This window comes from Kordia jejudonensis (assembly GCF_001005315.1).
Classification (GTDB): domain Bacteria; phylum Bacteroidota; class Bacteroidia; order Flavobacteriales; family Flavobacteriaceae; genus Kordia; species Kordia jejudonensis.
In genome coordinates this window covers 173,015-219,587 of the sequence record NZ_LBMG01000001.1, presented here as the reverse complement: position 1 = coordinate 219,587, position 46,573 = coordinate 173,015, and the positions used below count along the sequence as shown (strand labels likewise).

Annotated in this window: 43 protein-coding genes; 21 read left to right on the top strand and 22 right to left on the bottom strand. The window is 34.6% G+C overall.

Going from position 1 to position 46,573, the window contains the following annotated elements; genetic code table 11:
* Positions 1-54 precede the first annotated feature (54 nt).
* Together AA089_RS00855 and AA089_RS00850 are read right to left on the bottom strand one after the other, a co-directional pair.
* Entirely contained in the window at positions 55-468 is a 414-nt protein-coding gene (locus tag AA089_RS00855; protein ID WP_046755003.1) for a response regulator, read from the bottom strand.
* A gap of 219 nt (positions 469-687) precedes the next feature.
* The gene (locus AA089_RS00850) at positions 688-1,278 is read right to left on the bottom strand and encodes a carboxymuconolactone decarboxylase family protein (protein ID WP_046755002.1); all 591 of its coding nucleotides are present in this window, start codon (positions 1,276-1,278) and stop codon (positions 688-690) included.
* A 147-nt stretch (positions 1,279-1,425) separates the two neighbouring features.
* Here AA089_RS00850 and AA089_RS00845 point away from each other — a divergent pair, with 147 nt between their 5' ends.
* The 6 genes from AA089_RS00845 to AA089_RS00820 all read left to right on the top strand — a co-directional run bounded on the left by AA089_RS00845 (position 1,426) and on the right by AA089_RS00820 (position 8,681).
* Positions 1,426-1,848, top strand: a complete 423-nt coding sequence (locus AA089_RS00845; RefSeq protein WP_046755001.1) for an OsmC family protein — start codon at positions 1,426-1,428, stop codon at positions 1,846-1,848.
* Positions 1,849-2,140: 292 nt separating this feature from the next.
* The gene (locus tag AA089_RS00840) at positions 2,141-2,440 is read left to right on the top strand and encodes a GIY-YIG nuclease family protein (RefSeq protein WP_046755000.1); all 300 of its coding nucleotides are present in this window, start codon (positions 2,141-2,143) and stop codon (positions 2,438-2,440) included.
* Positions 2,441-2,756: 316 nt separating this feature from the next.
* Positions 2,757-4,445, top strand: coding sequence for a single-stranded-DNA-specific exonuclease RecJ (recJ, locus tag AA089_RS00835; RefSeq protein WP_046754999.1), 1,689 nt, complete (start codon positions 2,757-2,759; stop codon positions 4,443-4,445).
* A gap of 388 nt (positions 4,446-4,833) precedes the next feature.
* Positions 4,834-6,909: a glycoside hydrolase family 97 protein gene (locus AA089_RS00830; protein ID WP_046755023.1), complete on the top strand. Its 2,076-nt coding sequence runs from the start codon at positions 4,834-4,836 to the stop codon at positions 6,907-6,909.
* A gap of 81 nt (positions 6,910-6,990) precedes the next feature.
* Positions 6,991-8,265, top strand: a complete 1,275-nt coding sequence (locus AA089_RS00825; protein ID WP_046754998.1) for an MFS transporter — start codon at positions 6,991-6,993, stop codon at positions 8,263-8,265.
* A 62-nt stretch (positions 8,266-8,327) separates the two neighbouring features.
* Positions 8,328-8,681, top strand: coding sequence for a hypothetical protein (locus AA089_RS00820; RefSeq protein ID WP_046754997.1), 354 nt, complete (start codon positions 8,328-8,330; stop codon positions 8,679-8,681).
* A 56-nt stretch (positions 8,682-8,737) separates the two neighbouring features.
* Here AA089_RS00820 and AA089_RS00815 read toward each other — a convergent pair whose 3' ends face one another.
* The 7 genes from AA089_RS00815 to AA089_RS00785 all read right to left on the bottom strand — a co-directional run bounded on the left by AA089_RS00815 (position 8,738) and on the right by AA089_RS00785 (position 15,701).
* Entirely contained in the window at positions 8,738-9,742 is a 1,005-nt protein-coding gene (locus AA089_RS00815) for a sensor histidine kinase (RefSeq protein ID WP_046754996.1), read from the bottom strand.
* A 134-nt stretch (positions 9,743-9,876) separates the two neighbouring features.
* A complete protein-coding gene (locus AA089_RS00810) occupies positions 9,877-10,644 on the bottom strand; it encodes a UDP-2,3-diacylglucosamine diphosphatase (protein ID WP_046754995.1) in 768 nt (255 codons plus the stop codon).
* A 107-nt stretch (positions 10,645-10,751) separates the two neighbouring features.
* Positions 10,752-11,207, bottom strand: coding sequence for a 6-pyruvoyl trahydropterin synthase family protein (locus AA089_RS00805; RefSeq protein ID WP_046755022.1), 456 nt, complete (start codon positions 11,205-11,207; stop codon positions 10,752-10,754).
* Positions 11,208-11,529: 322 nt separating this feature from the next.
* Positions 11,530-12,681: a hypothetical protein gene (locus AA089_RS00800; protein ID WP_046754994.1), complete on the bottom strand. Its 1,152-nt coding sequence runs from the start codon at positions 12,679-12,681 to the stop codon at positions 11,530-11,532.
* A gap of 230 nt (positions 12,682-12,911) precedes the next feature.
* Positions 12,912-13,679 carry an enoyl-CoA hydratase/isomerase family protein gene (locus tag AA089_RS00795; RefSeq protein WP_046754993.1) on the bottom strand — a complete coding sequence of 256 codons (768 nt, stop codon included), beginning with the start codon at positions 13,677-13,679 and terminating at the stop codon, positions 12,912-12,914.
* Between the two features lie 184 nt (positions 13,680-13,863).
* Positions 13,864-15,198: an MATE family efflux transporter gene (locus tag AA089_RS00790; protein ID WP_046754992.1), complete on the bottom strand. Its 1,335-nt coding sequence runs from the start codon at positions 15,196-15,198 to the stop codon at positions 13,864-13,866.
* Positions 15,195-15,701, bottom strand: coding sequence for a GNAT family N-acetyltransferase (locus AA089_RS00785; protein ID WP_046754991.1), 507 nt, complete (start codon positions 15,699-15,701; stop codon positions 15,195-15,197). The genes AA089_RS00790 and AA089_RS00785 overlap by 4 nt, the downstream gene beginning before the upstream one ends.
* 116 nt (positions 15,702-15,817) lie before the next feature.
* Between AA089_RS00785 and AA089_RS00780 the strand changes: the two genes are divergently transcribed.
* The 3 genes from AA089_RS00780 (at position 15,818) to AA089_RS24445 (ending at position 17,108) form a co-directional block, all read left to right on the top strand.
* The gene (locus AA089_RS00780) at positions 15,818-16,612 is read left to right on the top strand and encodes a universal stress protein (protein ID WP_046754990.1); all 795 of its coding nucleotides are present in this window, start codon (positions 15,818-15,820) and stop codon (positions 16,610-16,612) included.
* 137 nt (positions 16,613-16,749) lie between these two features.
* Entirely contained in the window at positions 16,750-16,929 is a 180-nt protein-coding gene (locus AA089_RS00775) for a hypothetical protein (protein WP_046754989.1), read from the top strand.
* Between the two features lie 23 nt (positions 16,930-16,952).
* Positions 16,953-17,108 (top strand): hypothetical protein, encoded by a 156-nt coding sequence (locus AA089_RS24445; RefSeq protein ID WP_156168850.1) that lies wholly within the window; start codon positions 16,953-16,955, stop codon positions 17,106-17,108.
* A 143-nt stretch (positions 17,109-17,251) separates the two neighbouring features.
* Here the strand turns inward: AA089_RS24445 and AA089_RS00770 are convergent, their stop codons facing one another.
* The 7 genes from AA089_RS00770 to AA089_RS00740 form a co-directional block, all read right to left on the bottom strand.
* Positions 17,252-18,094 (bottom strand): alpha/beta hydrolase family protein, encoded by an 843-nt coding sequence (locus AA089_RS00770; protein WP_173427039.1) that lies wholly within the window; start codon positions 18,092-18,094, stop codon positions 17,252-17,254.
* Positions 18,095-18,096: 2 nt separating this feature from the next.
* On the bottom strand, positions 18,097-20,862 hold the full coding sequence (locus AA089_RS00765; protein WP_046754988.1) for a PD-(D/E)XK nuclease family protein: 2,766 nt from the start codon (positions 20,860-20,862) through the stop codon (positions 18,097-18,099).
* A gap of 68 nt (positions 20,863-20,930) precedes the next feature.
* Positions 20,931-22,298 carry an OmpA family protein gene (locus AA089_RS00760; protein ID WP_046754987.1) on the bottom strand — a complete coding sequence of 456 codons (1,368 nt, stop codon included), beginning with the start codon at positions 22,296-22,298 and terminating at the stop codon, positions 20,931-20,933.
* Positions 22,299-22,419: 121 nt separating this feature from the next.
* A complete protein-coding gene (gene kbl, locus AA089_RS00755) occupies positions 22,420-23,613 on the bottom strand; it encodes a glycine C-acetyltransferase (RefSeq protein ID WP_046754986.1) in 1,194 nt (397 codons plus the stop codon).
* 126 nt (positions 23,614-23,739) lie between these two features.
* On the bottom strand, positions 23,740-26,886 hold the full coding sequence (locus AA089_RS00750) for a UvrD-helicase domain-containing protein (protein ID WP_046754985.1): 3,147 nt from the start codon (positions 26,884-26,886) through the stop codon (positions 23,740-23,742).
* Positions 26,887-26,997: 111 nt separating this feature from the next.
* Entirely contained in the window at positions 26,998-27,228 is a 231-nt protein-coding gene (locus tag AA089_RS24440; RefSeq protein ID WP_156168849.1) for a class I lanthipeptide, read from the bottom strand.
* Positions 27,229-27,464: 236 nt separating this feature from the next.
* Positions 27,465-27,770, bottom strand: a complete 306-nt coding sequence (locus AA089_RS00740; RefSeq protein WP_046754983.1) for a hypothetical protein — start codon at positions 27,768-27,770, stop codon at positions 27,465-27,467.
* Between the two features lie 323 nt (positions 27,771-28,093).
* Here AA089_RS00740 and AA089_RS00735 point away from each other — a divergent pair, with 323 nt between their 5' ends.
* Positions 28,094-28,702: a superoxide dismutase gene (locus AA089_RS00735; RefSeq protein WP_046754982.1), complete on the top strand. Its 609-nt coding sequence runs from the start codon at positions 28,094-28,096 to the stop codon at positions 28,700-28,702.
* A 992-nt stretch (positions 28,703-29,694) separates the two neighbouring features.
* Here AA089_RS00735 and AA089_RS00730 read toward each other — a convergent pair.
* The 5 genes from AA089_RS00730 to purN form a co-directional block, all read right to left on the bottom strand.
* Positions 29,695-31,593 (bottom strand): amidophosphoribosyltransferase, encoded by a 1,899-nt coding sequence (locus AA089_RS00730; protein WP_046755020.1) that lies wholly within the window; start codon positions 31,591-31,593, stop codon positions 29,695-29,697.
* 69 nt (positions 31,594-31,662) lie between these two features.
* On the bottom strand, positions 31,663-32,589 hold the full coding sequence (locus AA089_RS00725; RefSeq protein WP_046754981.1) for a PfkB family carbohydrate kinase: 927 nt from the start codon (positions 32,587-32,589) through the stop codon (positions 31,663-31,665).
* 112 nt (positions 32,590-32,701) lie between these two features.
* The gene (locus tag AA089_RS00720; protein WP_046754980.1) at positions 32,702-33,292 is read right to left on the bottom strand and encodes an START domain-containing protein; all 591 of its coding nucleotides are present in this window, start codon (positions 33,290-33,292) and stop codon (positions 32,702-32,704) included.
* A gap of 58 nt (positions 33,293-33,350) precedes the next feature.
* A complete protein-coding gene (gene rnhA, locus AA089_RS00715; protein ID WP_046754979.1) occupies positions 33,351-33,827 on the bottom strand; it encodes a ribonuclease HI in 477 nt (158 codons plus the stop codon).
* Entirely contained in the window at positions 33,827-34,408 is a 582-nt protein-coding gene (gene purN / locus AA089_RS00710) for a phosphoribosylglycinamide formyltransferase (RefSeq protein ID WP_046754978.1), read from the bottom strand. The genes rnhA and purN overlap by 1 nt, the downstream gene beginning before the upstream one ends.
* A gap of 187 nt (positions 34,409-34,595) precedes the next feature.
* Here purN and AA089_RS00705 point away from each other — a divergent pair, with 187 nt between their 5' ends.
* From AA089_RS00705 to AA089_RS00680, 6 genes are all read left to right on the top strand, one after another.
* Entirely contained in the window at positions 34,596-34,832 is a 237-nt protein-coding gene (locus tag AA089_RS00705) for an acyl carrier protein (RefSeq protein WP_007137004.1), read from the top strand.
* A 107-nt stretch (positions 34,833-34,939) separates the two neighbouring features.
* The gene (gene fabF / locus AA089_RS00700; protein ID WP_046754977.1) at positions 34,940-36,190 is read left to right on the top strand and encodes a beta-ketoacyl-ACP synthase II; all 1,251 of its coding nucleotides are present in this window, start codon (positions 34,940-34,942) and stop codon (positions 36,188-36,190) included.
* A 10-nt stretch (positions 36,191-36,200) separates the two neighbouring features.
* Positions 36,201-36,935, top strand: a complete 735-nt coding sequence (gene rnc / locus AA089_RS00695; protein ID WP_046754976.1) for a ribonuclease III — start codon at positions 36,201-36,203, stop codon at positions 36,933-36,935.
* A 184-nt stretch (positions 36,936-37,119) separates the two neighbouring features.
* Positions 37,120-37,605, top strand: a complete 486-nt coding sequence (locus tag AA089_RS00690) for an IPExxxVDY family protein (protein WP_046754975.1) — start codon at positions 37,120-37,122, stop codon at positions 37,603-37,605.
* Positions 37,605-39,035 carry a pyruvate kinase gene (gene pyk, locus AA089_RS00685; protein WP_046754974.1) on the top strand — a complete coding sequence of 477 codons (1,431 nt, stop codon included), beginning with the start codon at positions 37,605-37,607 and terminating at the stop codon, positions 39,033-39,035. The genes AA089_RS00690 and pyk overlap by 1 nt, the downstream gene beginning before the upstream one ends.
* A 108-nt stretch (positions 39,036-39,143) precedes the next feature.
* Entirely contained in the window at positions 39,144-39,767 is a 624-nt protein-coding gene (locus AA089_RS00680) for a low molecular weight phosphatase family protein (protein WP_046754973.1), read from the top strand.
* A 285-nt stretch (positions 39,768-40,052) separates the two neighbouring features.
* On the opposite strand, the gene dinB is transcribed toward AA089_RS00680, so the two are convergent.
* Positions 40,053-41,162: a DNA polymerase IV gene (dinB, locus tag AA089_RS00675; protein WP_046754972.1), complete on the bottom strand. Its 1,110-nt coding sequence runs from the start codon at positions 41,160-41,162 to the stop codon at positions 40,053-40,055.
* A 41-nt stretch (positions 41,163-41,203) separates the two neighbouring features.
* On the opposite strand from dinB, the gene AA089_RS00670 reads away from it, so the two are divergent.
* The 5 genes from AA089_RS00670 (at position 41,204) to AA089_RS00650 (ending at position 46,523) form a co-directional block, all read left to right on the top strand.
* Positions 41,204-41,680 (top strand): CYTH domain-containing protein, encoded by a 477-nt coding sequence (locus AA089_RS00670; RefSeq protein WP_046754971.1) that lies wholly within the window; start codon positions 41,204-41,206, stop codon positions 41,678-41,680.
* Entirely contained in the window at positions 41,673-42,161 is a 489-nt protein-coding gene (locus AA089_RS00665; protein WP_046754970.1) for a YciI family protein, read from the top strand. Before AA089_RS00670 ends, AA089_RS00665 begins: the two co-directional genes overlap by 8 nt.
* 31 nt (positions 42,162-42,192) lie before the next feature.
* On the top strand, positions 42,193-43,071 hold the full coding sequence (locus tag AA089_RS00660; protein ID WP_046754969.1) for an endonuclease/exonuclease/phosphatase family protein: 879 nt from the start codon (positions 42,193-42,195) through the stop codon (positions 43,069-43,071).
* Positions 43,072-43,807: 736 nt separating this feature from the next.
* Complete coding sequence (locus AA089_RS00655) at positions 43,808-45,115, top strand: PcfJ domain-containing protein (RefSeq protein WP_046754968.1); 1,308 nt, start codon at positions 43,808-43,810, stop codon at positions 45,113-45,115.
* Between the two features lie 10 nt (positions 45,116-45,125).
* Positions 45,126-46,523: an RtcB family protein gene (locus tag AA089_RS00650; RefSeq protein ID WP_046754967.1), complete on the top strand. Its 1,398-nt coding sequence runs from the start codon at positions 45,126-45,128 to the stop codon at positions 46,521-46,523.
* The last annotated feature ends 50 nt before the right edge of the window (positions 46,524-46,573 follow it).

Below are 46,573 nucleotides of genomic sequence, written 5' to 3'. Positions count from 1 at the left end.
TTTTGTCAACGAATTACTTAACCTTTACAGAGATGACAAATAGAGCTTTTTTTGTTAGGCGCTTTTCAATTCATTAATAGACCAATACGAAAGTGTAATCTCAATTTTAGAAACGTACTCTTCATATTTCAATGGTTTTAGAATATAACCAGAAATTCCAATACGATAACATTCTAAAATATCTTTTCTGTTGTCAGAAGTTGTTAAAATTATCGTTGGAATATGGCGTAAATCTGGATCGTTCTTTAAAATGGTCAAAAACTCAATACCATTAATTTTTGGCATATTTAAATCGAGCAAAATAATATCTGGAAGATTCGTTTTAGTTTCCAAAATCGCTAAAGCTTCTTCTGCATTTTTAGCTTCTGTAATTTCATGCTTGGCTTTTAGCAACGAAACTGTACGATTCATCTTCATGATTTCAATCATGTTGTCTTCGATTAATAATACTTTTAATGGCTTTTTCATTTTTTCTAGTTTGAGCAATTGGAATACAATTTTACACCATAAAAAACCAATAAAAGTTGAATGCAGTTTAACGAATAGTATGTGTAGACGAAATGCAAAAAAGTGTAGATGAAAGTTTTTTTAAAATGTCGATTTTTGACAAATTGAAACTTCTAAACAACAAAAAACCTTTGCCGAAAAAACAAAGGTTCTTAAACTAATTATTTTATTTTGAAGGATTTACACGTGTTTTCCTTTTTCCCAACCGTGTTTCCCCAAATATTGGTTTCCGCTTTCTACGGCTCCTTCTTCAATAGAAGTTCCCATACTATCGTTCCAACGATTTAAGTATCCGAATAATGAAATTACACCTAACATTTCTACAATTTCACCTTCATTCCAGTGTTTGTATAATTCGGTTTTAATATCCTCATTTACAGCATTTGGAATAATAGAAGCTGCCAATGAAAAATCTAGAGCGGCACGTTCGGCATCTGAAAACGCAGGATGTGTTTTATATTCCCAAATATTATCTAGTTGTTCTTGCTCTGCTCCGTAACGTTCTGCGGCTCTAATGGCGTGTGCTTGGCAATAACGACAACCTGTAGCATTACTACTTACCCAAGCAATCATACGTTTTAAAGCAGAAGTGACACGACCTTCATTTGCCATCACAGCTTTGTTGAGGTTTATAAATGCTTTTGAAATGGCAGGTCTGCGTTGCATGGTTAAGACAGAATTTGGACAAAACCCAAGTGTTTCGTTGAAAAATTCGGCTAATTCTTTGGTTTCTAAATCATGATCTGGATTCAATGGCGTTACTAATGGCATATTGTATATTTTTTAAATTAATTACTTGTATTTTTGAATGCTGTAATCGATCAAAACTACAGTTTACGAATTTAAGCAAATAAAAAATAGAATCACGAACACTTTTGAGGGCACTCAAAATAGAATTTCACTAAAAAAACTTCACACATGGCACATAAAATTACAACGCAATGGAAAGGAAATATGTTGTTTGAATCTGACAATCCAAGCGGACAAACGGTTTTAATGGATACTTCTCCTGAAAATGGTGGAAATAATGAAGGATTAGGACCAAAAGCAATGATGTTATCTTCCTTGGCAGGTTGCTCAGGTTTGGATGTAGTTTCTATCATGAATAAAATGAAAGTTTCTGTAGATGAATTTAAAATGGAAGTCGTAGGCGAATTGACAGATGAACATCCAAAATACTATCATACGGTAACCTTAGATTATCACTTTTATGGAACTGATTTGGAAGAAAAAAAGATTCAAAAAGCAGTAGATTTATCGGTTGAAACTTATTGTGGCGTGATGGAAATGTTCCGTCGTTTTGCAAAAGTGAAAACCAATACGTATTTTCACAGTTCTTAATTCGTAGTATAATTTTCCTCAGTATTTAATCATAAGTCGTCACTTCGAGTGAATTTGTGCAACAAATTTATATCGAGAAGTACTTTGAAGCAGAAATAAGCTTTGAGAAAACAAGTAGATCTCGATACAAAAAATGTTATCACATTTTCCACTCGATCAGACGTATGAAACGAAATGGATATAAAGAACTCAATACGTCACTTCGAGTGATTTTCTGTCACATTGAGCGCAGCCGAAATGGATAGAAAATTGTATCGAGAAGTACTTTGAAACGATCACTTAAATTAGGAAAATGAAATTATCATATGTATACATTTTAAAATGTAAAGACAATTCTTTTTACACAGGTGTAACTTCAAATCTTGAAAAACGTTTGGAGCAACATAAAAGAGGATTTTATAAAAGCTGTTACACGTATTTACGTAGACCAGTATCATTAGTTTTTTATGCTTCGTTTACAGATATTACTATGGCAATAGCTATGGAGAAACAAATTAAAAAATGGTCACGCGTCAAAAAACAAGCGTTAATTAATGATGAATATGATGCTTTACCTAATTTAGCAAAAAAGAAATTTAGAGTAAACGAGTAGATCTCGATACAAAAACTCTTTGAGTTTTCACTCGATCAGACGTTATGAGACGAAATGGACATGGATAACTTAAAAACGTCACTTCGAGTGATTTTCTGTCACATTGAGCGCAGTCGAAATGGACAGAAAATAGTATCGAGAAGTGCTTACAAGTAATAATTTGTAGAATACTAAAATTAGATTTTGATACACAACGAAAGTTCGTTGCAAGTGATTTTAAATGAAAAAAAATTCACTGTAATTGATAGTATAGAAAAATCATATCAAAATGTACGTTGAAACGAAAAAATACATTAAAATCTAAACAAGAAAAAACATGCGTTGGACATTAAAACCAAAACCAGAAGCACATAAGCTCAAACATCTTATGGAAGTGTTGCAAGTCAATGAAGTCGTTGCGACACTTTTATTACAACGAGGAATTGAAACCTATGAAGCAGCAAAAACCTTTTTTCGTCCTTCCATAGAAGATATTCACGATCCATTTCTGATGAAAGATATGGAGTTTGCTGTCGCGAGAATTGATAAAGCCATCGCAACTGATGAAAATATCATGGTATATGGCGATTATGATGTAGATGGCACGACTTCGGTTGCGCTGGTTTCTTCGTACCTTCAAACAATCTATCCAAACATCGCAACCTATATTCCAGATCGTTATGAAGAAGGTTATGGCTTGTCGTTTCAAGGAATTGATTATGCTTCCGACAACGATATTTCACTCATCATCACACTCGATTGTGGCATAAAAGCCATCGATAAAGTTGCATATGCCACTGAAAAAGGGATTGATATCATCATTTGCGATCATCACCGACCAGGAAACGAATTGCCAAAAGCAGTTGCCGTTTTAGATCCAAAACGAGACGATTGCAACTATCCGTACGACGAACTATGCGGTTGTGGCGTTGGTTTCAAACTCATTCAGGCATTAGGCTCCAAAAGAGGACAAACCGTCACAGATTTGTTTCCATATTTAGATTTAGTGGCTACCGCAATTGCAGCAGATATTGTACCAATTACAGGCGAAAACAGAGTCCTTGCTCATTTTGGAATGCACGTCATCAATTCGGCGCCAAGAGCAGGAATCAAAGCGATCATCAATCAACTAAAAAAAGAGATACTAACCATTACAGATGTCGTTTTTGTGGTAGCGCCACGAATCAACGCTGCTGGTAGAATCAGTCAAGGATTGCATGCGGTAGATTTACTAACGGAAGACGATTTAGAAGTTGCCAAACAATATGCGGCTGGCATTGAAGAATTCAATCTAGAGCGAAGAAGTTTGGACCAAGAAATTACCAAAGAAGCTTTTCTTCAAATTGAAAAATTAGAAGAACAAGAACGTTTTACGACAGTAGTTTACGATGAACATTGGCACAAAGGTGTCATCGGAATTGTTGCTTCTCGATTGATAGAAACCTATTATCGTCCAACCTTAGTATTTACGAAAAGTGGCGATAAATTAGCGGCTTCCGCCAGATCTGTAAAGGGTTTTGATGTATATAACGCTTTAGAACAATGCAAAGAACACATCATTCAATTTGGTGGACACAAATATGCAGCAGGATTAACCTTAAAAGAAGAAAACTATCAAGCATTTAAAGATGCGTTTGAAGAAGTTGTGAAAAATACAATTGATAACACCTTGCTCACACCAGAAATCTTGATTGATAAAGAAATCGAACTCAAAGAAATTACGCCAAAATTCTATCGTATTCTCAAACAATTTGCGCCATTTGGACCACAAAACATGAGTCCGATATTCATGAGTACACAATTACAAGATTCAGGTTGGGCAAAATGTGTCGGAGCCGAAAAAGATCATTTAAAAATAAGTGCTGTACAACGTCGATCGAAACCAATTTCAGGAATCGGATTCAACTTGGGCGATAAAATTTCCAAAGTGAAAAACAAAAAACCATTTGATGCCGTTTTTTCTATTGATGAAAACGTCTGGAACGGACAAACCACGCTACAATTGCGATTGCGAGATATTCGGTAGCTTAATTTGATGATTTGAAAATGCGTTGATTTGAAAATTGGTTTCTAAGGAAAGTTTTGTTTTATAAAAAACTCATTTTCAAATGATTTGTGATTTTGTAAACGAATCAATTTTGTTATAGTAATACTTTATATAGCAGTTCATTGTATTGAAAACTGATCAATCTGAATATCGTCGTCATGCTGAACTTGATTCAGCATCTCAGAATTTAGGAAAAACAATTGATGTAAGATTCCTAATCAAGTAAGGAATGACGGTACCTAACAGGTTTTGTAAATTCGCGCTAGATTCTTGACTCTTTAAACACAACTTATCAACACGAAAACGATGTCGCCTTATTTTTCAAATGGAAAATAGTACTTTTAAAACGAAATCAATTGCAATCATCATGAAAACCATCTTCAAAACGCTATTAATTCTAGGAATTTTTTGTCTTTGTTCGTGTACTAAAAACCGAAAAAATGTTGCTATTTCTTCTCCGAATGACACCTTATTGGTCAATTTTCTATTAACAGATGAAGGAAAACCATCATACATAATTTTAAAAGGCGTCAGTGTCGTTATTGATAGTTCGTCTTTGGGTTTTGAGTTGAAAAATGCGCCTTCTTTACTTGATAATTTTAAAATTGTAAATGTAGACACAAAATCAGTTGACGAAACGTGGAATATGCCTTGGGGCGAACAAGAAACTGTTCGAAATCAGTACAATGAACTAAAAGTTGAACTGCAAGAAAAAGATTCGTTAGAACGAAAATTAAACATAGTTTTTAAAGTATATAATGATGGAATTGGTTTCCGATATGAATTCCCTGAGCAAGAACATTTGAAAGAAGTTTTTATCACAGATGAACATACACAATTTCAATTGACAGACGATCATACAACTTGGTGGATTCCTGGAGATTGGGATATTTATGAACATTTGTACACCACTTCAAAAGTATCTGAAATTGATGCACTCAGCAAAGCAAATCATGGGAGTTTGGCACAAACCTACATTCCAGAAAATGCCGTTAATACGCCAGTAACGATGCGAGCAGAAGGCGGTTTACACATAAGTATTCACGAAGCAGCATTGTTGGATTATTCAGGAATGACTTTAAAAGTAGATACGGAAAACATATCGTTTCAAAGTGAATTGGTCGGTTCAGAACGAAACGATTATAAAGTAAAACGAACCACACCATTTACCACACCTTGGCGTACGATTCAAATTGCAGAAAAAGCAACCGAATTAATCGATTCTAAACTCATTGTCAACCTAAATGAACCTTCTAAAATTGACGACATTTCATGGTTTACGCCAATGAAATACACAGGAATTTGGTGGGAAATGCACTTAGGAAAATCATCTTGGGACAAAGCAGCAGGAAAACATGGCGCAACGACAGAAAATGCCAAAGCCTTCATAGATTTTTCAGCAAAAAACAACATCAAAGGCGTCTTGGTAGAAGGCTGGAATACAGGTTGGGAACATTGGATTGGTTTTGAAGATCGAGAAGGTGTTTTTGATTTTATCACACCATATGACGATTACGATTTGCAAGAAGTAGTGCGTTATGCCAAAGAAAAAGGTGTAGAAATTATCATGCATCATGAAACGTCTGCGGCAATTGGCACGTATGACAGACAGATGGACAAAGCCTATAAACTCATGCAAGATTTGGGAATTCATTCGGTAAAATCGGGTTATGTTGGAAAAATTATTCCGAAAGGAGAATATCATCACGGACAATGGATGGTAAATCATTACAACAATGCAGTATTCAAAGCAATTGAGTATGAAGTTGCTGTAAATGCGCATGAGCCGATCAAAGCGACAGGTTTGCGTAGAACCTATCCAAATATCATTTCGCGTGAAGGTTTGCGCGGACAAGAATTTAACGCGTGGGCAGCCGATGGCGGAAATCCTCCAGAACATTTACCAATTGTAGCATTTACACGTATGTTAGCTGGACCGATAGATTATACGCCAGGAATTTTCAACATTAAACTTTCTCCTTACAAGGAAAACAATCAAGTGAATACGACTATTGCACAACAATTAGCGTTGTATGTGGTCATTTACAGTCCGATACAAATGGCGGCGGATTTGATAGAAAATTACGAAGGAAATCCTGCATTGCAATTTATCAAAGATGTTGGTGTCGATTGGAAACAAACCAAAGTACTCAATGGAGAAGTTGGCGATTTTGTAACGATTGCACGCGAAGAACGCCAAACGGGCAATTGGTTTTTGGGAAGTATTACCGATGAAAATGCTCGTAATTTGGAAGTTTCGTTAGATTTTTTACTGCCAAATACAACTTACACAGCTACCATTTATAAAGATGCAAAAGATGCACATTGGGACGACAATCCAACTGCAATTGACATTGAAACAATGGACGTAACTTCGGAAACAAAACTTACATTACAATTGGCAGCTGGTGGCGGAACGGCTATCAGTTTTCTAAAAAAGTAATATAGAAAACGTTGGAATCTTTCGTTTTCCTGTGATGAATTGTGTTTTGAATAACGTATTTTTGAAACGAAATTCCAATACGTGCAAAAACAAGATCCATACGAAGCTTTACGATTCAAAGAATTTAATATCTTTCTATTGGTTAGATTCTTTTTAGTATTTGGTTGGTCCATGCAATTCATTGTCATATTGTGGCTTATCAGTGAAATTACCAATGATGATCCTTGGTCGCTTGGTTTGGTTGGATTGATGGAAGTAATTCCTGCTGTTGGAATGGCGTTATTTGCGGGACATATTGTAGATCAGCGTGAAAAACGAAATTTATTAGCCATTTGTATTGTCTTATTCTCCTTAATGAGTTTAGGATTGTTTTTGGTCGCAACACCTGAAATTACTGGAAATTGGTCACAAAACTCAATATTATACAGTATTTACGGATTAATATTTTTCGGAGGCATTTTGCGTTCATTTTTCGGACCCGTTATCTTTTCATTGATAGCCTTGATTGTTCCCAAAAAAACATATCCAAACGCGGCTACTTGGAGTAGTTCTACTTGGCAAGCTTCTGGAATATTAGGAAAAACATTTGGCGGTTTGGCAATTTATTGGTTTGGCGAGCAAGTTTCATTGTCTATCGTGTTTGTGTTTGTAGTTTTTTCATTAGGATTGCTCATGTTGATTCCTAAGAAGCCAATTATGAATCCAAAAATAGGCGAAAACGTTTGGAAAAGCTTAAAAGAAGGAATCAATTTTGTGAAAAATGAAAAAGTAATATTAGGCGCATTAACCTTAGATATGATTGCTGTATTGTTAGGTGGAGCTGTAGCGTTGTTACCTATTTTTGCAAAAAGTATACTAAATGTCGGCTCATTTGGTTTTGGACTCTTAAGTGCAGCAACTTCCATTGGCGCCTTAGTAACCATGTTAATCACAGCGTATATTCCAGTGACTAAAAATGCAGGAATGAAATTACTCGCATCTATCTTTATATTTGGTTTGTGTATTATTGTTTTTGGATTGTCAACTACCTTTTGGATTTCACTCTTAGCACTTTTTGTAAGTGGTTTGGTAGATGGTGTTTCAATGGTGATTCGTCAAACAATTTTACAACTCAGAACACCTGACGAAATGCGTGGACGTGTAGCTTCTGTAAACTCAATATTTGTTGGTTCATCCAATGAATTAGGTGCTTTTGAAAGTGGCGCAACTGCAAAATTAATGGGTGTAGTACCTGCAGTGGTTTTTGGTGGTATCATGACATTAGTAACTGTATTTGCCACTGGTTTTTTCAATACATCACTTCGAAATTTGGACTTAACCGAAGATATGAAAGCTCATGGTAAAGAAGAATCTTAACAATAAATTTATTTAGACTAATTATAAATAGTTGTATATTTGAATTCTCAATTAGAAGAATTATGAGTGATATACATAGAATTTATTACAACGATATTGGCATTGCATTTCAGTGGAAAAAAGATGTGGAGCGTAACCATCCGAAGTTTCAAGTAATTTTTAGAGATACAGGATTTTATTTGACGATTCAAGAGATCGAAAATTTCTCCAAATTTATTAAACAAGCTGTTGCACGCGGTTGTTGTGATGATTGCAAAGCGAAAGGCAATTGTAGATCTATTCTACTAAAAACACCAGCTTCAATGGTAGATTTGGCAGTTTCTGAACAAGAGTTGAAAACGATTTCAGATTTGATTGAAGGTACGTTGTTCCAAATCAATCTAAATAATTACTTATCAGAGATTTGCAAGAATTAATTTTTTCAATTTTGTCACTGAGATGATTTTGCTAAAAATTCAAGTGGCTAAACAAACTATCGATTCAATTTTTTAGGATAGGAAATGATGAATTTTGAACCAAGTTTTCCGTCAGATTCTACGCGAATAGTTCCTTCATGTTTTTCTATTATTTTTTTCACAATAGAAAGACCAATTCCAGTACTTTCATAGGTATCTTTTTCACTGAGTGTTTGAAATACATCAAAGATTTTTCGATGGTATTTAGGTAAAATACCAGGTCCGTTATCTTTAATGATAAGTTCATAAAATGTAGATTTTTCGATGCTAGAAACGACAATTTCACACACTTCTTTATCATTGTATTTTACCGCGTTACTAATCAAGTTGGAAAGTACTTGTGATACCTGAATTCTGTCTCCTTCCACCACAGGCAACGTATCTTTTATGGTCAACTTTACATTGACTGTATCGCGATAATTGTTGAATTCTTCTTGTGTAATTTCTTGTAAATCAATAGATTCTAAGTTTATTTTTCCAATTTTAGAATAATTCAAAATTCCATTAATCAAATTTTCAAGACGTTTTACGCGTTCTTGCATCGTATTAATATGCACATGTACTTCTTCGGTTTCGCCAGCTTCTAAATCTTCTTTTATAAACGAAGCCAAGCTCGAAATACCTCGTAATGGTGTTTTTAAATCGTGCGAAGTTATATAAGCAAATTCTTCAAGTTCTTTGTTTTTTAATTCTGTATCATCTAGATTTTGATTGAGTTCTTTTAGCTTGGTAAAACTATCCAAACCTGTGCGAACTACAATGAATACAAACAGTGATCCCATAAAAAAGATAACTCCCGAAAGAAACGCTAGTAGTTGTACTTGTCCTAAAATAACGACAGTTGCTACTGCCAAATAGCCAACCAAAAATAACAACATTAATACACGCAGCTTTTGCCAGTTCGCCTTAAGCTTGTTATCTGGAAGAATATTAAATATTTTTTTAGTGTAGCTTGCGCTCATCAACAGAATAAATGCCCCAAGTAGGATAAGTGCAGTTATTATGTAGTTAGATAAATCCATAAATTGTATTAAAAAAGTATAAGTTATGAAATTCATACGTATTCGTGAAACGCACTAGTGAAAGTTGTAAAATATTGTTGAAACGCATAATTTTTAGATGAATGTTTTTACACTATTAAAAACACACCAACAATCTACGTATTTGGCAACTCATATTTTTTTAATGAAAGGGTTTTTCCATCAAATTCTGCATAGGTATAATATTGAATCCAATCGCCTAAGTTTATATATGTACTTTTTTCGTTGAGGTCAATTTCTAATGGCAAATGGCGATGTCCGAAGATGAAATAATCAACGTGTTTAGTTTCCAGCTTTTTTTTAGAATATTGTACTAACCATTCGTTGTCTTCTCCTAAAAAAGTGGCATCATCATCTCCTGAAATCAATTTGTTTTTTACAGATAAATATTGGGCAATTCGCATACCAATATCAGGATGCAACCACCGAAAAGACCATTTGAAAAACGGATTTGTAAACACTTTTTTCATACGTTTATAGCCTTTGTCTCCAGGACCTAATCCGTCACCATGACCAATAAAAAAAGTAGTATTGTTAAATGTAAATTCTTGTGGCTTGTAGTATACAGGAATGTTGAGTTCTTTTTCAAAATAGCCATTCATCCATAAATCATGATTTCCAACAAAAAAATAAACGGGAATGCCTTTATCACGTAAATCTGCTAATTTTCCTAGCGTACGCACAAATCCTTTGGGAACAACGGTTTTGTATTCGAACCAAAAATCGAACAAATCGCCCAGAAGGAAAATAGCGGCTGCATCGTGCTCAATTTCGTTTAGCCAAGCTACAAATTTCTTTTCTCTAGGAAGACTCGCTTCTGCAGTTGGTGCGCCTAAATGGTTGTCTGAAGAGAAGTATATTTTTTTTCCTTCGGGAATATTCATGTTGTAAATATAGTAATTCTATTATTCCCGTGATGACGGAAATCTGTTTCTAAGATACTTGAGTTTTAAATCAAAAGATAACTCAATCAAGTTGAGTATGAAGCTATTTATACTTCATTATCACTTGCAAACCATTCCGCACACGACGAATCGGTTTCTTGCAGACGTAATGAAAATAGTTGAATGCTTTCAGGAAGTCTATTTTTAATTTTCGCGGCGAAATCAATGACCATATTTTCGCTAGTTGGTTGATAATCAGCTAAAATCACATTGTGTCCTTCGCCACGCATGGTCAACGCTAGTGATTTGTGCGGTGTATTTTTATTAAACACAATTGCATGATCAAATACATCAACGACTTCTTCTTTCACGATTTTTTTCAAATCGCTAAAGTCAATTACCATTCCCCATTTTACGTTATTGTTGTCTGTAATAGGCGTTCCAATCACAGTTACAGAGAGTTTATAACTATGTCCGTGTACGTTTTTACATTTCCCGTCATACCCATATAAAGCATGACCAGTTTCAAAATTAAATTGCTTTGTAATGCGAATTTTGCTCATTTTCATTTTCAATTAATGCGCAAATATAGGGTATTTTAGCTTTTTTAATTCCTGTGTAGACAGGAATCTACAATCTTAACTTAAAATTCTAAAAATTAGTCTTTTCTGTTTAATTAAACATTAAATTTCGTTGAACATAATGTGTGTTTTTACATATTTATGATTGAGAAATTAAAAGATTTAATCAAGTAAGGTGTTGTTATGAGTTTATGAATGTTATTTGTGAATTTTTGGTTTTCTTGAGTTGGAAAAGAATTTAAATTTTTTGCCTTTCAGCATGTTTGTGAGCATGAGTTACAAACCCACGCTAGCTTTAGAGTTTTTATGGCATTTGCTCAAAATAAACATCAGGAATACTGTCTTTTATATTTTTGAACGGAAATTCTATATTTTCAAAAGGATCTTCTTCAAAAGATAAAAAATGTGGAATGGAAATGTTTTGAATATTTCTTTTAGGAAAGAATGTCATTATCTCTTCTTTTTTATCATCAGTTAATTGATTATATGCCGTATTGTGTTTTTGTTTGGCGATGGAATCATATAGTTTTTCATAAGAATCATTTAGGATTGCATTAAAAATGGTGTAGTGTTCGAAATCTGAATTTAAATCGAAAAGACTGATAAATTGAACATTTTTAGACACAAGTGAATCAATCTTTTTTGAGAAATCATTTGTAGTGTACTTTTCTTTTCCAACATAAAATTCATTATTGATGAGAAATATATATTGACGATTTTTAGCATTTAAATGTTCAAGAATACTGTAGTTTAATAGGTTATCACTTATACTGTCTTTATAATTTTCATTATTAATAGGAAAAACTTGTTGTTTTTGAGATAAATAAACTTGTTTAATTTCATTGTCAACAAATTGATATTCAGTATGATTAACCGTATAAAAAGCAAATGTATTCATCTTGATCATTTCTAAAAATATAGATTCTACATCTTTCATTTTTGCCTTTTTATCACAAATCATGACAAGCTTTCTGATGGAATGAAATGAGAGGTCTGAACTAGTATAAAAATAGTCAATTAGTTCACTAATATCTGCATATTTATCATTGAGCTGTAGTTTGTATTCGTTTGAGTTTGGCACTCTTCCGTATTTTATATAAATTAATTCTCTTTTAGGATTTGGTTCTTGAAAATTATATTTAACAAGTTTAGGTAATTCTATTTCCAACAAAGGAGCTACAGTATCTTTTTTAAAAGTGAGATGTTCAAAAACTAAGGAATCTCCTGAAAAAGAAGTGTTGAATGTATGATCTAGAAATGTAAGACTGTTGTTTTTAATCGTAACGGGATATGTGTTCCATAGGTTTCCATCATTACTTAATGAAATACTATCTTGATTAATATTTAAGAAAGCAGGACTATAAAAATATTGACTCCAAGTTCCATAATATTGCTCTTTTTTAGTACAGGAAAAGAGTAATGCTACAACAGCAAAACTTAAGATGATTTTCTTCATGAGAATACGGTTAGTTTCCAAAGAAGCATCAAATTTTATGCCTCACTTTTTAGCAGTTTTATGGGCACGAGTTGGAAACTCGCGCTAGCTAACTTGAAACTAACAACCAGCAACCAGCAACAAATGTAAAATGTAAAACCGCAAAATATTAAATGTAAAAGTATTTTCGAATAACGAATAACGAATAACGAATAACAAATAACAAATAACGAACAACAACCAACCAACAACTACTTCCTAAACTTCGCCAACGCATTTTTAGTAAAGTCAGATAAAACTAAAGTTCCAGAAAGTTCAGCGCGTTCGGCGAGTAATTCGTCCCAGTTTTCGGTGTCCTCCCACAATATTTTTTTCATGCCAGCTAAGGCATCCGGATTGTACGAAGCGAGTTTTTCTGTAAATATTTCCAGCTCTGTATCAAGTTCTTGTTGGGTTTCAAAGACTTTTGCATACAAACCTTTTTCTTTTGCCCAATACGCCGTTTTCCATTCGCTTGGCGCGAGACTTAACTCTGAAAAACCTGCTTTTCCAATTCGGTTTTGAACGGCAGGCGCAATCACAAATGGACCAATTCCGATAGTTAATTCGGAGAGTTTTACAGAAGCTGCTTCCGTAGCAAAGGCATAATCACAAGCAGAAATTAATCCTACGCCACCACCAACAGCTTTTCCTTGTACACGGCCAACAATCAACTTTCCGCAAGTTCGCATCGCGTTGATCACATTGGCAAAACCACTGAAAAATGTTTTTCCAGCTTCTAAAGTATCAATCGCGACCAATTCATCAAACGAAGCACCTGCACAAAATGCACGATCGCCTTCACTTTTCAAGATAATTACACTCACAGTTTCATTGTCAGCTAAAGAATGCAACTCTTTCGTTAATCGATCTAACAATTCACCAGGGAAAGAATTGCTTGCAGGATGCCCAAATTCTATGGTTGCAATGTTGTTTTGAATACTTGTATATAAACTTCCGTCAGCTCTTGTGGTGGTCATGATGTGTGATTTTGTTTGGTAAAAATAGGAAGACTTTTTTAATGAATTAGTCTGAAAGTGTATCAATATAAAAATGTATGTCTGGAAAAAAATCAAGATGTTGAGTTTTTTAGCTTCTTCACTTTACTCAAAGTTGGCTTATGAGAATTATTAGTGGATTTCTGCCTGTGTAAGAATGTCAAATTTAGGACTTTTTTATTTTCGGAATAAATTCTTTTCGGAATACATAAATAAGTGGCAATCCGCGTGCGGCAATCCAAAGTGTAAAGGCAATCCAAACGGCAAATAGTTTTAAATTGAAATAATCTAAAAAGAAAATTGTGGGCACAAAAACACCAAATGTAGCAAATAGTAATACGTTTCGCAGTGTTGCCATTTTCCCTAAACCTTTGAACATTCCATCAAAAATAAACGTAACGGCACAAAGTGGTTGCATGGCGAGAATTAAACTAAAAACCGTGTAAAATTCGTCTAAAACGGCTTGTTCTTTCGTAAAAATCAGTCCAATTGGTTGGTATAAGATTCCGCCAGTTACAAGTATAATCACGCCAGCAATGACACCATATTTGGTCAATTTCACACTAAGTTTTACCAGTTCTTCATAGTTTTCTTCGCCGTATAATTTTCCTGATAAGATGTTTCCAGCACTGGAATATCCGTCAATTAAAAACGCGCCAAAGAACCATATATTAAGTAAAATGGTGTATGCTGCGCTGTATTTTGCACCATAAGCCGCCGCAAAGGAAGTTCCGAAGTATAACGCAACATTTAAGGCAATGGTTCTGATAATGAGATTCAGAATCATTACGGTTAGTTTGGGCAATTCTTTGTGAAACGGCAATTGAATTGTTAGCGGAATTTGTGTTTTGGTGAGTAAAAAGATAACTGACAAAATCGCCATGACGAGTTGTGAAAACAAACTTGCATACGCCGCGCCATCAACATGCATGGCAGGAATGTATCCTTCAACACCGTAAACCAGCGCAAAATCTAATAGTACATTTAACAATGCGCCAATAATGGCAATAATCATTGGAATAAAAGTGTTTTGCAAACCTCTAAATACTCCAAATATGGCAAAAGTTAGGAGCGTAAACGGCAAGCCAAAAATTCGAATTCGATAGTATGAACTGCTAAAATCTAAAATTAAACCTTCTGCATTGTAAAAGTTCAGAATGTATTCTGCAAACGGATATGTGACGAGAATTAATACAAAACTAATTGCCAAAATGATTGCAATAGCTTGTGCAGGCAAAGTTTTGATTTCATCAAGTTTGTTAGCGCCCAAATATTGAGAAACCAAGGCAGAAATGGCACTTCTGGTTTGCCCAAAAACCCATACTAACATTGAAATGAAAGCTCCAGCAATTCCAACGGCAGCCAACGCTTCGGTAGCATTCGTTTGAATGTTTCCCACAACGGCTGTATCTGTAATGGATAATAAAGGTTCGGCAATTCCAGCAATGAGCGCTGGAATCGCGAGTTTATTGATGTCTGCGTTGGTTATTTGTGTTTTCAAAAGATACGTTCGTAACAGTAAAAAGGATATACACTTTGTTTTGGAAAGTATACATTCGCTAATTTTTTATAGCCACGAAGTTCGTAAAACTTTTGGTTTCTAGTGTTCTTACTAAACGTATCTAATCTTATGGAACGATAATTATTTTCTATAGCAAACGATTCTGCGAAGTCCATCAAATGTTGCGCATAGCCTTTTCCTTGATATTCAGGATGTACCGCCAAGCGATGAATGTAAAGATTTTTGTCATCTGGCGAATCCCATGTTATTGTTTTGTATTCTTCGTCCATTACGCTAGAAATTACCATACAACCTACAATTTTATCTGTATTGGTCAGCACGTATAATTCGTTTCGGGCAATATCATCTTTAAAAGCTTCTCGGTTTGGATAGTTTTCATTCCATTGAAATATTTTCTTGGAAATCATATGTTTTGCACAGGCTTTGGTAATGTGTAAAAGAGCATCAATATCAGCAATAGTAGCGTTACGAATTTGGAGCATTTGCAGGTTTTGGTATCATGTATAATTTTTAAAGGTATTTATTTTTTGAAGTTTAAAAAAATTGAAATATCACAATAGAACTAAAAAATGATTATTTTTGCAGAAATTTTAAGATAATGAAAAATATATTGGTTCCTATCGGAGATTCTGAAAATGCAAAGAATACGTTACAGTATGCTATTGATTTTGCGGAAGCTATTCATGCTAAAGTATTTGTGTTTAGAGCATTTAAAGTGCTTTCGAAAGCTGGAACAATTTTGAATGTTGATGAAATTGTGGGAAGAGAAACCGCAAGTAATGTAAAGGAAGTCGTTTCTAGTGTAAATTTGAAAAATGTTGATGTTTCTATTATTTCTGCAAAAGGGAATGTGATAGATAGTATCAATTCTATTGATAAAGAATTAGGTATTGATTTAATTATTGTTGGACCAAGAAGCAATTCTATTAAAGAAGAAATGTTTTTAGGAAATACATCGGGAAGTATTGTAAAACAAACTGATATTTCGGTGTTGATTGTGCCAGAAGGATACACGTTTAAGCCAATTAAAAAGGTGTTGACAGCAATTAAATCAGGTGTGATAAAGCGCAAAGACATTTTGAAACCTTTGGAAAGTATTCTAGCTGCTTTTGATGCAAAAATGCGTTTGCTACAAGTAAAAACAACCGATTTTTTACCAGAAGATTTAGAGTTTCATTCTGAGTTAGCGGCAATTACATCAGGATATAAAAGTTCTGAAAATTCAACATTATTTCAAGGTTTATTAGAACATTTAAACGAAAATAATCCAGATATGATTTGCGTTTTTAGACGTAAACGCGGATTTTTTAAGAAGCTTTGGGAACAAAACACAATTAAGAAAGTAGACTTTGAAAGTCGTTTGCCTTTGTTAGTTTTAAAAGGAACAGACTAAAAAAACAATAATTTCAACATACGAAAGCCATTCAAAATTCTTGAATGGCTTTTTTTGTGCATTCTACATCATTCGGAAATAGTTTACGTCTTCCATATAATATTTTGTACATTTAGGAATAACTAAAATACTTTATTATGAAAAAAAGAACACTCAAAAGTTTACATTTAAACAAGAAACTAATCAGTAATTTAAAGGTTGAAGCTTTAAAAGGGCAATTGGGAAGAGGTTCGGACAATCCAAATTGTAGTGGAGATACTGCAATGGTATATTCGTGTCATCCAGTAACATGTAATCCACAAGAACAAGATCGATAAGTCATCAATTAAAATCTTTTATTATGAAAAAAAGAACGCTTAAAAATTTAAACCTGAACAAAAAAGTGATCAGTAATTTAGAAATTGAAGCTGTAAAAGGAATGCTACAAGATAGTGGAAGTGGCGATACACATCCAGACTATTCGTGTCATCCAGAAACGTGTAACGGAACTCAATAAAACTAATTATGTTAGACAATTTAAAACAGTACGAAGTTCAATATGCTAACCAGATTAGTGGCGGACTCACAACGGTAGAATATATTATTATTTTAGCGGAATAACAACAGTGAAAGCGAACTTCGGTTCGTTTTTTTTTAGTTTTATATAAAGTTGATCGTGGTTTGTACTACTTCCCGTAAATCATTTGGTAATTCTTTTTTTTCCCACGGATGACGCGCGCCAAACACATGATCTGCATTTTCAATAAGATGCAAGGTGCTTTTTGGATTCCACGTATGTAACAATTTTGCTTCTTCATGAGAAACCGCAGGATCGTTGGTTCCGTGAATGATTAGATGCGGAATGTGTAGATTTTTTGTCGCTCGTTCAATGTCTAAACGTGTAGCATTTTCTTGAAAATCTTCGAAAAACTGATAATAATGTGGCATTTCTTGCTTCGTTCGTCCATTAATTACATAATATACACCTGAATTTTTCCAGTCTTCTAACGCTTCTCCTGTTGGAAAACGTGATGTATAATCTGAAACGCCAGCCCAAGAAATTACCTTTGTTACGGTTTTAGCTTCTTCGGCTTTAATGGTAGCAATACCGCCACCTCGTGAATGTCCAATAAGTGAAATGTTGTTCGGAGTACATTCTCCACGAAAGTGAAAATTACCAGAAGAAAGATGCAAAATGATGTCTTCTAAATCATGTAATTCTTTGGTGTAATTGTTCTGACCAAACGCTTCTAAATCTGGAAAATCGATTGGTTGTTCCATCGTTCCGCCATTGTGTGAAAAGTTGAACTTTACAAAAAAATAACCAGCTTTTGCAAATGCTTCAGCCACTAAATCCCACGCGCCCCAATCTTTGAAACCTTTGTAGCCGTGACAAAAAATGACAATTGGCTTTTGCTGATCGTTTTTTGTGAAAAAGTAATCTACTAGGATGTCTTTTTGGTTTTCGCGTTTTAAAACGTTGTTTTTGTGCTTTTGAATCATATTTATACTTCTTTTTCAGTGAACGGAATGTTGATGTCGCAAATTTCGAGAATGAGTTTTTTAAGTTCAATCAGAAAATCATCAAGTGTTTCCGAAGTAATCAATTGATTTTTGTTGCGACTTCTTGCAGAATCTTTAGTGCCAAATTTTAAAAATCCACTTTGTAAGTTTTTAAAGGAAATGATGCCTGCTTCGGTTTCTTGTTGAAATGCTTGTTTTTGGTAAATCATGTACGCATATGCCAAGACTTGAAAGCTTTTGCTGAATTTGTAATCTTGCGTAAGCAACTCCCAATCGACGATTTCTACATCGCCTTGCGACACTTTCCCTGTTTTGTAATCAATAATTCGCAGTACGCCATCTAACTCGTCCACACGATCTACTTTTCCGCCAATATATACAGGAAAATCAAGTTCAGGAATGTCTATTTTAGCCTGTAATGTTTGTTCTATTTGAAGAATACGCAAGGTTTTTCCTGTTTTGAGCAATTGTATTTCTTGTTGCAAAAAATTGGTAACATAGCGTTTGGCAACATTGAAAATGATGAGGTTTTTTCCGCGATGAATGTTTCCTTCTCCGTAGGTTTTTTTGAAATTATCCGAAACCAATTGTTCTACATTGGCAAACATTACTTTGATGTCTTCCACAACCAACGTTTTCCCTTCAAATGGTTTGTATAATAGCTCTAAAGTATCATGCACTACCGTTCCTAGCGTGTTTGCGGCAACCGTTTCTTCAACAGCTTCGTATTCTTGAATTCCAAGAATTTTTTGATAGTAAAAATCTATAGGATTTCTAATGTAAGATGTCAATGCAGAAGGCGAAAATCCTTTGTTTGCAATGTCTTGGATGCGTTTTAGAATTTGTGCTTCTTTTTTTACGGTTTGTAACTGATGTTCAATTTTGGGTACTTTCGGAATCACGACATGTTGCGAAACTGTATGATTTGGCATTGCATAGGTTTCCAATTGCATTAAAAAACGACTTTTTTCGCCGCCATTTAGTCCGTCAGCTTCCGTATTATAAAGTAAATAGATGTTTTCAGCTCTGTGCAACAAACGATAGAAATGATAGGTGTAAATGGCATCTTTTTCCTTGTATGTTGGAAGATTGAACTGTTTTTTTAGATCGAAAGGAATAAACGAATTGTTACTTTTTCCTGACGGCAATATTCCTTCGTTTACGGACGATAGAATTACGGTTTTGAAATCGAGCACACGTGTTTCTAACATGCCCATTAATTGTAAACCTTGTAACGGTTCTCCTTTAAAATCAAGCGTTTCCGAACTTATAATTTCTTTGTATAACGCCAATAATGACTTAATGTCCGTAATGTAATTGTGCTGTTTTGTTAAGAGTTGCAACTGATTGAATACTTCATTGAAACGATATAAATATTCCAACGCAAGCAAATGTTTTTCGCGCTCGTCAATAAGAGTCGTTTTGAGTGTTCTAATGAGTGTGATGCAATGTTTTATGGCAATTTTTGGCTTGTCGTTCCAATAGGTAAAGAGTATGGAAGCAATTTCCTGTAAATTTTTCGGGAAACGCTCAACTATGGTTGTTGTTGTAATGTAAATGATATTATTCGATTGGATGTAATGAATAATATCGGTCGCAATATTTTTATTTTTTTGTTGAAATAATGGACGTAAGTTGGTGTCTGAAAGTACATTGATGATACTTTTATAATAAAAAGAACCATTTCGATGATGTTCTTGCAGTATGTACAAGTTGTTAAATGTGGTAGCTAATGGAATGTCTTTTAGTGGAAAACCCATGGTAATATTGAGTTTTTCTATTGCTGCGGGTAACGAATTCAGACATGGAATTAGCAATTGTTCATCGCCTAAAACAACTGCGACATCGTGTAAGTTTTCATCGTGTTGTTGTATGTTTTGAAGAATCTCGCCAATTTGTTTTGCCTGCGTTACATTTTTTGGTGTACCAATGATTTCAATATTTTTTGTGTTGGAAAAATTATCAGCAACCCACGAAAAGGCATTGTCTTTAAAGTAATTCCAATCGTATCGATGACGTCGTAAAAATAGGCTTGCATCGTGTTCAGGATCATCAAAGAATACATGATCAGTATCCCACAGAATTTCTGCCAAACCAACTTCTAAAAATTCTTGAATTATTTTTTCTTCGGCAGTATTCAGCGCATTGAAACCAATAAAATAGTGTTTTTTAGTTTCGTTTTGCTTAAGATAGAATTCTATACTATCGACAGCTTCTCGATAGACCAAACCTTGATAGGCAATTCCTTTTTGGGTAATTTTTTCGGTAAGCGCATTGTAATATTCTTCTAACTTGTTCCAAAACGTTAGATAATTTTTGACTAGTGTTGTAGGTTCTTTTTCCAGTGACCAATGATTGATTTCCTGGATGGCGCCCAAATAGTTAAAAATTTCCTTTTGTGGAATTAGGTAGCGATCAATTTCATTGAAATCTTGTAATAAAATTTGTGCCCATTTGGAAAAAGAATCAAAAGGTTCTTGTGTATCTTTTGGTGTGAGTTCTTTGTAAACGGTATAAAATTCAAAAAGTAGTTCTGTATTACTTACGGACGTATATCCTGAAATTTCTTCTACTAATTCTTCAATACTGAGAATTTCAGGGGCAAAAGATGTTTTTTGAATTTGTTGCGAAAGTTCGTGCTTTAAGAAGACTCCAGCTCTTTTGCTAGGTAATACCAATGTAAGATTACTGATATTGGTATTATTTTCTAAAATGTAACTAACAACATGCGAAAGGAATGACTTCATGTTGTAAAAATAAAAAAACGCCTCGATATATCGAGGCGTTTCTTATGAAGTTATTTTTTGAAATAAAATTACTTGATTAATTTAATTTCTACTCTTCTGTTTTGTGCTCTACCTTTTCTAGTTGAGTTAGAAGCGATTGGCTTCTCTTCACCGTAACCTGAAGAAGTGAACGTGTTGTTTACTTTACTTGATAAGTAATCTCTAACAGCTTTAGCTCTAGAATCAGATAATCTTTGGTTTAATGCATTTGAACCAACACTATCAGTGTGACCACCAATGTGGAACTTCTCAGCTGGGAAACCTTTGATTAATTCAGCGATTCTATCTAAGATAGCATACGTTTCAGCTTTGAAAGAAGACTTTCCAGAGTTGAAGTATACAGTTCTAGCTAAGTTATCTAACTCAGTGATCTCAACTTCAGTCATTCTTGGAATTGGAGGACATCCTTGGTTTTCAGCAACTCCAGCAACTTCTGGACATCTGTCATCCTTGTCTAATACTCCGTCACCGTCTTTGTCAGTCCATGGGCATCCTTTGTTTGCAGCTGGACCAGCTTCGTTAGGACAGTTATCTTTAGCATCAGTGATTCCATCGCTATCAGCATCAGGACATCCGTTTAATGCAGCTAAACCAGCAACATTTGGACAGTCATCTTTAGCGTCAGTGATTCCGTCACCATCAGTATCAGGACATCCGTTGAATGCAGCTAAACCTGCAGTATCAGGACAATCATCTTTACTATCTTCGATTCCGTCACCGTCAGTATCAGGACATCCGTTGAATTCTGGTAAACCTTTTACGTCTGGACAAGCGTCGTCTTTGTCAAAAATTCCATCTTCGTCAGTATCTTTTCCTCCGAATTTGATCGCAATACCTACTTGGTGTTGGAAATGTGGAGCTAAGTAATCTTCGAAAGAATGCTTATAAGTAGACTGGATGTTGAAAGCTAAATTATCGTTGAACCAGTAGTTGAAACCAATTCCTCCGTTTAATGTTCCAGCTCCGATATCGTCAATCCAAGTGTAACCACCACCAACTTCTAAATAAGGATCAAAATTCCCCATGTCATAAAGCTCGTTAAGGTTGTACTTGATTGTTCCATCAAATCCGTAATATGTTAAGTCATCTCTTGACTCTTCTCCAAATTTTTCGATTTTATTAACTGACCCTCTAACTCCTACAGAGAATCCGTCACCTACATATTTAGAAACGCTAATTGTTGATAATGTAGGTAAGACGTTGTAATGATTTACGTTGAAGTACTCATCAAACCATTTACCTGTAAGCCCTGCAGCTTCCATATCGTTTGTAGGAAAGAAATCTACAGCATTAATACCGACATTGATCTGCCAAGGGTTATTACTGTCTTGCGCTTTTACGTTGCTGAATCCTACTACAAGCAACAAAGCAACTAAAAATCTGCTAAGATGTTTCATGTTTTAATTATTTAATTTTAAGTGTTAATTAAAGGACAAATGTAAGTTGTTAATACTTATTAACAAAGACAAATATATTAATTTTTTTAAAATCGTTAACATTTAAATCGATTTTAAATATTTAAATTACTTCTAATTCTTTCCCAATTTCGGTAAATGCAGCGATTGCCTTGTCTAAATGTTGCTTTGTATGCGCTGCTGACAACTGCACTCGGATACGTGCTTTCCCTTTAGGAACTACAGGGTAAAAGAAGCCAATTACGTAGATTCCTTTTTCCAATAATTTGTCTGCCATTATTTGCGAAAGCTTTGCATCATATAGCATTACAGGTACAATTGCAGAATCTCCATCAACAATATCAAAGCCTGCATTTTTTATTCCTTTTTTAAAATATTCCGTGTTTTCTGCAAGTTGATCACGTAATGTCGTATCGGTATCTAGCATTTCAAAAACTTTTATGGAAGCTCCAACAATAGCAGGCGCTAAAGAGTTTGAAAATAAATACGGTCTTGATCGTTGACGTAATATTTCAATGATTTCTTTTTTACCAGTTGTATATCCGCCCATGGCGCCACCCATTGCTTTTCCGAGCGTTCCTGTAATGATATCAATTTTTCCCATTACGTTTTTCTCTTCTAGCGTTCCGCGACCTGTTTCACCAATAAAACCAGTAGCATGACACTCGTCAATCATAATCATGGCGTCATGTTTTTCTGCTAAAGCAACAATTTCATCTAAAGGCGCCACTAATCCGTCCATCGAAAATACACCATCCGTCACTACGATTTTGAAACGCGCTCCATCTTCATTAGCTTGGATTAATTGCTTTTCCAAATCTGCCATATCGTTGTTTTGGTACCGATAACGCGCTGCTTTGCACAAACGCACACCATCAATAATTGAGGCATGATTTAACGAATCTGAGATAATTGCATCTTCTTTTGTCAATAAAGGCTCAAAAACACCGCCATTGGCATCAAAAGCAGCTGCATATAAAATAGTATCTTCTGTTCCGTAATAGTCTGCTATTTTTTGTTCTAATTTTTTATGAATATCCTGTGTTCCACAAATAAAACGCACTGACGACATTCCAAAACCATGTGTGTCCATCGTATCTTTTGCTGCCTGAATTACATCAGGATGCGATGACAATCCTAAGTAGTTATTTGCGCAGAAATTAATAACAGATTCTCCTGTGTTTATGGTAATTTCAGCACCTTGTGCCGAAGTAATAATGCGTTCTTTTTTGTAAAGTCCAGCGTCTTTAATTTCCTGAAGTTCTTTTTGTAAGTGTTGTTGTATACTTCCGTACATGGTTGATTGTTTTTAGCAAAAATAGTTACGATTTTTGAGTTATACCATATAATTTTTTGAATTTACTGCAATAAAACACCTTTTTCAGCATTCCTTTTTAGCATAAATTCAAAATACTACAGCGCATTATATATATTTCACAACGATTTCTTCATTGATGTAGAGCAAAATTTTCTGTGTAACCTTAAAATCCATTTCTATCAACGTATCCGCATATTCATATACTTGCTCAGTGTAAAACGGCGAATGCATGCCTGTTTTGTAATCAATAAGTATGGTTTCATTGTTTGGATTCACTACAATTCTATCGGGACGTAATATTTTCCCCGATTTTGATATGATGTCTTTTTCGTTGTATACTGTATTTTCTTGATCAAAATACGGTGCTAATTCAGGATGATTCACTACTTTTTCAATACTTTCCAAGAGTTTTTCGCGCTGTGGCGCATCAATGATTCCTTTAGAAACGTATTCGTCTAACACAAATTCTATGTCTGACGGATATTTTATTTGTGCCAATACATCATGAATTAGGTTTCCTTTTTCAATGGCTTGTTCTTGTGTCGTATCCCACAATAATCCTTGTTTTGTCATTAAATGCAAGTCGTGATCTTCCTTTGCGGTACTTATAAATTGTTCTTGTTTTATGGTATGAATTTGCTCAGTTGTCTCCGCTTTCGCGAGATTTACCTCAGATTCGCCAAATGTGTAGTACAATAATTCATCATTCCAGCGATCTGTCTGTTTTAAATAATTGATAAACAAACCTGAAAACGTTTGTAAACGTTCATTTCCGTTACGATCGACGTCTTTTTTAGTAATCACATGCAATTGTTGCACAGCGCGCGTAAACGCTACGTATAAAATGTTGAAGTTGTCCAATTCTAACTGCGATTGGCGTTCTTCATATAGTGTTTCGCCTAGTTCGCCATATTCTTGAATGGTGCTGTTGAAATTTAAATACGCTTCTTCAAAACCGTTAAAATCGGCTGCGTTGATAGGAAACCAGAGTTTTGGTTCTATTTCTTTGTACATGTCTGTATTGGCAAACGGAAACAATACCACAGGAAATTCCAATCCTTTCGATTTGTGAATCGTCATAATTTGAACCGCATTTTCCGAACCTGAAGCTATAATGCTCAAATGATTTTTTTTCTTTTCCCAATGTTCTAAAAAGCCAGCAAAACCAAGTTGTTTTTTCTGTGTATATTCCAATACAAAATCTAAGAAAAACTGCAAATACGCATCCGATTCGTCCGTTAATTGAAACGCTCGGATGCAATATTCCACGGCTTCATACAAAGATAATTGCAAGAAATATGTAAAGTCAAAGTTAAATTCTTTTAGGTCAGAAAACAGAATTTCTGCGTCAAGCGCGACATGTTTTTGTAAGAATTCATGCTTGTGTTCCGTATGCAGCTTTTCGGTTGCTAAATAATTCAACAAATGTAGTTTGACTTCATTGTTTTTGGGTTGAATTGCCAAACGGAGCACATCAATGATAAATTGTACTTCTTGCGAACGCTTGATCAATAAAGTTTCCGACGAAATAATAGGGATTTGGTGTGCTGATAAAATATCTGCTACTGCAATTCCTTCCGATTTTCTTCGCGTAAGCACACAAATATCTTTGTATTGAAAGCCTTTTGTTTCTAAATCGCGAATTTTTTCAATAATTTTCTCAGGAATGATTTCAAATTCTTCTTCAATTGTTTTGGTTTCCACAAAATCAAACGAGATAAAACCACCTTTTTTGTCATTTGTCAACTGCGTACTTCCGTTTTTATAAATGTCTTTGAATTCTTCTTGGCTGAAAAACTGCGAAATATGCTGAAAGAAATCGTTATTGAAGTTGATAATTTCGTCATAACTTCGATAGTTTCTAGGCAAATTCTCAGGTTTTTTTTCCACAAAAAACGGATTCACGTCATTATTTAGTCCGATAAATTGTTCTGCTTTTCCACCGCGCCAACGATAAATAGATTGTTTAGCGTCGCCAACAATAGTCAACGAACCGCTTTTAGCATCGGAAGTTTCTGTTTGCAACTTGTTTGAAATTAACGGAATTAAGTTTTCCCATTGCATTTCAGACGTATCTTGAAATTCATCAATGAAATAGTGTTTGTATTTCTCGCCCAAACGTTCGTAAATAAACGGCGCAGGTTCATCTTTTATCGTTTCACTTATGATGGTGTTAAATTCAGAAATCAATAATAAGTTTTGTTCTTCTTTTATGATTTCCAATTCGTTTTGAATAGCATTTAATACCGAAAGTGGCGTACTATTTTTGTAGAAATTTTTTAGGAAACTCAAATCATACACACGTTTTTTACAACTGTGATATGCTTCGTTGAGTTGCGGCAATAACGCATCAATGGTATTTGCCTTTGAAGCGTCTAAGTTTTTTTTGTAAACGCTTCCATTTTCTAAACTTTCTGCAAGTTTGTTTCCGTAGAGGCTTTTTTCATTAAAATCTTTCTCTGCAATTTTTTTAAAATGATTTGGCAGTGTTTTTCGTAGGAAATCATCAAATTCTAATCCTGAACTTTGTATCAATTCTAAAACTGCTTGTCCAGCTTTTGAGAGTTCTTCAGCAGTTGTTTGTATGTTGGTTTTGAGTAATTTTTTAAGCTCACTAAAATCTTCAAGGGTTTTGTCTTTTAGTTTACGAAGGTGTGGTTTTTCGTTTTCGTTCAATAAAAGTTTCGCAATTTTATTTAAATCAAAAGAAATGTCCCAACTTTTGTCATCATCTGCTTTTTCTAAGGCGTATTCAATTAAAACCTCAGAAATTAACTTGTCTTCGCCAGCTTTCGAAATTAATTGGTCAACAGCTTCGTTTAGTAGCGCATCTGTATCTAATTCTACTTCAAAATTTAGCGGAAGTTTTAAATCGTACGCAAATGTACGAATGACACTGTGTGTAAATTTATCAATCGTTGCTACTTCAAAAAAGGCATAATTGTGTAAAATACTTTTGAGTACTTCTTTGGCTTTTTGTTGTAATTGCGCTGGATGTAGTTGTAAATCTTCCGATAATTCTACAAACATGGGCGCGTTTACGCTTTCTTCATCAAATGCAAACGAATTGAGGTTTTCAATAATACGCGCTTTCATTTCGGCAACAGCCTTATTGGTAAACGTTACTGCTAAGATTTGCTTGTACATATCTTTTTGAACCGAAGAAAGTAAGATACGCAAATAGTCTTTTACAAGTGTGTAGGTTTTACCCGATCCTGCGGAAGCGTTGTAAATAATAAAAGGTGTAGACACGAAAGCGGTTTTATTAGGTGTCTGACAAAGATAGTTTAAAAAATGAAGTTGGTATAATGCAAAAAATCCAGCTTAGTTATAAAGCTGGATTTCTTAGTTTTTGACGATATTTTAGCAAGTAATGCTGCATAAATTTGTACATCTAGCACTACACAATCTCGTTATACATTCATCTGTAAGACATGTTGCGATGGTAATACATGGACAGGAGTTAAATTCTGTACATCTAGCAGTTAATATTGGTTCTGGATCGGATAGTCCACCAATAATTTTTGCTTCAGAAAGATTCGATACTTGTGTTTTTTTGAATTGTAATTTTTTGATTAGGTTCTTTTTTTTCATAATTAAAAGTTTTGGTTTGTTAATTCATAATATAGAGTATCAGATGGTTAAGCTGTTACTTTTGTATAAAGAAACAAAAAGTATTTTAAAACAGATAGGTGAATTTTTAATATTTTGCTGATGTTGAGCGATTTATAATTTTTTTAAAAAAGCTCATTCAAAGAATATGTTAAATATAAAAACGATAATCCAGCTTAGTTATAAAGCTGGATTTCTTAGTTTTTGAAGCATTATTGTTAGCACTCGAATCCTGGACAAGAAATTCCTCCTGAATTTCCACCAGTTCCACAACCGACATTGGTTCCGCAACCATTAGTTGGACAGTTGAATACTGTACAATTGTTGAATGAAACATTGTTACACGTTCTAAATTGCGTACAGTTTTCTGTAAGTCCACAACCAGCATAACAGGTTTCTAATAATGATAAATCGATCGGTTCGCATACAAATCGTGATCCACCACCAACAACTTGATCTTTTCCTAAATTAGATACTTGCGTTTTCTTGAATTGTAGTTTCTTAATTAAATTCCTTTTTTTCATACTATTAAATTTTATAGTTAATACATATTATAAAGAGTCCCAAGTGGTTAAGTTGTTACCCTTTTCCAAAGAAATGATTTTTTTCCAATAGAATTGTGTTCAAATTGTGGTAGCTTCTGTAGTTGCAGTAAAGTATTATAGGTATTTTTTCAAAAAAAGATTTTATGAGTTATTGTCTATTAGATAACAAAATTTTCTTTTTTGTATAGATTATCTTTATGTGAAAATTATCATAATCTGTTTTAATCGTTTCTTTATGTGGCGATAGATGATTATTTTTGAAGGAATAAAAACTAATGTTTAACTAAATAAATACAGATATAATGGCTTTTGAATTACCAAAATTATCATATGCATACGATGCTTTAGAACCAAATATTGACGCAAGAACAATGGAGATTCACCATTCTAAACATCACAACGGATATACAAACAAGCTAAATAATGCTATTGAAGGAACAGATTTAGAAGGAAAATCTATTGAAGATATTCTTACAAATCTTGATATGAGCAACTCAGGAGTTCGTAACAATGGAGGCGGATTTTACAATCACAGTCTTTTTTGGGAAGTAATGAATCCAGAAGATAGAGGTTATCTTTCAGGAGAATTAAAAGATGCTATTGAAGCAGCTTTTGGTTCAAAAGAAGAATTCATGGAAAAATTTAGCAAAGCGGCAGCAACTCAGTTTGGTTCAGGTTGGGCTTGGTTATGTGTTCACAAAGGTGGAAAAGTAGAAGTATGTTCTACACCAAACCAAGATAATCCATTAATGCCAGATGTTGGTTGTGGTGGAACGCCAATTTTAGGATTGGATGTTTGGGAACACGCATATTACTTAAATTATCAAAACAGACGTCCAGACTATATTGATGCATTTTTTAAAGTGATCAATTGGAATGAAGTTGAAAGACGTTATGCAGAAGCTAAATAATATATAAAACTTTTTATATTTGAAAGAGACGGACAGCGATGTTCGTCTTTTTTTGTTTTTAGATGTAGGAGTCAAGAGTCAAGAGTCAAGAGTCAAGAGTCAAGAGTCAGGATTCAAGATGTTTTCAAAAGCTATTTTTTGTAATGTTTGAGACTTTATTTTTAAGAAAATGGATTTCGCAACAAGTGCGGAATGACAAGATTATAGAATATAAATAGTACGTCAAACTGAACTCGCTTCAGTTTCCCATAAGAGTGAGAAACAATTTAAATTTCAACATTTAAAACCTAAGATAAAGAGAATAAATTCTGAGTAAGCGTCTAAAATCGCAGCAATCTAACAATCTAAGAGATTCTCGTTTCCACGGGAACAAGTCTAAAAGCACGAAGTGCGATCTAACAGCAAAGCGCCCTTACTTCTAACAGTGAAAGCGACCTAAAAAAAGCGTATAGATTTTTCTAAAAGTTATTTTTAAGAAAGTGGATTTCGCAACAAGTACGGAATGACAAGATTGTAGAATTTGAGAAGTACGTCAAACTTGATTTGATTCAGTTTCCCATAAGAGCGAGGAACAATTTAAATTTCAACATTTAAAACTTAAAATAAAGAGAATAAATTCTGAGTAAGTATCTAATTGCGAAGCAATCCAACAATCTAAGAGATTTCCGTTTCCACAGGAAGAAGTCTAAAAGCACGAAGTGCGATCTAACAGCGAAAGCGGTCTAAAAGCGTCAGCGATCCAAAAAAACTATTGCGCATAAAAAAAGGTGGAATAAACCACCTTTTTTTGCCCCAAATCTTACCATGAACTTAACCTACTTATGCTATGGCATTGCTAATGTAAGTAGAGTCATGAAATCTTACCTAATAAATCAGACCAAATACCTCTTTTTTAGACTAAGTGTGTGTTTTAACTTTTATTTTAGATTTAGTTTTCTGCAAGAGAAAATTTCTTACACAAAAAACACCTTTTTTTATTGCTGATAAAAAGCCTAATATGCACGCGCTTTGTTTCCTTCATAAAAATTAATAAAAGCACGATTTACAACACGATTTCCTCCATCGGTTGGATAGTTTCCTGTAAAGTACCAATCGCCTAAATTGTTTGGGCATGCTTTATTGAGATTGGCAACATTTTGGAAAATGACTTTTACTTCTGCATTTACAACATCCGTTTTGATAAGTTCACTTATTTTTTCTGAAATTTCTTCATCCGTAAAAGGTGCATAAATCTCCTTCACGAAGTTTTTCACATCTATATCTTTTAAGCTTTCTTGCGCTTTACATTTATTGTAGACTTCTGCTACCAAACCGTAGTTGTTTTGATCTTTAAGCAGTGCTAAAGCAGCTCTAAAGGCAATTAAATCTTCCATACGCGCCATATCAATACCATAACAGTCAGGATAACGAATTTGTGGCGCAGAAGAAACCACTACAATTTTCTTCGGATGCAAACGATCCATCATTTTAATGATACTTTTCTTTAGCGTAGTTCCACGCACAATACTATCATCAATAATGACCAAATTATCTTCTGGTTGAATCACGCCATAAGTTACATCGTATACGTGAGCTACCAAGTCATCACGACTGCTGTCTTCGGTAATAAACGTTCTAAGTTTTACATCTTTGATCGCAATTTTTTCAACTCGTGGACGTTCCGAAAGAATTTCACGGACTCTTTCTTCTGATAATGAACGGCGTCCGTTTAAAATTTCGTTGGTTTTGCGTTCATTCAGATATTCTTCAACGGCTTCTGTGAGTCCAAAAAAAGAGGTTTCGGCAGTATTTGGAATAAATGAAAATACGGTATTTTTTATATCATCATCAATCGCGCTCAATACATTAGGCAATAATAGTTTTCCTAACATTTTTCGTTCTTGATAGATTTCTGCATCGCTTCCGCGAGAAAAATAAATACGTTCAAAAGAACAAGCTTTACGTTCTAACGGTTCTAAAATTTGCTTGGTTTTAACCGTTCCATTCTTTTTGATGATTAATGCATTTCCAGGATCAATTTCCTGTACATCATCAAAATCAACATTAAATACCGTTTGAATCACAGGACGTTCTGAAGCTACCACTACGATTTCATCGTCTTTGTAGTAATATGCTGGACGAATTCCTGCAGGATCTCTCAATACAAACGAATCTCCATGACCAAGCAATCCTGCCATTGCATAACCACCATCCCAATCTTTTGCGGATCTTTTTAAAATCTTTGCTAAGTTGAGTCGCTCCGCAATAATAGGAGAAGCTTCTTGTTTGTTGTATCCTTCTTCTTTGAGTTTTTTGTACAATTTGGCAACGGCATCATCCAAAAAGTGACCGATTTTTTCCATAATGGTAATCGTATCTGCTTTTTCTTTTGGATGCTGTCCAAGCTTTATTAGGTTTTCAAATAATTGATTAACGTTGGTCATGTTAAAGTTTCCAGCGACAATCAAATTACGATGCATCCAGTTATTTTGTCTCAAAAACGGATGTACACTTTCAATGCTATTTTTACCAAAAGTTCCGTAACGAACGTGTCCTAAAAACAGTTCGCCTACATATGGCAATTCTGATTTTTGGCGTGCAACATCATCATTGAGTTCAGGTTTTTCTTCTAAAATATGATTAATGCGTTCGTTTACTTGTGCAAAAATATCTTGAATTGGTTGTTGTTGGTTAGAGCGTACTCTGCTAATGTAGCGTTCACCTGGATTCATATCGAGCTTTATGCTTGCTAATCCAGCACCATCTTGCCCTCTATTGTGTTGTTTTTCCATTAGTAAGTACATTTTATTGATGCCATAAAATGCTGTACCATATTTTTCTTTATAGTACTCTAATGGTTTTAAAAGCCTTAAAAGTGCAATACCGCACTCGTGTTTCAAAGCGTCACTCATAGTTGTAGTTTGTTGTGTTGTTGTTACGTATTGTGACAAAAAAAAGCGCTCAGTTATGAGCGCGTTTTTTTAGTTTACTTCTATTTCAAACTGAGTCAGCTGTTTAAACTGCTTCAGGCGTTCTGTGATTTCTTCTTTCGTGAGCGATTCCATTCGTTGTGTTCCAAACTTTTCTACGCAAAAGGAAGCTAAGTTAGAACCGTAAATGATGGCGTTTTTCATGCTTTCAAACGAAATGTCTTCGTGTTTTGCAATATATCCAGAAAAACCTCCTGCAAATGTATCTCCAGCTCCTGTTGGATCAAAAACTTCTTCTAGTGGTAATGCTGGTGCAAAGAAAATATTTCCGTCATTAAAAATTAAAGCGCCGTGTTCTCCTTTTTTAATTACTACATATTCAGGACCCATTTCGTGAATCTTTTGTGCAGCTTTTACTAAAGAGTATTCGCCTGATAGTTGACGTGCTTCTTCATCATTAATTGTAATTACATCTACTTTTTTGATAACTGCGAGCAAATCGTCCCAAGCACAATCCATCCAAAAGTTCATCGTATCTAGTACAATTAGCTTTGGTTTTTTGCTCATTTGATTAATGACGCTCATTTGCACACCAGGATGTAAGTTTCCTAGCATTACAATTTCGGCATCTTTGTAATTTTCAGGAACAATCGGATTGAAATCTGCCAATACGTTTAATTCTGTTGCCAACGTATCTCTTGAGTTCATATCATTATGATATTTTCCACTCCAAAAGAATGTTTTTCCTCCTTTTACTATTTCTATTCCAGAAATATCAATATTTCTAGCCGCTAACATGTCTAAATATTCTTGTGGAAAATCTTCTCCAACAACAGATACAATAGCTGAATCTACATCAAAATTTGCAGCAGACAAACCAATATAAGTAGCCGCGCCACCTAGGATTTTATCTGTTTTTCCAAAAGGTGTTTCAATAGCATCAAAAGCAACCGTTCCAACAATTAATAATTTGCTCATTTTTATAATTAAAATTTTTGCAAACTTACATAAAATTTTTGCAAGAAAATAGCCAGACGAAGCAGATATGCGTTTTCAGTATTTTTTAAAGCGAAAGTGTTGAAATTGAAGCTTATTGTACACGATTGCGCAATGCCTTAAAGTTGTAATAAGGCGCTCTAGTGATGGTGCTGTTTATAAGCCAATTTGGCAAGCTTCCTCCAGGATCGCCATACATTTCGTTGGTAACTTTAATCGTATCTCCTTGCTTTTCTAACAACCAATATCCAACAAAATTGGTCATTCGTAAGTAGTCTTCTTGAACCGCATACGTATCTGAAGCGGATGATAAATTAATTCGGATGACATCTTTGGAAACGACTTCTACACGTATATGACTTGCAAAATCTCTGTTGCGTAATGGCCAAGGAAGGTCAATTGCCATCCATATAGTGTATTCGCTTTCAGAAGTTTTTTTGATCAGTTTACTGTCAATTGCTTTATAATTCCAATTATGTAATTCATCGCCATCAACAATAATATTTTTCACTTTTTCAAGCGTACTTTTGACAGTCATTTCGGCTTTGTATGCCTTCAATTTGGTGGAATCTATAGTTTTGGTGTAAATTTTAATATCATTTTTATCCTTCTTTAACTCCCAAGTTTCTTGTGCGGAAAGTGGTAAAAAAAACAAAAAACAAAAAACAGCAATATAGATTTTCATAGTGGAAATTAAGGAAATAGTATGTGTAAATGTACAAATATGATTTAATAAAATTGATTTACAGTAACTTATTGGCTTCGTTTTCGAAGAATGTATCAATTTTTAGCTTCTCTTTTTTTGAAGCATTTACGGCTAAAAAGTCACAACGATCGTTTTGTGGATGGTTGTTATGTCCTTTAATCCATTGGAAACGTACAATATGTTTTCGATAAATTTTTAAGAAACGAATCCACAAATCAGTATTCTTTTTTCCTGAAAACCCTTTTTTCTCCCAACCAAAAACCCACTTTTTCTCTACAGAATCCACAACATATTTAGAATCGGTAAACACTTTAACATCAGTGTGCATGTACTTTAATTTCTCTAAGGCAACAATTACGGCTAGCAATTCCATACGATTGTTGGTTGTTTTTCTGTAGCCTTCAGAAAACTCTTTTCGATACGGTTTGCCAACCCATTCCATAACAATTCCGTAACCACCAGGACCAGGATTTCCTCTAGAAGATCCATCAGTAAATACATGTACGTCTGCCATTATTGTGTGTTAGAATTTGAAATTAATACCTGTTCAATAACTTCAGGAAAGTGTGCATATTCGAGTTCATGAATTTTTTTTGCAACCGTTTCAGGCGTGTCTATATCTGTCAAATTGGTCTTTGCTTGGAAAATAATAGCACCTTCATCGTAATTTTCATTAACAAAATGTATGGTAATGCCACTTTCTTTTTCTTTATTTGCAACGACAGCATCATGTACATGCGATCCGTACATGCCTTTTCCTCCATATTTTGGAAGCAAGGCAGGATGAATATTGACGACTTTGTTGGGAAATGCAGCCAGAATATGTTCAGGGAATTTCCATAGAAAACCAGCAAGGACAATCAAATCAATATGTGCACTTTGCAAAAGATTTAGGACATCGTTACTGCAATATAAGGCAGTTCGATTAAAGCTAAAAGCACTGATTTTCAGTTTTTTAGCTCTCTCTAAAACTTTGGCATGCTGATTGTTAGTCAGAACTTGAACAACGGAAGCGTTATTTCGTTCTTGAAAATATCGAATAATATTTTCAGCATTAGTTCCGGAACCCGAAGCAAAAATTGCGATACGCTTCATAAAAAGAATGGAATTTAGTAACTGTTGTTTCGACAAAAAAAAGAATAATTATTAACAAAATGAAGGCAAAAGCGAATTACTTATTCTAAAAATTTAGTAAATTAGAACACATTTTTTCAGTAAAATGTTGTTTTAAATTAAAGTTTTTTATTTTTGCCAACAATTAAATTTTAAAAACAATAAGATTATGTCAGACATTGCATCAAGAGTAAAAGCGATTATCGTAGACAAATTAGGTGTAGATGAAAACGAAGTAGTTACAGAAGCGAGCTTCACTAACGACTTAGGAGCAGATTCATTAGACACAGTAGAATTGATTATGGAATTCGAAAAAGAATTTGATATTCAGATTCCAGATGATCAAGCAGAAAACATTGCAACTGTTGGTCAAGCTATCTCTTACATTGAAGAAGCAAAAAAGTAAGGAAAGAATAAAATTTCTATATTTTAAAGAAACATTAGAATGCAAATTTGCATTCTAATGTTTTGTTAAAGGGATTTCTTCTTAATTTTTAAACTAACTTATTAAAGATGGAATTAAAGCGAGTTGTAGTTACAGGTTTGGGAGCATTGACCCCAATCGGAAACACAGTAAATGAATATTGGGATGGACTTATTACTGGAAAAAGCGGTGCCGCTCCAGTGACACATTTCGATGCCGAAAAATTTAAGACAAAATTCGCTTGTGAAGTAAAAAACTTTACTGTTACAGATTTTATTGATAGAAAGAGTGCTAGAAAAATGGATAAGTTTTCGCAGTATGCCATGGTTGCTTCCGATGAAGCAATTGCAGATGCAAAACTCGATTTGGATAGCCTCAATAAGTTAAGAGTTGGTGTTATTTGGGGAGCAGGAATTGGCGGTTTAGAAACATTCCAAGAAGAAGTAATTAACTTCGCAAACGGAGATGGAACGCCAAAATTCAATCCTTTCTTTATACCAAAAATGATCGCAGATATTGCACCAGGAAACATTTCCATTAAATATGGATTTATGGGACCTAACTACACTACTGTATCTGCCTGTGCATCATCAGCAAATGCTATGATTGATGCCTTAAACAATATTAGATTAGGACATTGTGACGTTATTGTAACTGGTGGAAGTGAAGCCGCAGTTACCATTGCTGGAATGGGTGGTTTTAATGCCATGCACGCCATGTCAACACGAAATGATGATCCACAAAGTGCCTCAAGACCATTTGATGCAACCAGAGATGGTTTTGTATTAGGTGAAGGAGCTGGAGCCATTGTTCTTGAAGAATATGAACACGCGAAAGCAAGAGGTGCAAAAATATATGCAGAAGTTGTTGGTGGAGGTTTATCGTCAGATGCTTACCACATGACAGCGCCGCATCCAGATGGAATCGGTGTGGTAGCCGTTATGAAAAACTGTCTTGAAAATGCAGGAATGCAACCAGAAGATGTTGATCATATCAATACACACGGAACATCAACTCCTTTGGGAGATGTAGCAGAGCTGAAAGCAATTACAGAAGTTTTCGGAACGCACGCTAAAAACATTAATATCAATTCTACGAAGTCCATGACAGGACATTTACTAGGAGCAGCAGGAGCTATCGAAGCCATTGCCTCGATACTTTCTATAGAACACGGAATTGTTCCGCCAACTATAAATCATGCTACAGTAGATGAAAATATTGATCCAAGTCTCAATTTAACACTCAACGAACCGCAAAAACGAGATGTAAAAGTTGCTATGAGCAACACATTTGGTTTTGGAGGACACAATGCTTGTGTGTTGTTTAAAAAATTAGATTAAATCAAGTTCAATGAATTTCGTTCGAAAAATATTAAATTCCCGATCCAATGAAGACGGGAATTTTTTTGTCGAACTCGAAGATATTCTAGGATTTAAAACCAAGCGAAAGAAGTTTTATAAGAAAGCATTTACGCATCGTTCAATGAATCAGAAAGATGCGAAAGGAAATTCTGTAAACTACGAACGCTTAGAGTTTTTGGGCGATGCCATGTTGAGTAGTGTTATTTCTGCGTACCTTTTCACGGAAGTGCCATCAGGAAACGAAGGCTATCTAACCAAAATGCGCTCTAAAATCGTAAGCCGAGAGCACTTAAATGAACTTGGACGTGATTTAAAATTGATTGAACTCGTAAAATCACGCATTCCGAAAGATAATTTTGGAGAAAACATCCACGGAAACTTATTTGAAGCCTTAATTGGTGCCATTTTTTTAGATAAAGGATACAAATATTGCGAGCGTTTCATTCACTATCGTGTAATTTCACCATATGTTGATATTGAACGTTTGGAAGGAAAAGTAATCAGTTACAAAAGTTTGCTCATTGAATGGTGTCAGAAGGAAAAGAAAAACTTCAAATACGATGTGTATGAAGACACAGGAAATGACGAACTAAAACATTTTGCTGTCAAACTTTTTATTGACAATAGAGTTGTTGGAAAAGCACGTGCAACTTCCAAAAAGAAAGCCGAAGAAAAAGCTTCAAAACGCGCTTATTTTGCATTTCAAAAACAAATTTCTACCTAAAAATTGTTGTCAAAATCTGCTGTATTTTCATAGATTTTGTAATGATTTCATCAAAAATTTATCATTTCAAAAAAAGAAACCTTCAACGATAACGTTTTCGTTATGAATTCTTTAGAATCATTGTAAAAAAATAACATTTATCTAGTCATTAAATTATATATTTACAAAGCTAATAGTAAGATTTATGGCAGTTCATAAACTCTTTGAGGATGATTTTGAGGAAGATAATTATACACTGATAGCAATTCATTGCTCAACAGAAGATTATCGATTAGCGTATCTTCTCAATACACATCTCAACTTAAAATTAGCGCGAAAAGAAGAAGATTTAGATTACAATTACATGGAAGCTTCTTTCTCTATTTATGAATGGAATGACAATGAAAATTTTGTAAAATGGAGTTTTGTAGCAAATACAAGTAAAAAAGAAGTGGAACGTGTTGCAAGTGCAGGATCGTTATTTTCAGATCAACAAGGAAAACAATTGGTTTCTAAATATTTAATCCCTGAACGAAAACGAGTAGATTATTTCATTAAAATTGAAAGTGATAACTACTTAAAATCTTCCAAACTTATTGTATCAAAAGTAAATGCTATTGCAGAAGTAATCACTGCGTATACCATAAACCCCAATCAACTAAAATCTAAAAACAATTTAATTTTTGAGTAATGCCAAAAAGAAAAAAGACGAAAATAGTAGCTACGTTAGGACCTGCAACAAGTTCTAAGGAAATCCTTAAAAAAATGATTGAGCAAGGAGTAGATGTATTTCGCATCAACTTTTCGCATGCCAATTATGACGACGTAAAAGAACGTATTGTAATGATTCGTGAACTAAGCGAAGAATTTGGATACAATACTTCGATATTAGCTGATTTACAAGGTCCAAAACTACGTGTCGGCGTAATGTCAGAAGATGTTATTGTAGAACCAGGAGACGAAATTAAATTCTGTACAGGAAAAGAATTCAAAGGGAATTCTAAAAAAGTGTATATGAATTATGCCAATTTCCCTAGAGATGTAAAAGCTGGAGAACGTATTTTATTAGATGACGGAAAACTAATGTTTGAAGTGGTCGCTACAGATGGAAAACAAGAAGTAACTACCAAAGTAATTCAAGGTGGTCCTTTAAAATCTAAAAAAGGAGTCAACCTTCCAAATACAAATATTTCATTGCCTGCATTGACAGAGAAAGATGTCAAAGATGCCATTTTTGCCATTGGGCAAGAAGTAGATTGGTTGGCACTTTCGTTTGTACGTCACAGTCAGGATTTAATGGATTTACAAGCAATAATCAATGAGCATTCGGATCATAAAATTCCGATCATTGCAAAAATTGAAAAGCCAGAAGCCGTTGAAAATATCGACAAAATTGTTGCCTATTGTGATGGTTTAATGGTTGCTCGAGGCGATTTAGGAGTAGAAGTGCCTGCACAAGAAGTTCCATTAATTCAAAAGCAATTGGTATTACGTGCCAAAAAAGCTAGAATTCCTGTAATTATTGCCACACAAATGATGGAAACAATGATTACAAGTTTGACGCCAACACGAGCTGAGGTAAACGACGTTGCTAACTCTGTAATGGATGGCGCTGATGCCGTAATGTTATCAGGAGAAACGTCTGTTGGTAAATATCCTGTACAAGTTATTGAGCAAATGACCAGAATCATCAAAAGTGTGGAAGATTCTCCATTAATCAACGTACCACATTCGCCACCACACATTCGTACCAAGCGTTACATTACAAAATCAGTATGTTATCACGCTTCGCACATGGCAAATGAAATCAAAGCAAAAGCCATTTGTACACTAACCAATAGTGGCTATACGGCATTTCAAATTTCAGCTTGGCGACCAGCTTCGCATATTTTAGTATTTACCTCTAACAAAAGAATTCTTTCACAATTAAACCTACTTTGGGGCGTAAAAGCATTCTATTACGACAAATTTGTAAGTACCGATGATACAGTGGAAGATGTAAATAAAATTGCCAAAGAAAAAGGATTTGTAAAGAAAAAAGACATGCTGATCAACTTAGCAGCCATGCCAATTACGGACAAAGGAATGGTAAACACATTGCGTGTTTCGTTAATTGAATAACACAATATAATTTTAGAAAAACTATGCTTCAATACAACATTGTACTTGAAGCATATTTTTTACAACAAATACGTAACAGACAAAGTTTAACTTTAGTAAACATATGATATGATTTTTCAAAAACTACTAAAAAACATTGAACAACTAGCGCAACATTTTGATGAAATTCCATCGGAACGAAAAGAACAATTAGCGCAACTTTCTACGTACATTCAGGAAAAATACGAAGCAAAAAAAATGCCCAAACTGATTGTAATTTGCACACACAATTCACGCAGAAGTCACTTAGGACAATTGTGGTTAGCAGTTGCAGCTGACTATTACAAATTGCCAACATTACAAAGCTTTTCTGGCGGAACAGAAGCCACTTTGTTTCATCCAAATGCAATTGCTGCAGTAGAAAGAATTGGTTTCAAAGTAGCTATTGAAGCACAAGCTAAAAATCCGATTTACAACATTAAATGGCAAGAAAATCAGGAAGCATATCAAGCCTTTTCAAAACGTTTTGATGAAGCACCAAATCCAAAAGAAGCATTTGCGGCGATCATGGTGTGTACGGAAGCGGATGAAGGTTGTCCGTTTGTGTCAGGAACCGATTTCAGAATTGCGTTGCCTTTTGAAGATCCAAAAGCATTTGATGGAACAGCACAAGAAGCACAAAAATATGACGAGCGTTGCCAACAAATCGGAACGGAAATGTTGTATGTGTTATCGAAAGTTTCTATAAACTAAAACGTCAGATAGAGTGGCGAATCTGCGATTCGTTGTATCGAGATCTGCTTAGAAACAACTCTTTTCAAAGTACTTCTCGATACAATTTTCATGCTGAAATTTCACTGGAAGTGACAGCTAAATTTTATTGTTATTTCTGCGCAGGCAGGAATCCATAAATAAGGAAGATAAATTACACATTAAGTGCAGAATGACAGGAAAAAATATCAGCATAATTATGGCAAGTGAAACTGATTACGAAATGTAACTCACCTAACAATCTAAAAGCTTTAGCGATCTAAAAAGTCAAAACTTAAACTTCAACTGAACGGAAATCTGTTTTTTCTGTTCGGTTTTTTGTTGTTTATCTTTCTTATCAGTATTTAAATTGCTCAAAGAAATTCCTAGCAAGCGTACAGAATCTTTCAATTTCTCTTGATACAACAACTCTTTGGCGGTTTCTAAAATCAAGCTTTTATCTGAAATAAAATAGGAAATTGTTTTGCTTCGAGTTTGCGTAGTAAAATCGCTATACTTAATTTTCAATGTGATGGTTTTTCCAGAAATTACATACTTTTTCAAACGTTTTTCGAGTTCAATCGCAATATTTTCAAGCTTTTCCAGCATAAAAATTTCACTAGTCAAATTATCTGAAAATGTACGTTCGGCACCAACCGATTTAGCAATTCTATTTGGTTTTACGGCGCTCAAATGAATACCGCGAACAACATTGTAATAAAAGCTTCCCGATTTGCCAAAATGCTCCGTTAAAAATTCGACATCTTTACTTTTTAAATCTTTTCCAGTAAAAATCCCCAATTGATACATGCGCTCTGCCGTTACCTTTCCAACGCCGTAAAACTTCCGAATATCCAATGCTTCTAAAAAATCGAGTACTTCTTCAGGCGGCACGGTTTTTTGTCCGTTTGGTTTATTATAATCACTGGCAACTTTGGCAACAAACTTATTAATGGAAATTCCCGCGGAAGCAGTCAAACCAACATCTTTCAAAATCTTAGCTCTAATTTCTTCGGCAATCAAAGAAGCACTCGGATTTCCTTTCTTGTTCTGCGTTACGTCCAAATACGCTTCATCTAGCGAAAGCGGCTCTACCAAATCAGTATATTCATAAAAAATAGTACGAATTTGTTTTGAAATCTCCTTATATCGATCAAATCGTGGACGGACAAAAATAAGATCAGGACAACGTTTCTTCGCCAAAAAACCACTAATAGCACTTCGAACGCCAAACTTACGCGCTTCATAACTCGCAGCACTTACCACGCCGCGTTTTGATCCGCCGCCAACTGCCAATGGTTTACCTTTCAATTCAGGATTATCCATCTGTTCTACAGACGCGTAAAACGCATCCATATCTACATGAATAATTTTTCGTAAAGGGAAATCAAAAGCCATATTCAAAATTATAGTATCTTTAGCACACTATAACAGTATTTATGCAAGAAATAGAACGAAAATTTCTCGTGAACAATCAAAAATTCAAAGAAGAAGCGATAACTTCTTTCGAAATAGCGCAAGGTTTTCTTAACACGCATCCCGAACGTACGGTTCGTATTCGGATCAAAGGAGATGAAGGATTTCTAACCATCAAAGGAAAATCGAACGAAAGCGGTACAAGTCGTTTCGAATGGGAAAAAGAAATCTCAATCGCGGAAGCAAAACAATTATTACAACTTTGCGAAGAAGGTATCATTGAAAAAATACGACACAACATTCCTAGAGGAACACATACTTTTGAAGTTGATGAATTTTTTGGAGAAAACGAAGGATTAATTGTCGCAGAAGTAGAATTGCAACACGAAAATGAAGCATTTCAAAAACCAACGTGGCTTGGCAAAGAAGTTACAGGACAAACACAATATTACAACTCACAACTCAGTAAAAAACCGTATAAAACTTGGCATCATGAATAAATACATCTGTATATTTTTTATTGTACTTTTCTGTTTTTCGTGCAATCAGACACCTGAAAAAACAGTAGCAAAAGAAACCACAACCGTACAAAAACCAACACTACAACTCAAAAGAGAATTGGTAGCAAAAGGGTACAAAATCTTAGATTACATAGATCCAAAAACGAAAGATACCGTACTTATGCAACAGTATTTTATGGCGTTCTTAAAAAAAGGAAAAAATAGAGAACAGCCAAAACGTGTGGCAGATAGTTTACAACGATTGCATTTAGCACATTTAGGAAAAATGTACGAGTTGGGTTATGCAGATATTTCAGGACCTTTTGGCGATTTGGGCGACATTCGTGGTATTACCATTTACAACGTACCAACTATTGAAATGGCAGACAGTTTGGCTAATTCAGATCCAATGGTAAAAGCTGGTCGCCTGGAAATTGAAATTCATCCTTGGTGGGCAGCAAAAGGATTTCCATTACGCTAATATGTCATTCCTGCGCAGGCAGTAATCTACTATGAAACTAAAAAAATACGTTAAAAAAGCATTGCAATTATTTTTGTGTATAGCAACTGTAATTCATTTCACAATAAAAGATACGTACTACATTTCGTCGCTACTATTCTATGCAACGCCGCTTCTGCTCATTATTCTTGGAGTGTTGTTTTTACTACTATTTATAAAGGCTTCCGCCAGAAAGTACTATGTAGTTTTAATTGCCTTGTTGACAATCATTTGGATCAAAAACAGCTTTGTATTTACTTCAGATTCGAAAAATTCAGACGGATTGGAAATTGTTTTGTGGAATGCGTATCGCACAGAAAGTTTTGAAGACGCATTTCAAGAAAACGGAGCAATTCCAGATGTAGCAGTATTGATAGAAAGTGACCTAGAGAAATTTGAAAAAGCTAAAAAAACATTCCCAAACGATCACTTTTATTTCAACGATTATGCAATAGGAATCTTCTCAAAAACGCCAATCAACATAAAATCAAGTACTACAAAAGAACACGTAACAATAGTTCATTTTAGCACAAATAATATCGATTTTTATGCGGTAGATGTTTCTGCGAATATCAAATTTTTTAGAAAACCCATGCTAAAAAATATTCTTTCTAGGGTAAAAACAACTCAAAAAACAATCATTTTAGGTGATTTTAACACGCCATATGCGTCATTATTTTTTAAAAATTACAAAAAAAATTACCAGCATGCATTTGCCGAAAAAGGGAATGGATTTTTGGAAACGTGGTTTTGGAATTTTCCATTGCTCTCATTAGATCATATCTGGGTTTCTCAAGATTTACAAATTCAAAAAACTGAAAAAATTTCGACTTGGAAATCAGATCATTCTCTACTCAAAATGTACCTCAAAAATGCTGCTTCCAAAAAATAAATTTGGAAAATTGAAAAATGATCTTCTATATTTGCAACCATCAAAACGTGACAAAACAAAAAATTAATTAGTAACAAAAAACTATAAAGTGCAAAACGTAAAACTTACATATCGAAATGATGCCGGAAACATTCCAGCATACGACTTGGGTTTTACCAGTTGTAACTTTATCTAACATAGATAGCACAGCATACAAACCCGAGTCAGAAAAGGCTCGGGTTTTTTTATGCATATATTTTTAGCATATGATCAAAACAGGACAAAAACATATCGTAGCAACACTTGGGAAAACCAAGCTATTGTTCGCATTAGAACCAAATTATTCTTTGGAATAAAAGAATATATACACAACAGTATAAAAGCTCGGTTCTACCTAAGAATCGGGCTTTTTGTTTTTAGTGAAACTCAGTTTTGAGAAGCCTGAAAGGCACACACAAAAATGTAAGTTGAACTAATCCCAATGAAAATTGGGATCTCATCAAAATTTTTGAGAAGCCTGAAAAGGTATTAAAAAGTATAAGTAAGCAATAGAATAACAACACAACAAAAACTAGAAATCGTGTAGCAACACAAAACAAAAAAAGATGAATTTACTCAAACAAATGGAGCGACTGTAAACTCGGGAGTGTGTTTTCAGTACCAAAAAAAGAATTTTTAACGCAAAAAAAACAGAAATGCAACAACAAACACAAGTATCGAAATTTTTTACTGAAAATAACATTCAAAAGAAACAGTCATGGAAACATCACAAATACATCGAAAGCATAAATCGAAGTCCAGAAGATTAAAAGAAAAACTTGAAGCAAAAGCAAAAGAAGCTTCGATTCAAAAAAGCTTAAAAGCACACAATAAAGCAAAGAAATTACTATTTCCAGCTTTAGTTGAAACCATTTATGAAGGTAAAAAACATGTGCAGTATGAGTTCAACACCTTAGCGCATATTTTAGATAATCTTTTTAGTTCATTAAACAAAAAAAGACAATCAAGAAGACGTGCCGCGTTTAAAGAAATACTAGATCATTTATTTAAACAACGTTGTACAAAGCTATTACGAGATCGAGAATTGTTACATACAATTTACAACATTGCGTGGTTTAGTTCATCATACGTAAGAGACGTAAAAAGCTGGAAACGAAACAGTCACAATCCTGACAAACAATTGAAGGATTTAGTACGTCACTGTTTTGCAAAATATGAAGTTCCAGCATTTATGTACGAAGCTTGGTTCGACAATAATCGCAAATACATGCTGTGGTTTATAGATTTAGGATGCGGATTAAGCGTCAAAAATCTTTCAAAAGTTCCTGTTCGATTGACAAAAAAAGGAGCGCATTACTTTTTACAAGCGCCACCAAATTACACTATCGAAATGGCGTTGCGTAGGGCACAAGCATTAGCTTTCGGAACAGATGAAATAGTAGCAGAACGCATTGCATCTTCGGCATTAAGTAGAAACGACTTTGCGCATGAAGCTTTTTGGGAAACGGTCATTCAGTTTTTCATGAGACAAAGCATGTTAGATTTCAACAAAATGGGCGAAATCATAGACTATTTAAGCAGTTGTATTCAAAATGATGCTGCATATACGATCAAAGGAAGAACCATTACTTCGTTGACGCGACAGTCAGACGAATGGCACGTACAGCAAGCAATTCATGAAGTAAACACAAGAGAATTGTACACGTGGAATCCTTCCATAAGCAGTTCATTAATTGTAAGAACAAAGCAAGAAAAAGAGACTAAAAAATACCGTCTATTCGAACTTTGTTCATCAAAAGAATTAATTGCTGAAGGAAGAAAAATGAATCATTGTGTTGCTTCATATGCACGTTCATGCTGCGTAAAAGTAACCAGTATTTTCACATTGCGCTGTGCAAGTTTCTTAAAAGCTGAAGAAACATTAGCTACAATTGAAGTGGACTTACGATCACAAACCATAGTGCAAGCAAAAGCACGATATAACAAGCCAATTTCGGCTGTAGCCAAAAAAATCATGAACGATTGGGCTACACAACACGATCTAAAAATCGGGAAATGGCTTTAAAATTTAAGTTATGGCAAAATTAAAATTACGAGGCAAAGACCTCATAGAAATAGGATATCCACAAAAGGGAAAAGTAATCAGCATCGCAATTGATGTCATGTTGAAACACTTTAAAAAAGATCGAAAAGACAAAGTATTACAACGTCTCAAAACGATTCTTAAACATCCTGAAAAATATCTAGGAGATGGCATAGTAGGCAAAATCGCTGAAGAATTGACAACTCCTGTACACATAGAAGCAAAAAAATTAGAAACAAAACGAGCGCCGTTTACCATATTTGGCGAAAACGGAATTCAAGAAGAAGCAAAACATCAATTGTATACCGCGTTAAAATTACCAATAGCAAAAGCAGGTGCATTAATGCCTGACGGACATGCAGGGTACGGTTTACCAATTGGTGGTGTATTGGCAACAAAAAACGCCGTAATTCCATACGGAGTTGGCGTTGATATCGGTTGCCGAATGTGTTTGTCCATCTATGATATTCCAGCGTCTTATTTGGAAGGTCACAAAGATAAATATGTGAATATGTTGCAAGAACACACCAAATTTGGTGGCTACGAAACTCACAAACGTATCAATGATCATGAAATTTTTGAACGAACGGAATTCAAAGACATTCCAACGGTAAAAAAACTATTCAAAAAGGCGTACACACAATTAGGTTCGTCAGGTGGTGGAAACCATTTTGTGGAATTTGGAATCGTAGATGTTTCTGATGTAAATAACGAATTCAATGTTCCTATCGGGAAATATTTAGGAATTCTGTCGCATAGCGGATCGCGTGGTTTAGGTGCTAATATTGCAAAACAGTATACAAAATTAGCAATACAACAAACACCGTTACCTGGAGAAGCGAAAAACCTAGCGTGGCTCGATCTAAATACGCAAGACGGACAAGAATACTGGTTGGCAATGAATCTTGCGGGCGATTATGCATCGGCGTGTCACCACGACATTCACAAGCGTTTAGGAAAAGCATTGGGTGCAAGACCGTTGGCGATGGTAGAAAATCATCACAATTTTGCTTGGAAAGAAATCGTAAATGGCGAAGAACTCATTGTACATCGAAAAGGAGCAACTCCTGCACAAAAAGGAGTGTTGGGAATCATTCCAGGTTCTATGACAGCGCCAGGATTTATCGTTCGAGGAACAGGAAACGTACATTCGTTACAATCGGCTTCGCATGGAGCAGGACGCCAATTATCAAGGCGAAAAGCAAAGCAAACCATCACGCAAAGTGATGTAAAAAAGCAATTAAAAGAGCATGGAGTGACTTTACTAGGTGGCGGAATTGACGAAGCGCCAATGGCATACAAAAACATTCATCATGTCATGGCAAACCAAACTGAATTGGTGGAAGTTGTCGGAAGTTTTACACCAAAAATTGTTCGTATGGATAAGTAAATCCTTTTTTCATTCCTGCGAAGGCAGGAATCTATAACGAACGAAACTTG

What these genes read in the sequence shown, in the direction of transcription:
- AA089_RS00855 (WP_046755003.1), bottom strand. Translation starts at nt 468, where the DNA reads ATGAAAAAGCCATTAAAAGTATTATTAATCGAAGACAACATGATTGAA.
- AA089_RS00850 (WP_046755002.1), bottom strand. Translation starts at nt 1,278, where the DNA reads ATGCCATTAGTAACGCCATTGAATCCAGATCATGATTTAGAAACCAAA.
- AA089_RS00845 (WP_046755001.1), top strand. Translation starts at nt 1,426, where the DNA reads ATGGCACATAAAATTACAACGCAATGGAAAGGAAATATGTTGTTTGAA.
- AA089_RS00840 (WP_046755000.1), top strand. Translation starts at nt 2,141, where the DNA reads ATGAAATTATCATATGTATACATTTTAAAATGTAAAGACAATTCTTTT.
- recJ (WP_046754999.1), top strand. Translation starts at nt 2,757, where the DNA reads ATGCGTTGGACATTAAAACCAAAACCAGAAGCACATAAGCTCAAACAT.
- AA089_RS00830 (WP_046755023.1), top strand. Translation starts at nt 4,834, where the DNA reads ATGAAAACCATCTTCAAAACGCTATTAATTCTAGGAATTTTTTGTCTT.
- AA089_RS00820 (WP_046754997.1), top strand. Translation starts at nt 8,328, where the DNA reads ATGAGTGATATACATAGAATTTATTACAACGATATTGGCATTGCATTT.
- AA089_RS00815 (WP_046754996.1), bottom strand. Translation starts at nt 9,742, where the DNA reads ATGGATTTATCTAACTACATAATAACTGCACTTATCCTACTTGGGGCA.
- AA089_RS00810 (WP_046754995.1), bottom strand. Translation starts at nt 10,644, where the DNA reads ATGAATATTCCCGAAGGAAAAAAAATATACTTCTCTTCAGACAACCAT.
- AA089_RS00805 (WP_046755022.1), bottom strand. Translation starts at nt 11,207, where the DNA reads ATGAGCAAAATTCGCATTACAAAGCAATTTAATTTTGAAACTGGTCAT.
- AA089_RS00800 (WP_046754994.1), bottom strand. Translation starts at nt 12,681, where the DNA reads ATGAAGAAAATCATCTTAAGTTTTGCTGTTGTAGCATTACTCTTTTCC.
- AA089_RS00795 (WP_046754993.1), bottom strand. Translation starts at nt 13,679, where the DNA reads ATGACCACCACAAGAGCTGACGGAAGTTTATATACAAGTATTCAAAAC.
- AA089_RS00785 (WP_046754991.1), bottom strand. Translation starts at nt 15,701, where the DNA reads ATGCTCCAAATTCGTAACGCTACTATTGCTGATATTGATGCTCTTTTA.
- AA089_RS00780 (WP_046754990.1), top strand. Translation starts at nt 15,818, where the DNA reads ATGAAAAATATATTGGTTCCTATCGGAGATTCTGAAAATGCAAAGAAT.
- AA089_RS00775 (WP_046754989.1), top strand. Translation starts at nt 16,750, where the DNA reads ATGAAAAAAAGAACACTCAAAAGTTTACATTTAAACAAGAAACTAATC.
- AA089_RS24445 (WP_156168850.1), top strand. Translation starts at nt 16,953, where the DNA reads ATGAAAAAAAGAACGCTTAAAAATTTAAACCTGAACAAAAAAGTGATC.
- AA089_RS00770 (WP_173427039.1), bottom strand. Translation starts at nt 18,094, where the DNA reads ATGATTCAAAAGCACAAAAACAACGTTTTAAAACGCGAAAACCAAAAA.
- AA089_RS00765 (WP_046754988.1), bottom strand. Translation starts at nt 20,862, where the DNA reads ATGAAGTCATTCCTTTCGCATGTTGTTAGTTACATTTTAGAAAATAAT.
- AA089_RS00760 (WP_046754987.1), bottom strand. Translation starts at nt 22,298, where the DNA reads ATGAAACATCTTAGCAGATTTTTAGTTGCTTTGTTGCTTGTAGTAGGA.
- kbl (WP_046754986.1), bottom strand. Translation starts at nt 23,613, where the DNA reads ATGTACGGAAGTATACAACAACACTTACAAAAAGAACTTCAGGAAATT.
- AA089_RS24440 (WP_156168849.1), bottom strand. Translation starts at nt 27,228, where the DNA reads ATGAAAAAAAAGAACCTAATCAAAAAATTACAATTCAAAAAAACACAA.
- AA089_RS00740 (WP_046754983.1), bottom strand. Translation starts at nt 27,770, where the DNA reads ATGAAAAAAAGGAATTTAATTAAGAAACTACAATTCAAGAAAACGCAA.
- AA089_RS00735 (WP_046754982.1), top strand. Translation starts at nt 28,094, where the DNA reads ATGGCTTTTGAATTACCAAAATTATCATATGCATACGATGCTTTAGAA.
- AA089_RS00730 (WP_046755020.1), bottom strand. Translation starts at nt 31,593, where the DNA reads ATGAGTGACGCTTTGAAACACGAGTGCGGTATTGCACTTTTAAGGCTT.
- AA089_RS00725 (WP_046754981.1), bottom strand. Translation starts at nt 32,589, where the DNA reads ATGAGCAAATTATTAATTGTTGGAACGGTTGCTTTTGATGCTATTGAA.
- AA089_RS00720 (WP_046754980.1), bottom strand. Translation starts at nt 33,292, where the DNA reads ATGAAAATCTATATTGCTGTTTTTTGTTTTTTGTTTTTTTTACCACTT.
- rnhA (WP_046754979.1), bottom strand. Translation starts at nt 33,827, where the DNA reads ATGGCAGACGTACATGTATTTACTGATGGATCTTCTAGAGGAAATCCT.
- purN (WP_046754978.1), bottom strand. Translation starts at nt 34,408, where the DNA reads ATGAAGCGTATCGCAATTTTTGCTTCGGGTTCCGGAACTAATGCTGAA.
- AA089_RS00705 (WP_007137004.1), top strand. Translation starts at nt 34,596, where the DNA reads ATGTCAGACATTGCATCAAGAGTAAAAGCGATTATCGTAGACAAATTA.
- fabF (WP_046754977.1), top strand. Translation starts at nt 34,940, where the DNA reads ATGGAATTAAAGCGAGTTGTAGTTACAGGTTTGGGAGCATTGACCCCA.
- rnc (WP_046754976.1), top strand. Translation starts at nt 36,201, where the DNA reads ATGAATTTCGTTCGAAAAATATTAAATTCCCGATCCAATGAAGACGGG.
- AA089_RS00690 (WP_046754975.1), top strand. Translation starts at nt 37,120, where the DNA reads ATGGCAGTTCATAAACTCTTTGAGGATGATTTTGAGGAAGATAATTAT.
- pyk (WP_046754974.1), top strand. Translation starts at nt 37,605, where the DNA reads ATGCCAAAAAGAAAAAAGACGAAAATAGTAGCTACGTTAGGACCTGCA.
- AA089_RS00680 (WP_046754973.1), top strand. Translation starts at nt 39,144, where the DNA reads ATGATTTTTCAAAAACTACTAAAAAACATTGAACAACTAGCGCAACAT.
- dinB (WP_046754972.1), bottom strand. Translation starts at nt 41,162, where the DNA reads ATGGCTTTTGATTTCCCTTTACGAAAAATTATTCATGTAGATATGGAT.
- AA089_RS00670 (WP_046754971.1), top strand. Translation starts at nt 41,204, where the DNA reads ATGCAAGAAATAGAACGAAAATTTCTCGTGAACAATCAAAAATTCAAA.
- AA089_RS00665 (WP_046754970.1), top strand. Translation starts at nt 41,673, where the DNA reads ATGAATAAATACATCTGTATATTTTTTATTGTACTTTTCTGTTTTTCG.
- AA089_RS00660 (WP_046754969.1), top strand. Translation starts at nt 42,193, where the DNA reads ATGAAACTAAAAAAATACGTTAAAAAAGCATTGCAATTATTTTTGTGT.
- AA089_RS00655 (WP_046754968.1), top strand. Translation starts at nt 43,808, where the DNA reads ATGGAAACATCACAAATACATCGAAAGCATAAATCGAAGTCCAGAAGA.
- AA089_RS00650 (WP_046754967.1), top strand. Translation starts at nt 45,126, where the DNA reads ATGGCAAAATTAAAATTACGAGGCAAAGACCTCATAGAAATAGGATAT.